The organism is Demequina lignilytica (assembly GCF_030418305.1).
Taxonomy (GTDB): Bacteria; Actinomycetota; Actinomycetes; order Actinomycetales; family Demequinaceae; genus Demequina; species Demequina lignilytica.
The window spans coordinates 338,669-395,998 of record NZ_JAUHPX010000003.1 but is presented as its reverse complement, the minus strand read 5'-3'; the positions used below and the strand labels follow the sequence as shown (position 1 = coordinate 395,998).

Annotated in this window: 47 protein-coding genes, 2 tRNA genes and 1 other RNA gene (2 of these 50 only partly in view); 22 read left to right on the top strand and 28 right to left on the bottom strand. The window is 71.2% G+C overall.

The window, feature by feature from the left end; genetic code table 11:
* Together hydA and QQX10_RS07215 are read right to left on the bottom strand one after the other, a co-directional pair.
* A protein-coding gene (gene hydA, locus QQX10_RS07220; protein ID WP_301121883.1) for a dihydropyrimidinase crosses the window boundary here: on the bottom strand, nt 1-101 show its start. The gene continues 1,336 nt to the left of window position 1, outside the view; the window shows 101 of its 1,437 coding nt (coding positions 1-101); the start codon lies at nt 99-101; its stop codon lies off the left edge, out of view.
* Between the two features lie 13 nt (nt 102-114).
* On the bottom strand, nt 115-963 hold the full coding sequence (locus QQX10_RS07215; protein WP_301121885.1) for a nitrilase-related carbon-nitrogen hydrolase: 849 nt from the start codon (nt 961-963) through the stop codon (nt 115-117).
* 153 nt (nt 964-1,116) lie between these two features.
* Here QQX10_RS07215 and QQX10_RS07210 point away from each other — a divergent pair, with 153 nt between their 5' ends.
* From QQX10_RS07210 to cofD, 5 genes are all read left to right on the top strand, one after another.
* Entirely contained in the window at nt 1,117-2,502 is a 1,386-nt protein-coding gene (locus QQX10_RS07210) for an aminotransferase class I/II-fold pyridoxal phosphate-dependent enzyme (RefSeq protein WP_301121887.1), read from the top strand.
* A gap of 113 nt (nt 2,503-2,615) precedes the next feature.
* Nucleotides 2,616-3,623: a putative F420-0 ABC transporter substrate-binding protein gene (locus QQX10_RS07205; RefSeq protein ID WP_301121889.1), complete on the top strand. Its 1,008-nt coding sequence runs from the start codon at nt 2,616-2,618 to the stop codon at nt 3,621-3,623.
* Nucleotides 3,620-4,666 carry a FecCD family ABC transporter permease gene (locus tag QQX10_RS07200; protein ID WP_301121891.1) on the top strand — a complete coding sequence of 349 codons (1,047 nt, stop codon included), beginning with the start codon at nt 3,620-3,622 and terminating at the stop codon, nt 4,664-4,666. Before QQX10_RS07205 ends, QQX10_RS07200 begins: the two co-directional genes overlap by 4 nt.
* The gene (locus tag QQX10_RS07195; RefSeq protein WP_301121893.1) at nt 4,657-5,430 is read left to right on the top strand and encodes an ABC transporter ATP-binding protein; all 774 of its coding nucleotides are present in this window, start codon (nt 4,657-4,659) and stop codon (nt 5,428-5,430) included. The genes QQX10_RS07200 and QQX10_RS07195 overlap by 10 nt, the downstream gene beginning before the upstream one ends.
* On the top strand, nt 5,427-6,401 hold the full coding sequence (gene cofD / locus QQX10_RS07190; RefSeq protein WP_301121895.1) for a 2-phospho-L-lactate transferase: 975 nt from the start codon (nt 5,427-5,429) through the stop codon (nt 6,399-6,401). Before QQX10_RS07195 ends, cofD begins: the two co-directional genes overlap by 4 nt.
* Here cofD and cofC read toward each other — a convergent pair.
* From cofC to QQX10_RS07175, 3 genes are read right to left on the bottom strand one after another with little or no spacing between them, the layout of a single operon-like run.
* Nucleotides 6,388-7,002, bottom strand: coding sequence for a 2-phospho-L-lactate guanylyltransferase (gene cofC / locus QQX10_RS07185; RefSeq protein ID WP_301121898.1), 615 nt, complete (start codon nt 7,000-7,002; stop codon nt 6,388-6,390). The genes cofD and cofC overlap by 14 nt on opposite strands.
* Entirely contained in the window at nt 6,999-7,784 is a 786-nt protein-coding gene (gene cofE / locus QQX10_RS07180) for a coenzyme F420-0:L-glutamate ligase (protein ID WP_301121900.1), read from the bottom strand. Before cofE ends, cofC begins: the two co-directional genes overlap by 4 nt.
* 1 nt (nt 7,785) lies before the next feature.
* Entirely contained in the window at nt 7,786-8,787 is a 1,002-nt protein-coding gene (locus QQX10_RS07175; protein WP_301121902.1) for a TIGR03557 family F420-dependent LLM class oxidoreductase, read from the bottom strand.
* Nucleotides 8,788-9,134: 347 nt separating this feature from the next.
* On the opposite strand from QQX10_RS07175, the gene dnaK reads away from it, so the two are divergent.
* From dnaK to QQX10_RS07155, 4 genes are all read left to right on the top strand, one after another.
* On the top strand, nt 9,135-11,003 hold the full coding sequence (dnaK, locus tag QQX10_RS07170; protein WP_301121904.1) for a molecular chaperone DnaK: 1,869 nt from the start codon (nt 9,135-9,137) through the stop codon (nt 11,001-11,003).
* Between the two features lie 76 nt (nt 11,004-11,079).
* Entirely contained in the window at nt 11,080-11,676 is a 597-nt protein-coding gene (locus QQX10_RS07165; protein WP_301121906.1) for a nucleotide exchange factor GrpE, read from the top strand.
* Nucleotides 11,677-11,694: 18 nt separating this feature from the next.
* Nucleotides 11,695-12,666 (top strand): DnaJ C-terminal domain-containing protein, encoded by a 972-nt coding sequence (locus tag QQX10_RS07160; RefSeq protein ID WP_301121908.1) that lies wholly within the window; start codon nt 11,695-11,697, stop codon nt 12,664-12,666.
* 14 nt (nt 12,667-12,680) lie between these two features.
* Nucleotides 12,681-13,115, top strand: a complete 435-nt coding sequence (locus tag QQX10_RS07155; protein ID WP_301121910.1) for a heat shock protein transcriptional repressor HspR — start codon at nt 12,681-12,683, stop codon at nt 13,113-13,115.
* 31 nt (nt 13,116-13,146) lie between these two features.
* Here QQX10_RS07155 and QQX10_RS07150 read toward each other — a convergent pair whose 3' ends face one another.
* Nucleotides 13,147-13,749 (bottom strand): TetR/AcrR family transcriptional regulator, encoded by a 603-nt coding sequence (locus QQX10_RS07150; protein ID WP_301121912.1) that lies wholly within the window; start codon nt 13,747-13,749, stop codon nt 13,147-13,149.
* A gap of 159 nt (nt 13,750-13,908) precedes the next feature.
* A complete protein-coding gene (locus QQX10_RS07145; protein WP_301121914.1) occupies nt 13,909-14,682 on the bottom strand; it encodes a hypothetical protein in 774 nt (257 codons plus the stop codon).
* A gap of 178 nt (nt 14,683-14,860) precedes the next feature.
* Between QQX10_RS07145 and QQX10_RS07140 the strand changes: the two genes are divergently transcribed.
* Entirely contained in the window at nt 14,861-17,914 is a 3,054-nt protein-coding gene (locus tag QQX10_RS07140; RefSeq protein WP_301121916.1) for a sigma-70 family RNA polymerase sigma factor, read from the top strand.
* Nucleotides 17,915-17,942: 28 nt separating this feature from the next.
* Here the strand turns inward: QQX10_RS07140 and QQX10_RS07135 are convergent, their stop codons facing one another.
* The 5 genes from QQX10_RS07135 to upp form a co-directional block, all read right to left on the bottom strand.
* Complete coding sequence (locus QQX10_RS07135) at nt 17,943-18,551, bottom strand: DJ-1/PfpI family protein (protein WP_301121918.1); 609 nt, start codon at nt 18,549-18,551, stop codon at nt 17,943-17,945.
* Nucleotides 18,552-18,600: 49 nt separating this feature from the next.
* A complete protein-coding gene (locus QQX10_RS07130) occupies nt 18,601-19,884 on the bottom strand; it encodes a multidrug effflux MFS transporter (protein WP_301121920.1) in 1,284 nt (427 codons plus the stop codon).
* Between the two features lie 215 nt (nt 19,885-20,099).
* Complete coding sequence (locus QQX10_RS07125) at nt 20,100-21,089, bottom strand: ribonucleotide-diphosphate reductase subunit beta (RefSeq protein WP_301121922.1); 990 nt, start codon at nt 21,087-21,089, stop codon at nt 20,100-20,102.
* Between the two features lie 29 nt (nt 21,090-21,118).
* On the bottom strand, nt 21,119-24,040 hold the full coding sequence (locus tag QQX10_RS07120) for a ribonucleoside-diphosphate reductase subunit alpha (RefSeq protein ID WP_436968581.1): 2,922 nt from the start codon (nt 24,038-24,040) through the stop codon (nt 21,119-21,121).
* 460 nt (nt 24,041-24,500) lie between these two features.
* On the bottom strand, nt 24,501-25,142 hold the full coding sequence (gene upp / locus QQX10_RS07115) for a uracil phosphoribosyltransferase (protein WP_301121924.1): 642 nt from the start codon (nt 25,140-25,142) through the stop codon (nt 24,501-24,503).
* Between the two features lie 108 nt (nt 25,143-25,250).
* Here upp and QQX10_RS07110 point away from each other — a divergent pair, with 108 nt between their 5' ends.
* From QQX10_RS07110 to QQX10_RS07100, 3 genes are all read left to right on the top strand, one after another.
* Complete coding sequence (locus tag QQX10_RS07110; RefSeq protein ID WP_301121992.1) at nt 25,251-25,682, top strand: nucleoside deaminase; 432 nt, start codon at nt 25,251-25,253, stop codon at nt 25,680-25,682.
* Between the two features lie 4 nt (nt 25,683-25,686).
* Nucleotides 25,687-26,784, top strand: coding sequence for an FUSC family protein (locus tag QQX10_RS07105; protein WP_301121926.1), 1,098 nt, complete (start codon nt 25,687-25,689; stop codon nt 26,782-26,784).
* Nucleotides 26,785-26,817: 33 nt separating this feature from the next.
* Nucleotides 26,818-26,908, top strand: a tRNA-Ser gene (locus tag QQX10_RS07100).
* Between the two features lie 106 nt (nt 26,909-27,014).
* Here QQX10_RS07100 and QQX10_RS07095 read toward each other — a convergent pair.
* From QQX10_RS07095 to QQX10_RS07065, 7 genes are all read right to left on the bottom strand, one after another.
* Nucleotides 27,015-28,418, bottom strand: a complete 1,404-nt coding sequence (locus QQX10_RS07095) for a mannitol dehydrogenase family protein (protein ID WP_301121928.1) — start codon at nt 28,416-28,418, stop codon at nt 27,015-27,017.
* Nucleotides 28,415-30,073: a glycoside hydrolase family 13 protein gene (locus QQX10_RS07090; protein WP_301121994.1), complete on the bottom strand. Its 1,659-nt coding sequence runs from the start codon at nt 30,071-30,073 to the stop codon at nt 28,415-28,417. Before QQX10_RS07090 ends, QQX10_RS07095 begins: the two co-directional genes overlap by 4 nt.
* A gap of 38 nt (nt 30,074-30,111) precedes the next feature.
* A complete protein-coding gene (locus tag QQX10_RS07085; protein WP_301121930.1) occupies nt 30,112-30,921 on the bottom strand; it encodes a carbohydrate ABC transporter permease in 810 nt (269 codons plus the stop codon).
* 92 nt (nt 30,922-31,013) lie between these two features.
* Nucleotides 31,014-31,958 (bottom strand): carbohydrate ABC transporter permease, encoded by a 945-nt coding sequence (locus QQX10_RS07080; protein ID WP_301121932.1) that lies wholly within the window; start codon nt 31,956-31,958, stop codon nt 31,014-31,016.
* Nucleotides 31,959-32,011: 53 nt separating this feature from the next.
* On the bottom strand, nt 32,012-33,328 hold the full coding sequence (locus QQX10_RS07075; RefSeq protein WP_301121934.1) for an ABC transporter substrate-binding protein: 1,317 nt from the start codon (nt 33,326-33,328) through the stop codon (nt 32,012-32,014).
* 157 nt (nt 33,329-33,485) lie between these two features.
* Nucleotides 33,486-34,460, bottom strand: a complete 975-nt coding sequence (locus tag QQX10_RS07070) for a LacI family DNA-binding transcriptional regulator (RefSeq protein ID WP_436968580.1) — start codon at nt 34,458-34,460, stop codon at nt 33,486-33,488.
* Nucleotides 34,461-34,826: 366 nt separating this feature from the next.
* Nucleotides 34,827-36,731 (bottom strand): amylosucrase, encoded by a 1,905-nt coding sequence (locus tag QQX10_RS07065; RefSeq protein WP_301121941.1) that lies wholly within the window; start codon nt 36,729-36,731, stop codon nt 34,827-34,829.
* 127 nt (nt 36,732-36,858) lie between these two features.
* On the opposite strand from QQX10_RS07065, the gene QQX10_RS07060 reads away from it, so the two are divergent.
* Complete coding sequence (locus QQX10_RS07060) at nt 36,859-38,835, top strand: amidase (RefSeq protein WP_301121943.1); 1,977 nt, start codon at nt 36,859-36,861, stop codon at nt 38,833-38,835.
* A gap of 59 nt (nt 38,836-38,894) precedes the next feature.
* Entirely contained in the window at nt 38,895-39,956 is a 1,062-nt protein-coding gene (locus tag QQX10_RS07055; RefSeq protein ID WP_301121945.1) for a DUF998 domain-containing protein, read from the top strand.
* Between the two features lies 1 nt (nt 39,957).
* Here QQX10_RS07055 and QQX10_RS07050 read toward each other — a convergent pair whose 3' ends face one another.
* Nucleotides 39,958-41,661, bottom strand: a complete 1,704-nt coding sequence (locus tag QQX10_RS07050) for a SulP family inorganic anion transporter (RefSeq protein WP_301121947.1) — start codon at nt 41,659-41,661, stop codon at nt 39,958-39,960.
* A gap of 245 nt (nt 41,662-41,906) precedes the next feature.
* On the opposite strand from QQX10_RS07050, the gene QQX10_RS07045 reads away from it, so the two are divergent.
* A complete protein-coding gene (locus tag QQX10_RS07045; protein ID WP_301121949.1) occupies nt 41,907-42,899 on the top strand; it encodes a LacI family DNA-binding transcriptional regulator in 993 nt (330 codons plus the stop codon).
* Between the two features lie 31 nt (nt 42,900-42,930).
* Here the strand turns inward: QQX10_RS07045 and QQX10_RS07040 are convergent, their stop codons facing one another.
* From QQX10_RS07040 to QQX10_RS07020, 5 genes are all read right to left on the bottom strand, one after another.
* On the bottom strand, nt 42,931-43,620 hold the full coding sequence (locus tag QQX10_RS07040; protein ID WP_301121951.1) for a YesL family protein: 690 nt from the start codon (nt 43,618-43,620) through the stop codon (nt 42,931-42,933).
* 8 nt (nt 43,621-43,628) lie between these two features.
* Nucleotides 43,629-44,990: an arabinan endo-1,5-alpha-L-arabinosidase gene (locus QQX10_RS07035; protein WP_301121953.1), complete on the bottom strand. Its 1,362-nt coding sequence runs from the start codon at nt 44,988-44,990 to the stop codon at nt 43,629-43,631.
* A gap of 1 nt (nt 44,991) precedes the next feature.
* On the bottom strand, nt 44,992-45,930 hold the full coding sequence (locus QQX10_RS07030) for a carbohydrate ABC transporter permease (RefSeq protein ID WP_367281262.1): 939 nt from the start codon (nt 45,928-45,930) through the stop codon (nt 44,992-44,994).
* Nucleotides 45,931-45,946: 16 nt separating this feature from the next.
* Nucleotides 45,947-46,906, bottom strand: a complete 960-nt coding sequence (locus QQX10_RS07025) for a carbohydrate ABC transporter permease (RefSeq protein WP_301121955.1) — start codon at nt 46,904-46,906, stop codon at nt 45,947-45,949.
* 66 nt (nt 46,907-46,972) lie between these two features.
* On the bottom strand, nt 46,973-48,385 hold the full coding sequence (locus tag QQX10_RS07020) for an ABC transporter substrate-binding protein (protein ID WP_301121957.1): 1,413 nt from the start codon (nt 48,383-48,385) through the stop codon (nt 46,973-46,975).
* A gap of 393 nt (nt 48,386-48,778) precedes the next feature.
* Here QQX10_RS07020 and QQX10_RS07015 point away from each other — a divergent pair, with 393 nt between their 5' ends.
* The 3 genes from QQX10_RS07015 to arfA are packed head-to-tail and all read left to right on the top strand — an operon-like array spanning nt 48,779 to nt 52,671.
* Nucleotides 48,779-50,086, top strand: coding sequence for an alpha-galactosidase (locus QQX10_RS07015; RefSeq protein ID WP_301121959.1), 1,308 nt, complete (start codon nt 48,779-48,781; stop codon nt 50,084-50,086).
* Complete coding sequence (locus tag QQX10_RS07010) at nt 50,083-51,132, top strand: arabinan endo-1,5-alpha-L-arabinosidase (RefSeq protein ID WP_301121961.1); 1,050 nt, start codon at nt 50,083-50,085, stop codon at nt 51,130-51,132. Before QQX10_RS07015 ends, QQX10_RS07010 begins: the two co-directional genes overlap by 4 nt.
* A 39-nt stretch (nt 51,133-51,171) precedes the next feature.
* Complete coding sequence (gene arfA / locus QQX10_RS07005; RefSeq protein WP_301121963.1) at nt 51,172-52,671, top strand: arabinosylfuranosidase ArfA; 1,500 nt, start codon at nt 51,172-51,174, stop codon at nt 52,669-52,671.
* Nucleotides 52,672-52,720: 49 nt separating this feature from the next.
* On the opposite strand, the gene QQX10_RS07000 is transcribed toward arfA, so the two are convergent.
* Nucleotides 52,721-53,422: a LytR C-terminal domain-containing protein gene (locus QQX10_RS07000; RefSeq protein WP_301121965.1), complete on the bottom strand. Its 702-nt coding sequence runs from the start codon at nt 53,420-53,422 to the stop codon at nt 52,721-52,723.
* Nucleotides 53,423-53,452: 30 nt separating this feature from the next.
* A tRNA-Ser gene (locus QQX10_RS06995) sits at nt 53,453-53,540 on the bottom strand.
* Nucleotides 53,541-53,607: 67 nt separating this feature from the next.
* On the opposite strand from QQX10_RS06995, the gene ffs reads away from it, so the two are divergent.
* The 3 genes from ffs (at nt 53,608) to recR (ending at nt 56,465) form a co-directional block, all read left to right on the top strand.
* Nucleotides 53,608-53,704, top strand: an RNA gene (ffs, locus tag QQX10_RS06990) — signal recognition particle sRNA small type.
* Between the two features lie 77 nt (nt 53,705-53,781).
* Nucleotides 53,782-55,824: a DNA polymerase III subunit gamma and tau gene (locus tag QQX10_RS06985; protein WP_301121967.1), complete on the top strand. Its 2,043-nt coding sequence runs from the start codon at nt 53,782-53,784 to the stop codon at nt 55,822-55,824.
* Between the two features lie 44 nt (nt 55,825-55,868).
* A complete protein-coding gene (recR, locus tag QQX10_RS06980; RefSeq protein WP_301121969.1) occupies nt 55,869-56,465 on the top strand; it encodes a recombination mediator RecR in 597 nt (198 codons plus the stop codon).
* Between the two features lie 130 nt (nt 56,466-56,595).
* Here the strand turns inward: recR and QQX10_RS06975 are convergent, their stop codons facing one another.
* Nucleotides 56,596-57,330 carry the 3' portion of an ABC transporter permease gene (locus QQX10_RS06975; protein ID WP_301121971.1) on the bottom strand. The gene runs 435 nt beyond the window's last position, so only the last 735 of its 1,170 coding nucleotides appear in the window; the start codon falls outside the window, past its right edge — the gene reads right to left on this strand; its stop codon occupies nt 56,596-56,598.

Sequence of the window (57,330 nt, the reverse complement as noted above, 5' to 3'; positions counted from 1 at the left end):
GCGAGGACGGCGACGATGGTCTCCCCGTCGATCAGGACGTCCGCCAGCATGCGGCCGGTCGCCGAGACGACGGTGCCGCCGGTGATGAGGGTGGTGGTCATGTCCGCTCCTTCCTTACGGTGCCGTGATCTCGCCGTAGCTGTCCGGGCGGCGATCGCGGTAGAACTGCCAGTCGTCCCGCATCTGCTGGACCAGGTCCATGTCGAGGTCGCGGATCAGAAGCTCCTCGTGCTCGCCCGAGCCCAGCTCGCCTACGTAGTTGCCGCGCGGGTCGACTATCTGCGAGGTGCCGTAGAAGTTGACCGCCTCGTCGCCGTACTCGTTGTCCTCAAGGCCCACGCGGTTCGGGGCGAGGACGTAGTAGCCGTTGGCGACCGCGGCAGCGGGCTGCTCGATCTCCCACAGGCGGTTCGACAGGCCCGGCTTGGTGGCGTTGGGGTTGAACGCGAGGTGCGCGCCGTTGAGGCCCAGCTCGCGCCAGCCCTCCGGGAAGTGGCGGTCGTAGCAGATCACCACGCCGACCTTCCCGACCGCGGTGTCGAACACCGGGTAGCCCATGTTGCCGGGGCGGAAGTAGAACTTCTCCCAGAACTTCTCCACATGCGGGATGTGGTTCTTGCGGTACTTGCCCAGGATGGTGCCGTCCGCGTCGACCACCACCGCGGTGTTGTAGTAGACCCCGGTCTGCTCCTCCTCGTAGATCGGGAGGATCATCACCATGCCCAGCTCCTTCGCGAGCGCCGCGAAGCGCTGCACGATCGGACCGTCGGCGGGCTCCGCGTAGCGGTAGTACTTCTTGTCCTGCGTGATGCCGAAGTAGGGGCCGTAGAACAGCTCCTGGAAGCAGATGACCTGCGCACCCTGGGCGGCCGCGTCGCGCGCGAACTGCTCGTGCTTGTCGAGCATCGACTCCTTGTCACCGGTCCATGTGGTCTGCGTGATGGCCGCCCTGATCACCGTCATGCTCGCTCCTCGAGGGTGTGCTGGAGGGTGGGGGCTCGCGTCCCCGGTTGACTGTTACTCTGGCTCTTGAACATTTCTGAGTCGTTACCGCCGGTAAAAGCCTGGTTACGGACAGAACACGGGCGCGATAACTGCGGGCGCGAAGGGGGACCCATGCCGCTGGCGACGCTCGTCGACGCCGTCGAGACCCCCACGCCCCAGGGCATCGCGTCCGCGCTGTCGATGCTGATCCGCAGCGGCGAGCTGCCGCCCGGCACCCGCCTGCCCACGGTCCGCGACATCGCGCGGGAGCTCGGGGTGAGCCCGGCGACGGTGTCGACCGCCTGGCAGGGCATGGTCAAGGCCGGGCTGATCCAGGCACGCGGCCGGGCCGGCACCTTCGTGCTCGAGCCGACCACGCCGTGGCTCACGCCGCGGTCGCAGCGGCTCGCGGACCGCGGCACCGCTGCGCCCGGCATGGCACCCCGGCTCGACCTCGCGTCCGGCCTGCCGGACCCGACGCTGCTCCCCGACGTCTCCGCGAGCCTCGAACGGGTCGCTCCCCGCCGCGCCTCCGTCACCTCGTACACCCAGCCGCCGCTGCTGCCCGAGCTGGAGGCACCGCTGCGCGAGCGCTGGCCGTACTCCCCGCCCGCCCTCGCGATGGTCGATGGCGCCATGGACGGCGTCGAGCGGGCGCTGCGCGCCGTGGCCCGCTACGGCGACCGGGTCGTGGTGGAGAATCCGACGTTCCCGATGCTGCTCGACCTGCTCGACCACCTCCACCTGATGGCGGTGCCCGCACGCATCGACCACCGGGGCATGGTCCCGGCGGCTCTTCACGAGGCGCTCACGTCGCGTCCCGCCGCGGTGGTGCTCCAGCCGCGCGCGCACAATCCCACCGGCGCGTCCCTCACCGCCTCGCGCGCCGAGGAGCTCGCGACCGTGCTCTCCCGCCACCGCTACGGGCGCGACACCGTGGTGATCGAGGACGATCACACCAACCTCGTGTCCGCCGCCCCCGCGGTCAGCCTCGGCACGTGGCTCCCCGCCCGCACCCTCCACGTGGGCGGCTTCTCGAAGTCGCACGGCCCCGACCTACGGGTCGCCGCGATGAGCGGACCCGCGGGGGCGATCGAGCGGATCGTCGGCTACCGCGTGCTCGGCCCGGGGTGGACGTCACGGATCCTCCAGGCCGTGCTGCACGACCTCCTCACGACCCGACCAGCGATCGCCTCGATCAGCGCCGCCCGCTACGCGTACTTCGCCCGCCAGCGCGAGCTGGCCTCGTGCCTGCGCGGCCTCGGCGTCGACGTCGAGGCCCGCGACGGCCTCAACGTGTGGGTGCCGGTGCCCGACGAGGCGGCGGCGCGCGTCACCCTGGCCGCCGCGGGGATCCAGGTGAGCCCGGGCAGCGCCTTCGTCGTGCCGACCCCGGAGGGGGACGATGCGCCCGGGCCCCACGTCGGCGACCACGTCCGGGTGAGCGTCGGGGGGCTCCGCGAGGCGATCCCGGACGTCGCGGCGGCGATCGCCGCCGCCTGCGAAACATCGAGGTAACCACCCCGCCGTACGCTGGCGGCCTGGACCCCGGCCGGAGGTGGCATGGTGGGCCGTCGGGTATCGACGGCAGGTCCGGGAACGCGCACGACCCCGATCCGGAAGGCCGCCCCATGCCCCGCCACCTCCCGCACCTCGCCCGCCTCGGCATCGTCCTGGCCCCGCTGGTCCTGGCGACCGCGTGCTCGTCCGTCAGCGCAGACCCCGCCCCCGTCACCCCCTCCTCGGCCGACCCCGCTGCCGCGGCGGAGCTCACGGTCGACAACTGCGGGACCGTCGTCACCCCCGAGGGGACGCCGGACCGCATCGTCACCGTGAAGTCGACCACCACCGAGCTGCTCGTCGAGCTGGGCCTGGCGGACCGGATCGTCGGCGCCGCCTTCCTCGACGGACCGGTCGAGCCGCCGTACACGACCCTCGACGTCGACATCCCCGTGATGTCGGACTTCCTCCCCGGCCAGGAGGCGACCCTCGCCCTCGACCCCGACGCGATCGTCGGCGGCTGGGAGTCCAACTTCGCCGCCGACGGGGTCGGCGAGCGAGCCGACCTCGCCGCCCTCGGGATCCTCACCTACGTCGCGCCGTCGGCATGCAAGGAGGCCGGCTACCAGCCGGACCCGATGACGTTCGACCTCCTGTTCGCTCAGATCGAGGAGGCCGGGCTGGTGTTCGGCGCCGAGCAGGCCGCCGCCGCCCTGGTGGAGACGATGCGCGACGGCCTCGCCGCGGTCGAGCCATCCACCTCCGGCCTCACCGCCGTCTGGTACTCCTCGGGCGACGACGCGCCGTACGTCGGCGCCGGCATCGGCGCACCCCAGATGATGATGGACGCGGCGGGCCTCACGAACGTGTTCGCGGACGTCCACGACACGTGGACGTCCGCCACCTGGGAGGCCGTGGTCGAGGCGGACCCCGACGTGATCGTGCTGGTCGACGCCTCGTGGAACACGGCCGCGAGCAAGATCGAGCGGCTCGAGTCGGATCCTGCCACCGCGTCCCTCACCGCCGTCCGCGAGGGGCGCTACCTGGTGATCCCCTTCGCCGCGGGCGAGGCGGGCGTGCGCAACGTCGAGGCCGTCGCGTCGCTGACGACCCAGCTGGACGCGCTCGGGCTGTCATGACCGCGGTCCGCGGCGGGCGCGGGACGGTGCTGCTGCTGGCGGCGCTGGCGCTCGCGCTCGCCGCCAGCCTGGTCGCGGCCGTGTCGATCGGGGTGGCCGACCTGTCCCCCGCCGGCGCCTGGTCGGTGATCGCCCACCACCTGGGCCTCGGCGGCGCGTCGGCGTCCGCGACCACCGACGCGATCGTGTGGCACATCCGGGTGCCGCGCGCGCTGACGGCGGCGCTCGTCGGCGCGGGGCTCGCGGTCGCGGGCGCGGTCATGCAGGGGCTCACGCGCAACCCGCTCGCGGACCCCTACCTGCTCGGGCTGTCCTCGGGCGCCTCCCTCGGGGCCGTCGCGGTGATCCTCCTGGGGCTGGGCGCCTCCGTCGCCGCCACCGCCGCGGTGCCGCTCGCGGCCTTCGCGGGGGCGGCGTTCGCCCTCGCCGCCGCGCTCGCGATCGCGAGGCTCTCGGGTGCCGTCACCCCCACGACGCTGGTGCTCGCCGGCCTCGCGGTGTCCCAGTTCCTGGCGGCCGCGACCTCGCTCGTGATCGTGATGGCGGCGAAGGGCGACTCGTTCCGCGAGGTCCTGAGCTGGCTGCTCGGGTCCCTCGCCGGCTCGTCGTGGACCACGGTCGCGGTGGCGGGGATCGCGCTCGCCGGCCTCTACCCGGTGATCCGCCTGCACGCGACCCGGCTCGACGCCTTCGCGCTCGGCGAGAGCGCCGCCGCCGCGCTCGGGATCCACACCCGCCGGACCCGCCTGGTGCTGCTCGGCACCGTCTCGCTGCTGACGGGAGCGATGGTCTCGACCTCGGGTGCGATCGGCTTCGTCGGCCTGGTGCTGCCGCACCTCATGCGGGCGCTCAGCGGGGGCCTGCACCGCCACCTGCTCCCCGCGGTCGCGCTGGGCGGGGCGATCTTCCTGGTCTGGGCGGACACGCTCGCACGCACCGTGCTCGACCCGCGCGAGATCCCCGTCGGGGTGGTGACGGCCCTGCTCGGGGTCCCCGTGTTCGTCCTGGTGCTGCGGCAGGCCCGGAGGCAGTCATGGAGCTGAGGATCGAGGACCTCACGGTGCATCGCGGCGGCCGGGTCGCGGTGCGCGGGGTCGCGTTCGCGGTGCCCGCCGGCGCGCGGGTCGCGCTGCTCGGCCCCAACGGCGCGGGCAAGTCGACCCTGCTCGCCGCCATCGCCGCGCTCGTGCCCCGCACCAGCGGGGCGGTCCTGCTCGACGGCGAGCCCGCGCATCGTCTGTCCCGGCGCACGCTCGCGCGCCGCGTCGCGCTGCTCGAGCAGCACGCCGACGCGGCGATCGCGCTCACCGCGGCGCAGATCGTCGAGCTGGGGCTGCTGCCCCATCACCGGGGGCACCGTCGCCCGCACGATGCGGCGGGCCAGGCGCGAGCCGCCCTCGCCTCGGTGGGCGCGGACCACCTCGCCGACCGCGACTGGGCGCGCCTGTCGGGCGGCGAGAGGCAACGCGTCAGCGTCGCCCGCGCGCTGGCGCAGCGCCCGGCCCTCCTGCTGCTGGACGAGCCGACCAACCACCTCGACATCCGCGCGCAGCTCGAGACGCTGCGGCTGGTGCGCTCACGCGGCATCACGGTGGTCGCCGCGCTGCACGACCTCAACCACGCCGCCGCCTGGGCCACCCATGTCGCCGTGCTCGACCACGGAGGTCTGGTCGCGTTCGGCGCACCCGGCGAGGTGCTCACCCCCGCGCTGATCGCCCGCGTCTACGGTGTCACCGCGACCGTGCTCGACCATCCCGGCGACGGCCGACCCGTGCTCGCGCTCGACCCGACCGAGGAGGACTCATGACCGACCCGCTGCGCATCGTCGCCCTGTCCGGAGGGGTGGGCGGCGCCCGCTTCCTCCGCGGCCTGGTCGCGTGGGGCGCCACCGCGGGGGTGCCGCTCGACGTCACCGTGATCGCGAACACGGGCGACGACATGCGCCTGCACGGGCTCCAGATCTGCCCGGACCTCGACACGGTGATGTACACGCTCGGCGGGGTGATCAGCGAGGCGCAGGGCTGGGGTCGGGAGGACGAGCGCTTCACGGTCGCCGAGGAGCTGCGCCCCTACGGCGTGGGCTGGGAGTGGTTCACGCTGGGCGATCGCGACATCGCGACCCACCTCGCCCGCACGTCGCTCCTGGACGCAGGCCAGCCGCTCTCGGCGGCGACCGCACGGCTCGCCGCCCGCTGGGACCTGCCTGTCACCCTGCTGCCGATGAGCGATCAGCCGGTCGAGACCCACGTCGAGCTCTCGGGCGGCGAGGTGATGCACTTCGAGGAGTGGTGGGTGAGGACGCGGGCGGCGGCGCCGGCGCGCCGCTTCGTGCAGGTCAGGGTGGACGAGGCGGCACCGGCACCGGGCGTGCTCGACGCGATCGCCGGGGCCGACCTGGTGCTGCTGCCGCCGTCCAACCCGGTGGTGTCCGTCGGGACCATCCTGGGGGTGCCGGGCATCGCCGACGCGCTCCGCTCCGCGGCCGCGCCGCTCGTGGGGGTCTCGCCGATCATCGGCGGCGCCGCGGTGCGCGGGATGGCGGAGGCCTGCCTCGCGACGCTCGGGGTCCCGGCGACCGCCGCGGGCGTGGCGCTCGACTACCGGTCGCGCCACGGCCTCCTCGACGGCTGGCTGGTCGACGATGCGGACGCCGGCGCGCTGGACGAGCTCGCCTCCGCGGGCGTCGCCGGGCTCGCGCGGCCGTTGTGGATGACCGACGTCGACACGACGGCCGCCATCGCGGCGGCGGCGGTGGAGCTGGGCCTCAGCCTGCGCTGACCACGGGGACCGCCGCGAGCGCGGCGACCGTGTGCGCGCCGAGGCCGAGCGAGTGCGCCCGATCGAGGTCGCGCTCGGTGTCCACGTCCGCGCTCAGGCGGAGCGACGCGTCGAGACCTTGATAGCCGAGCGCTCGATGGCGCGCGAAGGATCCCTGGCCGAACGCCGGCAGCAGCCGCCCGTCGATCGCTCCGAGCAGGGTCGTGCCCGTCCCGGCGGCGTCGGGGAAGACGGCGCGGCGGGCGAGCGCCACGCGCGCGAGCGCCTCGTCGACGTCCGCGGGCCTGAGCGCGGGCAGGTCCCCGAGCACGACGGCGCAGGGGCCGATCAGCATGCGCGCGACCTCCGAGATCCCGGCGTTCAGGCCCTCGGCGTGCTGGACCCAGCGCTCCACTCCGTCCATCCCTGGCAGCTCCAGGCCCGGCGTCTCGGTCACGACGATCACGCGCGCCACGTCGGCTGCACCCACCACCGCCGCGACCGTGTCCGCCGCGAGCGCGGTCGCCAGCGCGGCGCGCGAGGCGCCCCTCACCACCTCGGGAAGGCGCGACTTGGCGTGCGGCCCGCCCTTCACCGGGATCAGCACGGTCCAGCCGGTCACGGCGCCTCCTCCTCCGCGTGCGCGGCCGCGGCGAGCCCCGCGTCGAAGCCGCGGGCGTACGCCTCGTCCGATCCCCAGCGGAACATGTCGTGCTCCGCGTCCCGGACCAGGGCACGCACGCCGGTCCCCACCTCGTCCGTCACCGCGTCGAGGCCGCGCACCACGGCGACGGGCAGGCCCCGCACCTTCCCCTTCACCAGGTCCGCGGCCGCCGCAAGCTCGTCGACCAGCGCGGTCACGGAGACCTCGAGGGTGCGACCCTGCGCGTCGGGCGTGCCGCGGTGGTCGTCGGTCACGTCGACGTAGGCCGCGCCGATCGCGAGGTCGGTCTGTCCGTTGCGCCAGGGCCGGCCGAACGTGTCCGTGACGACCACCCCGACGCGCGATCCCGTCGCGGCGCGCAGGCCCTCGGCGAGCGAGCGCGCCGACCCGTCGGGGTCGACGGGCAGCAGCAGGACGTGCCCCGCGGGCACGTTCGAGCCGTCGACGCCCGCGGCGGCCATGACGAAGCCGTGCGTGGTCTGCACGATCCGGGTGAGGCCGCCGTCCTTGCGCGGCCGCGACGCGACCACCCGGACGGCCTCCGCGGTGATGGCGTCCTCGCGGTCCGCCGCCGTGACCAGCCGACCCTCCGCCTTCGAGACGATCTTGCTCGCGACCACCACCACGTCGCCGTCGGCCAGCGGCGTGCCCGCGGTCGCGGCCGCCGCGGCGATCAGGGCAGGCAGGTCCGCGCCCGGGGCGATCTCGCCCAGGCCGGGGACGGCCCACGCGGTGAGCATGTCAGCGGTGCAGCTTCGGGAGCACGTCGGCGGCGAAGGTGTCGATCCACTCGCGCTGGTTGCGGCCGACGTTGTGGAGGTAGACGCGATCGAAGCCGAGGTCGACGAAGCCCTGGATGTACTCGCGGTGGACGTCGGGGTCCTCGCTGATGACCATGCGGCCCTCGAAGTCCTCGGGGCGGACCATCTTCGCGATCTGCTCGAGCTCGAACGGCGAGCGGATGTCGGCCTTGGGGAACTTCATGCCGCCGTTCGGCCACTCGACCATCGCGTTCTGCAACGCCTCCTCGTAGGTGGGCGCCCACGACATGTGCAGCTGCAGGATGCGCGGCATGGAGTCGGGGTCCTTGCCCGCCTCGCGCGCCCCCTGCTCGAAGCGCGAGAAGAGGTGCGCGATCTTCTCCTTCGGCGCGCCGACCGTGATGAGCCCGTCGACCTCGCGGCCCGCGCGGCGGGCGGCGACCGGACCCGCCGTCGCGACGTAGATGGGCGGAGCGACCTCGGGCATGGTCCACAGGCGCGTGGTCTCGAGGCGGTAGAACGTCCCCTGGTGCTTGACGTCCTTGCCCGCGATCGAGGCGTCGAACAGCTTCTTGATGATGTCGATGGCCTCGAACATGCGGTTGATGCGCTCGGGCGGCTCGGGCCAGTACTGGCCGACGATGTGCTCGTTGAGCGCCTCGCCGGCGCCCAGACCGAGCCAGTGCCGGCCCGGGTACATCGCGGCGAGCGTGGCCGACGCCTGCGCGACCATCGCCGGATGCCAGCGGAAGGTCGGGGCGGTGACACCGGGGCCCATGTCCCCCGTGGTGCGCTCGCCGATCGCGGTGAGCACGTTCCACACGAACGCGGACTGGCCCTGCTGCGGGACCCAGGGCTGGAAGTGGTCGGCGGCCATGACACCGGAGAAGCCCCTGCTCTCGGCGTACTCGCTCAGCGCGACGGCCTCCATGGGGGCGAACTGCTCGAGCATCGCCGCGTAGCCGACCTGCAGATCTGACATCACCACTCCTCGTGCCCGCCTCGGATTTTCGTATCGTAGGAGGCTGAACATTTCGCCGGGGTTAAGCCGTGGCCGCGCGTGGTCCCCACACCTACGCCCCGGCCCCTGTCTCGCCCACCTCGTGCGGGGAACTGACCGCCATCTCTCGCGAGTCCGCGCCTCCTCGGGGGAGATGAGCGCCCCGACCCGGCACAGCACAGCGCGCTCCTGGGAACTTGAGCAGAGTTCGCTCAACTTCTGCCTCGTCGACTTGACGCAACCTCGCTCGCGACGTAACTTGAGTCTCAGTCGCTCAAGTCCTGAGCGGAGGTTTCACGCGGCGCCCCGCCGCAGTAGGAGGAAAGAACATGTCACGAGCAGTCGGCATCGACCTCGGCACCACCAACTCGGTCGTCTCCGTCCTCGAGGGCGGCGAGCCCACCGTCATCGCGAACGCCGAGGGCGCCCGCACCACCCCGTCGGTGGTCGCGTTCTCGAAGACCGGCGAGGTCCTGGTCGGCGAGATCGCCAAGCGCCAGGCCGTCACCAACGTGGACCGCACCATCGCCTCGGTGAAGCGCCACATGGGCACGGACTGGTCGCAGGAGATCGACGACAAGAAGTACAACGCGCAGGAGATCTCCGCGCGCATCCTCGGCAAGCTCAAGCGCGACGCCGAGGAGTACCTGGGCGAGCAGGTGACCGACGCGGTCATCACCGTGCCCGCGTACTTCAACGACGCCGAGCGCCAGGCGACCAAGGACGCCGGCACCATCGCGGGCCTCAACGTCCTGCGCATCGTGAACGAGCCCACCGCGGCGGCGCTCGCGTACGGCCTCGACAAGGGCAAGGAGGACGAGCACATCCTGGTCTTCGACCTCGGTGGCGGCACCTTCGACGTGTCCCTGCTCGAGGTGGGCAAGGACGACGACGACTTCTCGACCATCCAGGTGCGCGCGACCGCCGGCGACAACCGCCTCGGCGGCGACGACTGGGACCAGCGGATCGTCGACCACCTGGTCAAGGAGGTCAAGAACACCGAGGGCGTGGACCTGTCGAAGGACCGCTCGGCCCTGCAGCGCCTCCGCGAGGCGGCCGAGCAGGCCAAGAAGGAGCTCAGCTCCGCGCAGCAGACCACCATCTCCCTCCAGTACCTCAGCATCGGCGAGAACGGCCCCGTCCACCTGGACAGCAAGCTCACCCGCGCGCAGTTCCAGCAGATGACGGCCGACCTCCTCGAGCGCACCAAGGCCCCGTTCCACCAGGTCATCAAGGACGCCGGCATCAAGCTGTCGGAGATCGACCACGTGCTGCTCGTCGGCGGCTCGACCCGCATGCCCGCGGTCACCGAGGTCGTCAAGGAGCTCACCGGCGGCAAGGAGCCCAACAAGGGCGTGAACCCGGACGAGGTGGTCGCCGTCGGCGCCGCCCTGCAGGCCGGTGTCATCAAGGGCGAGCGCAAGGACGTCCTGCTGATCGACGTCACCCCGCTGAGCCTCGGCATCGAGACCAAGGGCGGCGTGATGACCACGCTGATCGAGCGCAACACCGCGATCCCGACCAAGTCGTCCGAGGTCTTCTCGACGGCCGAGGACAACCAGCCCTCGGTGCTGATCCAGGTCTACCAGGGCGAGCGCCAGTTCGCGCGTGACAACAAGCTGCTCGGCACCTTCGAGCTGTCGGGCATCGCCCCGGCCCCGCGCGGCGTCCCCCAGATCGAGGTGACGTTCGACATCGACGCCAACGGCATCGTCCACGTCCACGCGAAGGACCGCGGCACCGGCAAGGAGCAGTCCATCACCGTGTCCGGCGGCTCGGCCCTCTCCAAGGAGGACATCGACCGCATGGTCAAGGACGCGGAGGAGCACGCGGAGGAGGACAAGAAGCGCCGCGAGGACGCCGAGGTCCGCAACAACGCCGAGACCTTCGCGTACTCGACCGAGAAGATCCTGTCGGAGAACGAGGACAAGGTGCCCGCGGAGGTCGCGGAGGACGTCAAGTCCGCGATCGCCGAGGTCAAGACCGCGCTCGAGGGCGACGACACCGACGAGGTGAAGGCGAAGCACGAGACGCTGGTCGAGAAGGCGCAGAAGATCGGCGAGGCGGTCTACGCCGCTCAGCAGGCCGAGGGCGTGAACGTGGACGCGGACTCCGCGGCCCAGGCCGCGTCCGGGCAGCCGTCCGACGACGACGTGGTCGACGCCGAGATCGTCGACGACGAGGACGAGAAGAAGTAACCGAGCTGACGGCGGGCGCGCGGCCACGGCACACGATGCCGAGCCGCCGCCCGCCGTCGCCCTACGGAGGCGTGACATGACCGACAACACCCCCACTCCCGAGGAGCCGCAGGACGATGCGCTGGCCCAGGCGGAGTCGATCCTGAACGAGGCTGGCAAGGAGGTCCCCGAGGGCACGTTCCTCGACGAGGACCACGACGGCGTCGACGACCTCACGGCGGACGAGACGGGCGCCGACGACGCCCTCAACGCCGCGTATCAGAAGGCCGCCGAGCACCTCGCCGACCTTCAGCGGCTCCAGGCCGAGTACGTCAACTACCGCAAGCGCGTCGACCGGGACCGGGAGCTCATCGCCGTGAACGCGACCGCGAAGGCCGTGGAGGCGCTGATCCCGGTGCTCGACGACATCGCGGCGGCGCGCGACCACGGCGACCTCGCCGAAGGTCCCTTCGCCGCGATCGCGGAGAAGCTCGAGGGAGCGCTCGGCCGCCTGGGCTGGTCGAGCTACGGCACCGCGGGCGACGAGTTCGACCCGCAGCTGCACGAGGCTCTCATGTCCCAGCCGAGCACCGAGGTGGCCGAGCCCACGGTCCAGCACGTCGCCCAGCCCGGCCACAAGGTGGGCGAGCGCGTGCTCCGCCCCGCGCGCGTGATCGTCGCGCAGCCCGAGTAGCCCCAGGAGGGAGGCGCCATGCCCAGCCAGGACTGGTTCAACAAGGACTTCTACGCGACGCTCGGCGTCTCCAAGGACGCCGACGCGGACGCCATCAAGAAGGCGTACCGGAAGCTCGCGCGCGACCTGCACCCGGACCGCAACCCCGGGGACGCGGCCGCGGAGAAGCGGTTCAAGGAGGTCGGCGAGGCCTACGCCGTGCTGTCCGACACCGAGGACCGCCAGCAGTACGACGCGATCCGCGCGATGGGCGGTGGCGGCGCACGCTTCCAGGCGGGCGGCGGCGGCGCGGGCGGCGCGGCCGGCTTCGAGGACATCCTCGGCGGGATGTTCGGCGGCGGCGGACGCGGGGGCGCGCAGTTCCGCACCTCGGGTGGCGGCACCGGCGGCTTCGAGGACATCCTCGGGTCGATGTTCGGCGGCGGCTTCCAGCGCGGACCGCAGAAGGGCGGCGACATCGCCGCGGCCGTCGAGGTCACCTTCCGCGACGCCGCCGAGGGGTCGACCGTGACGCTCGGCTCCGACGGCCAGCGCATCACCACCCGGCTGCCGGTGGGCGTCAAGGACGGCCAGCGGATCCGCGTGCCCGGCAAGGGCCGGCCCGGGTCGAACGGCGGACCAGCAGGCGACCTGCTGCTCACGGTGCACGTGCAGCGGCACCCCGTGTTCACCATCGACGGGCTCAATCTCAAGATGAAGCTGCCGGTGCGGTTCGACGAGGCCGCGCTCGGCGCCCATGTCGAGGTGCCGACGCTGTCGGGGGAGCGGGTCAAGGTCAAGGTGCCGTCCGGCACGCAGTCGGGCACGGTGCTCCGGGTGAAGGGTCGCGGACTCGCCTCCAAGAAGGGCACCGGCGACCTCATGGTCACCGTCGAGGTCGCGGTGCCGCGCAAGCTCTCCCGCGATGCCAAGAAGGCGCTTGAGGCGCTCACCGATGCCACCGCGGGTGAGGATCCCCGCGCGTCGCTCTACACGGAGGCCGCCCGCTAGCGGGAAGGTGAACCATGGAGCAGCCAGACGTCGACGAGCCGGTGTTCCTCATCTCCGCGGCCGCGGAGCTCGCCGGCATGCACGCGCAGACGCTGCGCCAGTACGATCGCCTGGGCCTGGTGGTGCCGCGCCGCCGCCCCGGCGGCGGCCGCCGCTACTCGCTTCGTGATGTCGCCACGCTGCGCGAGGTCCAGCGCATGAGCCAGGACGAGGGCATCAACCTCGCGGGCATCGCCCGCATCCTGTCGCTCACCAAGCGCGTGACGCAGCTCGAGCACGAGGTCGAGCGGCTCCGTCCGCGTGCCGACGTCGGCTCACGGATCTTCACGACCGGGCCCACCGGCAACGTCGTGATCGTCGAGCGCGGACGCCGGGCCCGCCGCGACGAGGGCCGGGCGATCGTGCTGTGGGCCGGGCTGCCGTCCGAGGACGAGCAGACGGACGGGTAGGCGCCGCCCTAGGCGCGGGCCGCGCCGAGCGTCAGCGCGCGCAGGACGGGTCGAGCCCGGCGACGGTGGCCTCGATGGCCTCCTGGATGTCGCACAGCTCGGGGCGGTGGTCGCCGTAGGCGCGGCGCAGCATCTCGATCATCACGTGGCCGTGGACGTTGGCCCAGAGCGATGCCGCCGCATCGTGCCACCTCGCCGGGTCCGCGTCGGGCCCCTCGAGCGCCGATGCCACGCGCGCGCGGTGGGAGTAGAACGAGTCCCACACACGCTCGCGCGTGGTCTCCGACGGGTCGTAGCCCGGGATCGCGGCGACGAACATCACCTGGAACTGGGTGGGGTGCGCCAGGGACCACTCGCAGTAGGCGCGCGCGCCGGCCACCAGGCCGTGGCAGCCGCCGCCCGCCGCCTCGTGGGCCTCCTCGAGGGTCGCATCCAGCTGACCGAAGCCCCACTCGACGACCGCGTCGATGAGGCCCGACTTGCCCTTGAAGTGCGTGTAGACGCCCATGGTCGAGCAGCCGGCCGCGGCGGCGACAGCGCGCACGGTCAGCCCGGCGGCACCCTGGGTGTCGACGATCCGCAGCGCCCCCTCGAGCAGCCGGCCCCTCAGATCGGAATTCTCGTTCTCAAACATGAGAATCAATGATATTTCATGTAACAGCAATATTTTTCGCACCAAGGTCCTAAGGCCTGTGCAGTGCGCCACATGTTGCACTAATGCAAGTCAGCCGCGGGGGCAACGCAAAGGGGTCGGCACCGCCCTCAGCTCGGTACCGACCCCTTGCGCCCCCCTCTACCTCTGCAGGGACTCCAGCACGTCTCTCACGTAGTCGTGCGTTCCTGGCAGAGACTCGATCCACACGCGCGGAGGCTGCCGCATCAGGTTGCCGACGCGCATCTGCGTCGCGCGGTGGGAGATGTGATCGCGGAGGCTGGCCACGCCGGAGCCCATCTCGGGCCCGCGTGCCACCAGCACCGCGTAGACGCCGTCGGAGACGCGCGCCATCGGGTGACCCTTGCCGTACGCGTCCTGCAGCGCGCGGCCGATCGCGGCGTTGCGCGCCATGCGCTGCCACGGGTCCGTGTCGGCCGCGGCCACGTCGACCAGCACCAGCGCGTGGGAGACGGGGACGTCGTCGCCGTCGCGCTCCGCGGCGCCGTAGATCTCAGCGAGCCGGGTGATCAGGTACTCGACCGTGCCCAGGCCCGACTCCGCGTCGGTCATCAGCGGCGCGACGCGGTGCGTCGCCTCACCTTCCGTCCAGCCCTCGCACAGCGACCGCAGCGTGCGGATGGGGGCCGACTCGTAGCCGGCCGCGCGGAACAGCACCGCCATGTCGTCGATAGCCTCGGTGATGCCCACGCCGGCCATCGCGCGCGCCGTGCCGAGTCGGAAGGCCGCAGGCGCCGTGTCGAGCCGCGCCTCGAGCGCCTCCGCAAGCGCCTCCCCCGCAGGGGTGAACCAGTCGCCCGGACGGCGCCAGACCGTGCCGAGGCTCGCCGACTCCCATCGCCGCATCAGCGGCGACGGCGACTCCGCGCCTGGGGTGTTCACCTCGCTGGTCATGCCCGATGAGAGGGGGGTCCCCCACCGCTATGACGCAGATTCCGAAAGTTTTTTTCGGGCCGCCTGGCGACCACCCCGCAAGCGCCGTGTGACGAATCCCTCACGGCGCGCCTTGTCCGCTGGGATACGGACCGGGAACAATGGGATAACTCCACCTTCTGCAGGGAGCAGCCGAGTCATGAGCCAGGAGGCCCTGTCGCTCTGGACCGAGACGTCCAGCGACCCCGAGCTGATCGCGGGCGTGCGCGCCGGTGATCCGGCGGCCTTCGGCGTGCTCTACGAGCGGCACGCGGATGCGGCCCGCAAGGTGGCCTTCCACTACACGAACAGCGCCGCCGACGCCGAGGACGTGGTGTCCGAGGCGTTCTCCCGGATCCTGCGCGCGCTCCAGCGCGGCGATGGCCCGGACCTCGCGTTCCGCGCCTACCTGTTCACGATCGTGCGACGGACCGGCCTCGACATCATCGAGCGCGCCAACCGTGCGCGCCCGAGCGAGGACATGGCGCCCTACGAATCCGCCATGGGCTTCGAGGGCGGCTCCGACGAGCCGGCGATGGCGGGCTTCGAGCAGACCATGGTCGCGGACGCCTTCTCCTCGCTGCCCGAGCGGTGGCGGGCGGTCCTCTGGTACACGGAGGTCGAGAAGAAGACGGCGAAGGAGGTCGCCCCGCTCCTGGGCCTGTCCGCGAACGGCGTGGCGGCGCTCGCCTACCGTGCGCGCGAGGCGCTCCGCCAGGCGTACCTCCAGCAGCACCTCGGCGCCGCCGACTCGGTCGGGTGCCTCGAGGCCAACACGCAGCTCGGTGCCTACGTGCGCGGGGGGCTGAGCAAGCGAGAGCACACGCGCGTCGACGAGCACGTCCGCTCGTGCGACAAGTGCATGGCGCTGGTCGCCGAGCTCGAGGATGTCAACCGTGGCCTGCGCGCCGTGATCGCGCCGATCTTCATGGGCCTGCTCGGCGTCAAGGCGCTCGAGGGCGGGATGCCCGTCGGCGGCGCCTTCGCCTCGGGCGCCGCGACAGCGGGTACGGGCGCGGCCGGCGGCAGCGCCGGCGGCGCCGCGGCCGCGAGCGGTGGCGTCGCCTCGACCGCCGCGACCTCCGGCCTGGTCGGCGGCGGGCTCGCCACCATCGCGAACGGCCTGGCCGCGATCGCCATCCCTGTGGCCGCGACGGTCGGCGTGGTGTCCCTCGCCGTGACAGGTGCGAGCGTCTTCGGCCTCATCGGGCGGACCGGCGACTCCGGCGACCAGACCCCGGCGGGTGCCGCGGGCTCGCCCGCCGCGGAGTCCGTGACGGGCAGCTCGACCGCGCCGTCGGCGGACTCCGGTCAGGCGGACGATGCGGGTGACGAGCCGGTGGTCGGCGGCGACCTGGAGATCGGCGAGGACGAGGCTCCCGCCGCGGGCGCCGAGACCACCACCGCCGCGGACGACGACGGCACGCCCGCCTTGGTGCCCCCGGCAACCCAGAGCGTGACCGGGTCGGGTACCGATACCGGGTCGGGCACGGGTTCTGGCTCCGGTGCGGGCACGGGTTCCGGTACGGGCGCTGGCTCCGGGACGGGTACCGACTCGGGTTCGGGCACCGACACCGGCTCCGGCTCTGGAACCGACTCGGGTTCGGGCACCGACACCGGCTCCGGCTCCGGCTCCGGCTCCGGCACCGGCTCCGGCACCGACACCGGCTCCGACACCGGCTCCGGCTCCGGCTCCGGCTCCGGCTCTGGAACCGACACCGGCTCCGGCACCGACACTGGCTCCGGCTCTGGAACCGACTCGGGTTCGGGCACCGACACTGGCTCCGGCACGGGCTCCGGGACCACGACGACGCGTCTGGCGATCGCGCCCGCGCCGCTGAGCGTGCTCACGGTCTCGCGCCTCTCGCCCAGCCTCTCGATGTCGCTGTCGAACGACGGCGACGCCGCGGCGACCGACATCGCCGCCAGCATCACGCTCCCCGCCGGCCTGTCGTTCGCCCCTCCGGGCGCAGGTGCCGGGTCCCGCCAGCCCGCGGACGCGGCGGCGATCGCCTCCTACCTGCAGTTCGCCAACGAGGGCACGATCGAGGCGGGCGACTGGACCTGCGAGCTCACGGACGACCGCGGTGTCGCGGACTGCACGCTCGACACGCTCGCGGCCGGCGCGTCGACCGAGCTGCTCCTCTCACTCGACGCGGTGGACGCGGACGCCGTGCTGGGCGATGACGCCCTGACGACCTTCACGGCATCGTCGGGCGACGACTCGGTGACCTACTCCGTGCGCACGGCGCTCAGCGAGCGCGTCCCCGGCCTCGACCACGACTTCAGCATCACGGGCAACGTCGCGGCGACCGTGGTCGGAGCGCCGCTCCTGGGATGCAACGTCCTGCTGACCTCGTGCCAGGACGTCATGGGCTTCCGCGGCGCCGACGCGAACGTCAAGTACGACAACAACACGCAGGAGATGCGTCCGCTCAACCTTGCGGGTGGCGCGTCGAGCTCCGCGGAGACCGTCCTGAGCACCTCGCTGCTGCCGGAGGGCGCGACAGTCGTGAGCGCGACGCTGACCTGGTCAGCGAACCGCGGTCCGTTCGACTCGTGGTCGTCGGACCTGGACACCGCGATGCTCCGAGCCCCGGGCGGCGAGTACCAGGAGATCACCGCCGACGAGGTCACCTCGAACTGGTTCGTGGGCGACCTGTTCTACCAGGCCACCGCGGACATCACGGATGTGGTCGCCGCCGCCGGCAACGGCGGGTACGCGCTGGCGGACATCGCGCTGAGCGACACCTTCCGGTCGCTGGCCCCGAACTACTACGCCGGCTTCGCGATCACGGTGGTGTACGAGGACGCGAGCCTGCCCGAGGCCACCGTGCTGGTCCTCGACGGGACCCACTGGCTCTACGACGACTCGGCCGAGATCCCGTTCAGCACGGACGGCAAGGCGAAGGTGACTCTCGGCATGGTCGCCTTCGAGGGTGACCGCGGCCGCCACGACACCCGCGTCTCGATCGACGACGACACGCTCAACCCGTGGGGCTGGTCCGGCACCGGAACCATCGGCGGCAACCCCGACAACGCCGCGGACTCGACCGCCTTCGGCTCACCGTTCTCCAACAGCCTGGGCACCGACGCCAAGCTGTTCAAGACCACGAGCGTGTCCGCCGGGGACCACGTCATCGAGCTCACGAGCGGGCGGTCCGACGCGATCATGCTCAGCTCGATCGTCGTGACCATCGAGGGCGACGAGTAGGTCGGCGCCGGAGAAGGTCCACCAGGCGTCACCGCGCGGGGTCGGGGCTCCAGTCCATGTCGAGCTGACGCGCCGTGCGCTGAGCGAGGTCCACCGAGGTGGTGCGCGCCACCAGGTGGAGCGCGAGGTGGATGCCCGACGTCAGCCCGCCGCTCGTGAGCACCGCCCCCGCGTCGACCCACCGCACCCCCGCGATCACCTCCGCGACGTCACCGCAGCCGCCGAGGTCGCCCAGGTCCTCCCAGTGCGTGGTCGCGGGCTTGTCGCGCAGCAGGCCGGCACGGGCGAGCAGGAACGCTCCCGTGCAGACCGATGCGGTGAGCGACGAGGACGCCGCGAGGCGCTCGATGGCCTCGCGCAGCGCGCTGTCGGACAGCGCGCACGCGACATCGATCGTGCCGGGTACGAGGACGATGTCAGCGGAGTCGAGCGCGTCGGTGTCGGTCAAGCGCGTGAGCGTCATGCCGCCGAAGGCGACCACATCGTCCCCGCCGGGCGTCGCCAGCACGACCTCGTAGGCGGGCGGGAGGCCGTCCCGCTCGAGGAGCCGGGACGCCGTCAGGAACACCTCGTAGGGCCCGCCCGCGTCGATCAGGTCGAAGCCGTCGAACAGGAGGATCGCCACGCGCATGGTCATGACCACACGCTACCGGCGCGCGCCGCGTCGCGGTACGCGTCGTCCGTTCTCAGGCGATGACGGACGACTGGACGCGCGGTCGCACGACCAGCCAGAAGATGAGGTTGCCCACGACCAGGGCGCCCACCATCACGGTCGCCATCGAGACCACGGAGACGCCCATGAATCCGACGAGCGGCGAGATCACGCCGGCGACGCCGAAGTTCAGCGCGCCGATCAGCGACGCGGCGGTGCCGGCCTCCGCGCCGTGGTTGGCGAGCGCGGTGACCTGGACGGTCGGCATGATCAGACCCACCGACGCGACCACGAAGAAGAGCGGCACGAGCACGCCCAACAGCCCGAGCGACAGCGCGTCGGTGACGAACAGAAGGAGCGATCCGGTGAGCATGACGCTGAGGCCGACGCCCGCCACCGCGCGCGGCGCGAAGACGCGCATGAGGCGCGCCGACGTCTGGTTCGCGATCACGAGGCCGACCGAGTTGAGCCCGAAGACGATGCCGTACTCCTGAGCCGAGAGCTCGAACACCTCCTGCAGCACGAACGACGACGCCGACAGGTAGGAGAACAGCGCGGTGAACGTGGTCGCGCCGACCACGGCGATGCCCACGAAGGAAGCGTCGCCCAGGAGGTGTGCGTAGCGGGTGCGGTAGGCGCGCAGCGAGGTGCCGCCGCGCCGCTCGACGGGGTGGGTCTCGCGGATGACGAAGCGCGCGGCGACCAGGACCAGCACGCCGTAGATCGCGAGGACCACGAACACGCCACGCCAGTCGATGAAGCGCAGCAGCTGCGAGCCGATCACCGGAGCGAGCACCGGAGCGAGGCCGGTGACGAGCGCGAGCCGCGCCAGCATGCGGATCAGCGCCTGTCCGGCGAACAGGTCGCGGACGATCGCCATGGCGACGACGCCGCCGCCCGCCGCGCCGATGCCCTGGAGCACACGGCCGGCCATGACCCACTCGACGGTCGGGGCGAGGGCCACGCCCACCGAGGCGAGGATGTGCAGCGCGGTCGCGAACAGCAGCGGCCGGATGCGTCCGAACGCGTCGCTCAGCGGCCCGACGATCAGCTGGCCGAGACCGAAGCCGACGGTGGTCGCCGTGAGCGTGAGCTGGATCGCGGCCGCGGTGGTCATCAGCTCGGCCTGGACGCTCGGGAACGCCGGGAGGTAGAGGTCGATGGTGAACGGGCCCAGCGCGACGAGCGCGCCCAGCATGAGGATGTAGACCAGCTTCTGGCGCCGCGTCATGGTGCTGCCGACGACGATCTGGTGCCGGCGCGGGACAGCGACCGGCTGATCGGCGATGACGGGGGTGGGCGCCGTGGTGGCGGTCATGCAGGGGCCTCCGGAGGAAAGAGCGAGACGGGGGCCGTCTCGACGGCCCGGATGTGACGGGTGCGGGGCGCGGTTGGCACGCCGGGCACGAGACGCGAGTCGTAACGATTCGCGACGCTCCGGTATTCCGGAGACGACGAGACGCCCAGCGCGATCGCTCTGCGCTGGGCGTCTCGTGTATTTGACGAGAGTATACGGGCTCGGCGGCCCGCCCTCTAGCTGGTCTTGGTCGCCTGGGCGTTGACCTCGTACGACGTGTTCTGCTGCTCGAAGAAGTTGACGAGCTGGAGCGTGTCGTTCGCGGCCGCCATCCACTTCGCGGGGTTGGCGACGTTGAACTCGGGCTCGAAGCCGAGCTCCTCGAGGCGACGGTCCGTGAGGTACTTGACGTACTGGTTCACGTAGTCGGCGTTGAGGCCCAGGATGCCGCGCGGGAACATGTCGCGGTTGTAGGCCTCCTCCATCTCGACGGCGTGGAGGATCATGCCGCGGATCTCCTCGGCGAACTCCTCGTCCTGGAGGTCCTCGTTCTCCTCGAGCACCGTGAGGATGAGGTTGATGCCGAACTGGAGGTGCAGCGACTCGTCGCGGATGATCCAGTCCATGAGGGAGCCGAAGTTGCGCAGCAGGTTCCGCTGGCGGAAGCTCAGCGCCACCATGAAGCCCGAGTAGAACCAGATGCCCTCGAGGATGATGTTGTAGGCGATCAGGTTCCGGATGAAGTCCTTCTTGCCCTCCGTGGTGCTGATGTCGAGGGTGTCCTCGGTCATCCGCTTGATGAACTTCGACTCGAACTCCTCCTTGGCGGCCATCGACGGGACGTCGACGTGCGCCGAGTAGGCCTTGTCGCGATCGATCGGGAAGGTCTCGAGGATGTACTCGAACGTCATGCAGTGGTTCGCCTCCTCCCACATCTGCTTCGCGAGGTACAGGTGACCCTCGGGAGCGTTGATGTAGGGGTAGACGCCGAACGCGAGAGCCTTGTTGACCAGCAGCTCGTTCGGGTTGAAGTACGAGATGAGGTGGAGGAGCGCGTGCTTCTCGTCCTCCGTCATCTTCTTGAAGTCCGCGAGGTCCTCACCGAGCTGGATCTCGTTGGGGAACCAGGTGTTCGCGACGGCCTGGTCGTAGAGATCCATCGCCCACTGGTAGGTCACGGGCTTCAGGAGGAGCCCGTCCTGGACTCCGCTGCCGAGGATGGCCATGGTCTGTGTCTCCTGTCTCTATCGATCGGCTACTGGCACGACTCGCACTGGAGCCGCTCCATCGGGTCCACCGGGCAGGCGACGCCGCCGATCATCTCAGTGTCCCCGGAGGCGACGGTCTCCACCACATCGAGCAGGGCCGCGCTCGACGGCGCCGCCGCCGAGGTCGAGAGCTGCTGGGCTGCGGGCTCCGGCGCCGGCTCGGGAAGGGTGACCGGCGGCACCTCGGGCTGCTCCTGCGGAGCGGTCGCGAAGGCCTGCGCGGCGATCGAGGACAGGACCGACGCGGGGGCCGCCGCCGGAGCCTTCTCCTCGGGGGTGGTCGCCACGGCCTCGCCGTCCGTGACCGCGGGGATCTCGGTGGTGGCCGGGGCCGGCTTCTTCGCTCCGCCGAAGCCGCCGAAGCCGCGTGACGCCGAGGCGGGAGCGGCCGCCGCCGTGGTCGACGGAGCCTCCTCCGCCTGAGCCTCCGCGACCGGGGCGTCCGCGGCGGGCGCCGCGGCGGCCTTGGCGCCGCCGAAGCCCTTGCGGGCGCCGCCGAAGCCCTTGCGGGCGCCGCCGCTGGCCGCGCCGCCGGCCGCACGGCCCGACGCGGAGCCGGTGCGGTTGATGTTCTCCGTCTTGTTGACGCGCACCGTCGACTGCTCGGCGGTGTGGCGCGGCTTCATGTGGAGGTAGTAGGTGGTCTTCACACCCTTCTCCCACGCGAAGGCGTACAGCTCCATCATCTTGTCGACGTCGCGGTCCTCGAGGTAGATGTTCCGGCTGATGGCCTGGTCGATCCACTTCTGCGCGCGGGCCGCCACCTCGAGGAAGGCGTGCGGGTCGAGCTGGAAGGAGGTCTTGTAGACGTCCACGAGGTGCTGCGGGACGCCGTCGACCTTGCTCAGGTCGCCCTGGGCGGCGAGAAGCTGGTCCTTCACCTCGTCCCAGATGCCCAGCGCCTGGAGGTCCTTCACCAGGTTCGTGTTGACCTCGAGGAACTTGCCCGAGGAGGTGTTGCGGGAGAAGATCTGCGAGAACTGCGGGTCGAACCCGGGCGTGGTGCCGGCGACCAGGCCGATCGACGCGGTGGGCGCCACGGCCATGAGGGTCGCGTTGCGGATGCCGCCCTTGACCTTGTCGCGCAGCGTGTCCCAGTCGAGGCGGGTCACGCGGTTGACCGTGACCGGCACGCCGCGGTCGGCCTCGACCTCGGCGATCGTGTCGAAGGGCACCTTGCCCTGCGACCAGCCGGAGCCGGCGAAGTTGTTGTACGAGCCACGCTCGCGGGCGAGGTCGGCCGAGGCGTCGATCGCGTGGTAGCTGACGAACTCGACGATCTGGTCGATGAGGTCGTAGGCCTCCTCCGACTCGTACGCGAGGCCCAGGCGCTCGGTGATGTCGGTGAAGCCCATGACGCCCAGGCCCACCGCACGGTTCTCCTGGTTGGCGAACTCGGACTCGGGCACGGACGACAGGGTGATGTCCACGAGGTTGTCGAGCTGGCGCACCGCGAGACGCACCGACTGCTCCATGCGGTCCCAGTCGATCTTGCCGTCGACCAGGTGCTGCGGCAGGTTCACGGACGCGAGGTTGCAGACCGAGATGTTGTCGCGGTCCTGCGGCAGGCAGATCTCCGTGCAGAGGTTCGACAGGTGGATCGTGCCCGTGTTGGTGTTGAGGGCACGGTTGTTGATCGTGTCCTTCCAGGTCAGCCAGGGGTGCGAGGTGGTCTGGAGGGTGACCAGGATCTGCTTGTACTGCTCACGGGCGCGCATCTTGCGGAAGGTGCGCATCTTGCCGGCCTCGGCCAGCGCGACGTACTCGGCGTAGCGGGCCGAGAACTCCGAGCCCACGAGCTCCACCAGGTCGGGGGTCTCCGCGGGGTCGAACAGGTACCAGTCCTGGTCCGCGGCGACGCGCTTCATGAACTCGTCGGAGATCCACACGGCGGTGTTCGCGGTGCGGGTGCGGCGGTAGGGGTCGCCGGAGTTCTGGCGCAGGTCGAGGAACTGGTGGAAGTCGAGGTGCCAGTTCTCCATGTAGAAGGCGAGCGCGCCGAACTTCTTGCCGCCGCGGCTGACCGCGCGCAGCGTCGAGTCGATCGTGTGCATGAACGGGATCGGGCCGGTCGAGGTGGTGTTGTTCGACCGGATGGGCGACCCCTCCGAGCGCAGCTTGGTGACGGACAGGCCGATGCCGCCGGTGCCCTTGGTGAGCCACATGACGTCGCGCACGGACTTGGCGATGTGCTCGATGTCGTCCTCCATCTGCATGACGAAGCAGTTGGAGAGCTGCGGGTAGGAGGTGCCCGCGTTCACCAGGGTCGAGCCCGCCGGCAGGTAGTCGAGCGTCGAGATCTTCTCGTAGAACTTCAGCGCGGTCCCGGTCGGGTCGGCCTCGTTGAGCGCGAGACCCATCGCGACGCGCATCCAGAAGTACTGCGGCACCTCGAGCGACTTCCGGTGGCGGTCCGTGATCATGTAGCGGTTGCGCATGGTCACCGTGCCGATGTACTTCAGCAGGTCGTCACGCGTGTGGTCCAGCGCGGCCGCGAGGGCGTCGAGGTCGAACAGCTCCTGGAGGCGGACGTCGAGCAGGCCCTCCTCGATGGCGTCGCGGATGTACCCCGGGAAGCGCGCCTGGTGGAGCAGAGCGAGCTCGAGCTCGGTGTCGTAGCCGCCGAGGACGCGCTTGTAGATCACCTTGCGGAGCAGGCGTGCGGCGACCATGTCGAACTGCGGGTCGTCCTTGACGTTCTGGACGGCGACGCCGATGGCGGCCTCGTCGAGCTGCTCCGTGGTGATGCCGTCGAACAGGGTGATCGCGAGCTCGGACGCCACCTGGGTGGTGATCGCGATCTGGTCGGGCAGGCCCGCGGCCGCGCGCTCGATCGCCTTGTTGATGCGATCGGCGTCGTACGGCTCGCGCGTGCCGTCACGCTTGGTGACGTGGATGCCGCCGGCCACGACCGGGACCGCCCCGGTGGTCGTCGCGGCCTGCGCCGCTGCGTTGTTCTCGGTGATCGTCACGGTGCTCCCCCTCGAGAGGCTCAAAGACGGGCCCTGCCAGGCCCTGCGAACGGATGTTGAGGTGACGCTCGCTGGACGGCGAGTCCCGGGGGTACCAGCCGTCGTCGTCCGTGTGAGGCGTGCCTTGAATCTAGCGCGGAATTACAGGCTTGTCGAACTAGATATAGGGGGTGTCCTGCATTTCTGCCCCTAGATGTTGTGGTCTTGTGGAGAAACCTGTGTAAAGAGTGTGGACAGTGCGGCGTGTCCTCCACACCCGAGGCGCGTTCCTGTTGAACACTGCTCCGTCCGCCCGGCTTCCCACCTCTCGAGACTCTCACCGGGGTCTGACATCGCCCGCGCAGACGACGGCGCCGCACCGTCCGCGAGGGACGATGCGGCGCCGGAGAAGAGCGGTCTAGTGGTCGACGATCCCGTAGAGCCGGTCGCCGGCGTCGCCGAGGCCGGGGACGATGTATCCGACCTCGTTCAGCTTCTCGTCGACCTGGGCGACCACCACGGAGACGTCCGCCCGGTCGCCGATCGCCTCGCGCACGTGGTCGATGCCCTCGGGCGCAGCCAGCAGGCAGACGCAGGTCACGTCGGTCGCGCCGCGCTGCAGCACGTACTCGATGGCCATCACGAGCGAGCCGCCCGTCGCGAGCATCGGGTCGATCAGGAACACCTGCCGGCCGGTGAGGTCGTCGGGGAGGCGGTTCGCGTACGTGATCGCCTCGAGGGTCTCCTCGTCGCGCTTGAGGCCCAGGAAGCCGACCTCGGCGCTCGGGATCAGCCGGGTCATGCCGTCGAGCATGCCGAGCCCGGCGCGGAGGATCGGCACGATCAGCGGCGCGGGGTCCGCGATCTTGGTGCCGGTCGTCACGGTCAGCGGCGTCTCGACCTCGCACTCCTCGACGCGCACCTGGCGCGTGGCCTCGTAGGCGAGCAGCGTCACCAGCTCGTCGACCAGCAGGCGGAAGGTCGGGGACTTGGTCTCCTTGTCGCGCAGGACGGTGACCTTGTGGCGGATGAGCGGGTGATCGGCGACGTGCAGCTGCATGGGTCGAGCGTATCGCCTGCACGGGGGTCGGGACAGGGCGGTGCACGCCCCTGGGAGGGGACGATGCGCCGGTAGCCTGGCCGCGTGGACGGACGGTGGGACGAGGCGATGGGCATCGCGCTGGACGAGGCTCGCGCGGCGGGCGACGCGGGCGATGTGCCCGTGGGTGCGGTGGTGCTCGACCCCGACCGCGCCGTGATCGGGACTGGACGCAACCTGCGCGAGGTCGAGGGCGATCCGGTCGCGCACGCCGAGGTGGTCGCGATCCGCGCCGCCGCATCGTCCCTCGGCACGTGGCACCTTGACGGGTGCACTCTCGTCGTGACCCTCGAGCCGTGCCTCATGTGCGCCGGCGCGGTCCTGCAGTCGCGGATCCCGCGCATCGTCCTCGGGGCGTGGGACGTGAAGGCGGGGGCAACCGGCTCGCAGTGGGACGTGGTGCGCGACGCGCGGCTCGGCGCGAAGGTCGAGGTGGTGCCGGGCGTCCGTGCCGCGGAGTCGGCGACGCTGCTCTCCGCCTTCTTCGAGGCCCGCCGGTGAGCCGATGAGCGAGGAGGCACGGCGCCGCGACATCTGGGTGGACGGCATGCGCCGGGCGGTCGCCAGCCTCGGCACGCTCGCCCCTCCGAAGGAGCCGCGGTGGCCCATCGCGCTTCAGACGACGATCGTGCTCGCGGTGCCCCTGATCCTCGGCGCCGCCCTCGACCGTTTCGAGCTCGGGCTGATCGCCTGCGTGGGCGCGTTCACCGTGCCGTACTTCGCGGCGCTGCCGCGCCTCGAGAGGCTGCGCCTGCGGCCCCTCGCGGGACTCGTGCTCATCGCATCGTCCGCGCTGGGGTCGGCGCTCGGGCCGTACCCGCTGGCCGCCGCAGCGGGGCTCGCGGCCGTCGCGACCGCCGTCGGCGCGGCCGTCCACGGCTACCGGCTCGGCCCGCCCGGGCCCCTGTTCCCGGTGATCGTCTACGGGATGTCCGCGCATGCGGTCGCGGGGGGCGAGAGCCCGCTCACGCTCGTCGGCTGGGTCGCCGCCGGCTGCGCCTTCGCGGTGATCGCCTCGATCGCCCCGCTGATCCGCCGCACGCACTGGCACGTCGAGCCGCGCCCCCTGCGCGTGCTGCTCGCGCCGCCGGAGTGGGACCGAGGCGCGAGGGAGCTGGTCATCCGCACCGCGATCGTGGCCGTGGTCGGGACCGCCGTGAGCCTCCTCTACACGGACCCCGAGCGTGCCTACTGGACCGTGGCGGCCGGAGTCGTCGTCGTCGGGATCGTCCCCGGTCGCGGGATCGCCGTCTCGCGCGGCCTGCACCGCACCGTCGGGACCCTCGCCGGGGCGCTCGCGTTCCTCGCGATCGGCTCGCTGCCGCCGAACCCGTGGCTGCTCGCCGCGATCCTCGCCGCCCTGCAGTTCATCACGGAGATGTCCATCACCCGGCACTACGCGGTCGCCACCGCCGCGGTCACGCCGCTGGCCCTCACGATCGTCACGTCGGCGACCGGCGACTTCGGGACGCACGCCGTGATCGGCGAGCGCGTGCTCGACACGGTGGTCGGCGCGGGGCTCGCGGTCCTGACCGCCCTGGTCCACGCGCCCGGGCCTCCGGGACGCCCCAGCATCAACCCCCCGCCCCGTCCGGCCGATTAGGTCGCAGGGTGAACAACGGGTATTCTCTTCCGCGGTGACGTGTCCGAGCGGCCGAAGGTGCAGCACTCGAAATGCTGTGTACGGTAACCCCGTACCGTGGGTTCAAATCCCACCGTCACCGCCATACGAGATCTCGCATGCTCGTCGACGAAGGCCCTCCCCATGGGAGGGCCTTCGTCGTATCCCCGGGGCGTGGGCCCCAGGCTGCGGCCGCTGTCCGCGAGGTGACGTCAACGGAAGCCTGGCTCCGATGCGACCCCCTCGAGGAACGCCCTCACCCCTCGGTCGCGAATCGATGCGATGTCCCTGGCGAGCGCGGTGCGGAACTCCGCGTAGCCGACCACCGGCTGGAGGATGTCGACCTCCTCGGCGAATCCCGACGGGTCCTCGGAGGCAGCCGAGGCCGCAGCGCGGAGCGCGGACGGCACCTGCGGCTGCGCGTCGCCGACTGTGTTCGCACATGCGTGAACCCAGCACGCGAGCACCGCAGTCGAGGCGCTCACCGGTCGACCTGCGCGCAGGTTGTCGAGCACGACCGGAATGAGGAACGCGGCCAGGCGGTTCGCCGAATCCGTCGCCAGACGCTCGAGAGTGTCGGCGATCGCGGGATTCCGGAACCTCTCGAGAAGCGACTCCGCGTATGCGCTCACATCGGTGTCGGGCACCGGTGGCAGCGTCGGGCGCGCCTCGGCCATGTACCGCCGGAGGAACTCCTCCACGAGGGGATCGCCTGCCGCCGCCGCCACGCTCGAGTGGCCAAGGAGGATCCCGGAGTAGGCCATGGCCTGGTGGCTCGCGTTGAGCAGGCGCAGCTTCATCAGCTCGAAGGGTGCGACATCCGCCACCAGCTGGACACCGGCCTCCTCGAGCGGAGGGCGCCCGAGGGTGAAATGGTCCTCCAGCACCCATTGCGCGAACGGCTCAGCGGGAACCGGCCAGTCGTCGTCGAGCCCGAACCGCGTCCGCACGAGCTCGCGGTCCTCCTCGGTCGTCACCGGGGTGATGCGATCCACCATCGAGTTGGGGAACGCCACCGCACGATCGACCCAGTCCGCGAGCTCCTGTTCGCGGCGACCAGCCGCATCGACGACCGCACGTCGCGCGGCGTCACCGTTGTGCGGAAGGTTGTCGCACGACATCACCGTGAACGGCTGCACTCCTGCTGTGCGTCGCGCCTCCAGTCCCTCCGCGATGAGGTCGAAGACGTCGACAGATCCCTCGGCAGGTGGGCCGCCGCGGCGGTACCCGCCCTCGGTGATGGTGAGCGAGACGATGCGTACGCCAGGGTCGGAGAGACGTTCCAGCACCGCATCGCGATCGTCCGCCGCCATCAGGTGGTCGACGATCGAGCCGATGATCGTCGGGGAGGGTTCGCCGATGCCCGACTTGAGCACCAAGGTGTACAGATACGACTGGTCCTCCAGAACCTGCTGCATCCGCCGGTCTGCCGGGCGCGTCCCGACGCCGCAGATCCCCCAGTCCTGGCCCATGCCGGCAGTCATCAGCCTGTCCAGGTACATCGCCTGGTGGGCGCGATGGAAGTTCCCGAGCCCGAAGTGCACGATCCCCACGCGGATGGCTTGACGGTCGTACTCCGGGTGGGGGACGTGTGTCGCCTCCGTCAGGTCCGTCATGATCCCGCCTCCTCGGCGATCGATGATTCGTGGAGCTCGCCGAACCACACCGTGGTCTCTCCCGGGATGGTCGGCTCCGAGGTGAGATCCGAGCTCGAGAGCAGCACGCGTCCGCCGTGGCTCCACCGGACGGGCTCGCTCGAGAAGTTCGTCACGCTCGTCAGGCCACCCTCGCGCTCGATCACGACGAGGTCGCCGTCCCGGCGCACGGCGGGGAGCCCCGACACACCGCCCTCCGTCCTCAGCAGTCGCCGCAACGCGATCGCGGAGCGATACAGGCTGAGCATCGACCCTGGATCACGCTCCTCGACATCCGCCGCATGCGACGCGAACCAGCGCGGCTGCGGCAGGTGGCTCCCATTCGCGCCGAAGCCGAAGGACCTTCCGGCCGCCGTCCACGGAAGCGGCACACGGCACCCGTCACGCCCCTTCTGCCGCCCCTCGCTACGGCGCCAGATCGGATCCTGGAGGTCCTGGATCCCGATCTCGCTCACCTCGTGCAGCCCGAGCTCCTCTCCCTGATAGAGGTACACCGAGCCCGGGAGGGCCAACACCAGCATCGCGGCCGCACGTGCTCGCCGATCACCCTGGAGCGCCTGCGCGGGGCTGAGCGGCCGACCCTCGAGAAGCCAGGCGTCGAGGTCCGCACCGTCGGGGAGGGCATAGCGGGTCGCGTGCCGGACCACGTCGTGATTGGACAGCACCCACGTCGAGGAGCTGTGCGCCTCGTCCGCGAATCGGAGGTTCCGGGCGATGATCTCCGCGAACGCCGCCGCATCCCACGGCGCACGCAGCAGGTCGAAGTTGAACGCCTGCCCGAGGCTCTCGGGAGACGCGTAGCGCACCCGGCGTGACGCAGGGACCCACGCCTCCGCCACCGCCATGCGGGGCGGGTCGTACCGGTCGAAGAGCTCCCGCCACTCGCGATAGATCTGATGGAGCTCGTCGCGGTCGTAGAGCGGGTCGGACCCATCCTCCGGGAGAAGCGAATCGATGGTGGGCTGACTGCGCAGCGGATGCGCAAGGTCCTTGACCAACGTGTGCGCCACGTCGATGCGGAAGCCATCGACGCCACGGTCGGACCAGAAGCCGAGGATCGCGAGGAACTCCTTCCTCACGTCCGGGTGCGACCAGTTGAAGTCCGGCTGCTCCTCGGCGAAGAGGTGGAGGTAGAACTGACCGTCGGGGGTCCGCTCCCAGGCCGACCCGCCGAAGTGGGACTGCCAGTCGGATGGCGGCTCGGACCCGTCAGCGCCCGCTCCCTCCATGAACACGTAGCGTTCGCGCTCCTCCGACCCGCGAGGTGACGCGAGCGCAGCACGGAACCACGGGTGCTCGGAGGACGAATGGTTCGGGACGATGTCGATGATGAGCCGGATGCCGGCTTCGTGCAGCGCTTCGATCAGGTCATCGAGATCCGCGAGAGTGCCGAGCCTGGAGTCCACGTCACGATAGTCCACGACGTCGTAGCCGCCGTCTGCCAGCGGCGACGGGTAGAAGGGACTGAGCCATACGGCGTCGATCCCGAGACTGCGCAGGTAGTCGACCCGCGAGATGACCCCGCGGAGGTCGCCCAGACCGTCGGCGTCGGAGTCCGCGAAGCTCCGCGGATAGACCTGGTAGACCACCGCATCCCGCCACCAGTCGGGGTCCATCAGGGGATCGAGGGCCACTGCTGCCGCATGCTGAGATGTCACTTGACCGCTCCCATGTTGACGCCGCGCATCAGGGTGCGCTGAAAGAGGATGAAGAAGACGAGCGCCGGCAGGATGCCGACCACCGCCGCTGCCGCCGTGGTCACCGGGTCGCTCGTGTACTGGCCGAAGAGCGAGCCCAACGCGACAGACACGGTCTGGTTGCGGCCGGACGGGAGGAGCACCAGGGGGATGAAGAACTCGTTCCACGTCCACACGAAGAAGAAAGCGCCCAGCACCATGAGCGTCGGCCGGACGAGCGGCGTGACGATCTGCGTGAGGATGCGGAAGCGGCCCGCGCCGTCGACCCGCGCGGCCTCGAGCACCTCGTCCGGAACGCTGGAGAGCACCGACGACAGAAGGTAGGTGCCGAAGGCCGCCTGGAGGACACCGATGATGATGATGACCGCGAGCTGCGAGTCGTACAGACCCACATTCTTGGACATGAAGTACAGCGGGTAGACGAGCGCCTCCTGGGGGAGGGTGAACGCGACCATGAACAGCGCGAGGATCCAGAATCGGCCCCGCACCCTCCCGACCCCGAGCCCATACGCCGTCAGCAGGCTGAGCACCACGCCGAGGGCCGCGACGCCGACGCTGATCAGCACGCTGTTGAGCAGCTTGTTCGTGAAGTCGACGCTGACCCAGAACTCTGTGAGGCCGGAGAGGTCGAAGCCCTCGGGAAGCGCCAACGGGCCGTTGCGGGCGTACTCCTCGGACGTCTTCACCGAGTTGATCACCGCCAGCACGATGGGTGAGAGCATCGCCAGGGACAGCACGACGAAGCCCCCGAGGATCACCCAGGACATCGGCGTTCGACGGTTGATCGCCGAGCGCTGTCGACGGACGGGCCGGTGCGGCGATGCCTTCGCCGGCGTCGTGTTTGAGGCTGTCGTCGTCACTATCGTGATCCCTCCTGATGGCGGTGCTGGATCGCAAGAAGCACGACCGCGAGCACGGTGAGCAGCACGGCGAGCACGGTGGAGATCGCGGCCCCGTACCCGACCTTCAGCGTGCTGAAGAAGTTGTAGAACGCGAAGTACGAAGGAACCATCGTGGCGTTGGCCGGCCCGCCCGCGGTGAGCACGTAGATGGGCGCGAAGACCTTCAGCGCTGCCACCGTGGTCGTGAGCAGGATGACGATGATCTCCGGCGCGAGCGAGGACACCGTGATGACACGGAATCGCTGCAGCCACGACGCGCCGTCCAGACTCGCCGCCTCATGCAGGGCGGGATCGATTCGCGACATTCCGGCCACGAAGATCACGACCGTGTAGCCCAGCTGCAGCCACACCAGGATCACCATCACCGTGGGAAGCGCCAGGCTCGGATCGCCGAGCCAGTTGCTCGCCGCCTGGTCGAGTCCGACCGCGCGGAGCGCCGCGTTGACGGCTCCCGTCTGGGGCTGGAGAAGGAAGTCCCAGAGCACGCCCGCGACCGCGATCGGGATGATCTGCGGCAGGTAGATGACCGTCCGGAAGAGACTCGATGTCGCGCCGCCGAAGCGCGGCGCGAGGAAGTCGAAGAGCAGCGCGGCGAGGAAGAGCCCGGCGAACGTCGGGATGATCGCCATCGCGACGATCGTGGCGGCGCTGTTGCCGAATGCCCGCCAGAAGGTCGCGTCTCCCATCAGCGCGGAGTAGTTGTCCAACCCGACGAACTCGGGGGTCCCCACACCGGACCACTGGGTGAAGCTCAGTCCGAGGTTGGCGAGGGCCGGAACGATCACCACGATGATGAGCCCGAGCAGTCCGGGAATGAGGTAGCGGTAGTAGCGACTGGCTTCTCCGCGCTTGAGCCGTCCGTCGGTCCGTCGTGCGGAGAGGGTGCGCGTCGTCGGTGTCATGGTCGTCCCTTCGGGAGGGGCGGGCGCCGCGTCGGCGCCCGCCCCCGGTCCCATCACAGGCCGGCGTCGGCCTTGCCGGTCTCGTATGCCGCGCCGATCGTGTCCAGGAACTCGTCGGGCGTCGTGCTGCCGAGCACGAGCTGCTGCCCGGCGGCGAGGAAGACCTCGTAGTAGCCCGCGACCGGCCAGTCGGGGTACAGCCCGAGCGCGTCGTCGGCGAGGATCTGGTCGAAGTCGTCCACCGCCATCTGACCCACCGGATCGGTGACGCTCGCCCGGTCCGCGGCGACGGGGATGCCCCCGAGGTTCGCGATGGCCGTCTGGACCTCAGGCGAGAGCGCGTAGTCGATGAAGTCGTAGGCGAGCTCCTTGCTCTCCGACTGCGCGGGCACGACCCAGATGTGGCCGCCCGAACCGAGGCTCAGACCGCTTCCGGGGAACCTGAACGTGCCCCACTCGAAGTCCGTGATGTCCGTGGCGAACTCACCGTGGAACCATGAGCCGCTCACGAAGAACGGATTCGCTCCGCTCTTGAAGCCCGTCGCAGCACCGACCGAGTCGATTCCCGTGGCGTCCGCGCCGATGTATCCGGCCTCGGTCCACTCGGCGATCTTCTCGGCGGCGAACGTCCAGGCCGCGTCGTGGAAGTCGACAGGTCCGTCGAAGAACTGGAAGTCGCGCACCCACTGCTGGTCGGCCTCGCTCAGGGCGAGGGCGTACACCAGATGGACCAGAGGATAGTCGGATGCACCCAGGGCGATCGGGGTTACGCCGTCGGCCGTGAAGTCGGCCATGATCGTCTCGAATTCCGCCACGGTCGTGGGCGGCTCGTAGCCGCGCTCCGCGAGCACGTCCACGTTGTAGAAGACCGACACATACTCGCCGTAGCCGGGCACGCCGTACAGGGCGCCGGACCCCATGAGCCCTCGCTCGTCGTACCGGCCCACCGTCTGAAGGCTCTCGGGCAGGATCTCGGTCCACCCGCGCTCGACGGCGACATCCTCGAGGTCCGTGAGGAGGCCCGCCTTCACGACCGTGCCGGCCGACGCATTGCCCTTCGGGTATTCGAGGATGTCGGGCGCCTCGGGTGAGTTCAGGATCATCTGTCCGGTCTGGCGCAGCTGGTCCCAGGACTTCGTCTCGAAGGTCACCTCGACCTCAGGATGAGCAGCCTCGAACTCATCGAGAGCCATCTGCCATCCCTGTCCGATAGGCGAGTCCGGCGACTGGATCCACCAGATCGTCAGCTCGTCCGGCGACTCGCCTCCTGCTTGCTCCCCCGCATCCGCACTGCACCCCGCGAGCCCGAGGGCGAGCGCACCCGCCGTCACCGCTGCCGCCCCGCCGATGATTCGTCGTGTCGTGCTCATGTGTGAAACCTCCTTGTTTCCTGTGCGACTCTCCGCCGCCGCCACGCCGCAGTTATCGACGCGCGTCGATGAACCATAACACCAAAGTCGACGCGCGTCGATAGAACGACGTGGGATCGCTACGGTCGGCGGGTGCGCGACGTCGGTCGGCGGGTGCTCAGCGTCGGCTGGCGGGTGCGCGAGCGACGCTCTGCCGCTCGGTGGTGGCCGCTCGCACCAGCTCGGCGATCGGATGGGCCGACGCGCCCTCGACCCTGTCGATGAGGGCGCCCACGGCGCGCGCGCTGATCTCGTGAGGCGGTGCCGAGACGTCCGACAGCTCAGGCACGACCATCTCCATCGCGACGCGACCCTGGTTGAGCGCGAGAACCGACAGGTCCCGCGGCACGTCGAGACCGGCCGCGGTGACGGACTCGAGCAGACCGATCGTCGCCGGCTCGTTGACCTCGAGCACGCAGGTGGCCTCTGGCGCGATACGCCTCATGTCGAGGAAGGCCTGCCGTCCCCCGCGGATCGACAGCGGGGCGTGGACGGTATGGAGGCGAGCGCCTGCCCGCCCGGACGCACGCTCGAGCGACCGCCGCATCCGTGACACCGGCCCGTATCCGCTGCGGTCGATCTGCTCGGTCTGGCTGAGGAGGACCAGTTCGCGATGGCCATGCTCCCCCACGTAGGCCACGGCGCGTTCAGCGAGGTCGTCGAAGTCGGCGTCCACGTGGTTGGCCTCGGGACGCGCATCGTCCCGCCCCACGATGACGTACGGCGTGCCGAGCTTGTCGAGCACCGGCAGGCGCGGATCGTCGGTGACCACCTCCATGAGCACGACACCGTCGACGAGGCCCTGCGAGAGGACGAGCTTCCACTCGTCAGTCTCGTCGACAGGATTCGACCAGAGGAGGAGGTGGAAGCCACGACGACGGGCCGCGTCCGACACCGCGGCGATGTACTCGGATTCCGTGGTGCTGATCGGTCGATCGCCCAGGGGCCAGTGCAGGCCGATCATGCCGCGCCACCCTCCCGCGAGGCCCCGCGCCAGAGCGTTGGGCGTGTAGCCGAGCTCGGCGATCGCAGCCCGCACCCGGTCGCGCGTCGCCTCGGAGATCGGGCGCTCACCACTGAGCACGTAGGACACGGTGCTTGCCGAGACTCCTGCTCGGCGGGCCACATCGGCCCGTGTTACGGCCACGCCGCCTCTCCGCTCTCTGGTGCCAGATACCTCCACGAGCCTCCGAAGGCAGACCGACGACGTACCTGTGGTCGCCCGATGCCGGACGATGCGGTCTCTCGCCCCCTGCTGCCTCCAGCTCGCGGATCGATTCTAGGCGAATCGCGCGACCACCCAGGCGGAACGTGGACGCTCCCCGGGTGCCCCCCGGGGAGAACGCCGACCTGCGGAGTGCTCCGAGCGGAACAGGACGCGAAGCACGCAACGAGGGCCATCGCGGCCCCGCGCCGCTCGCGCGCCGCCGTCCTCACCTCCGCGTACCGCCGCCTGGGGTCACCGGAGGGCGCGCACCCGCAGCCACACGAAGCCGTGCGCCGGGAGCACGATCCCCGCGCCGATCTCCACCGCGGCGCCGGTGACGAGGTCGACCGCTCCGCTCTCGAGGCCCGAGAGCGTGAGCGCCTCCACCGTCACCGGGTCGTCCCCGACGTTCGCGAGCACCAGCACCCGAGGGTCATCGGCGGTCGGACCCGGGCGCTGATAGCCGAGCACCCCCGGGTCCTGCACGTGGAACGGGATCAACGCGTTGCCCCCGAGCTCCGGCGTCGCCGCGCGCACGGCGATCAGCCGCGAGATCCGGTGGAACAGGCGGCCCGCGACCGTCGTCGGATCGTGGCGCTGCTCGTAGAGACCGACCGGACGGTAGGGCCGGTGGACCCACCGGGTGTCGCCCGCCTCGTCGGGCCGCTCCCGGTACGAGTAGTCGTTGACCTGGCCGACCTCGTCACCCAGATAGATGAGCGGGATCCCGCCGGTCGACATCGCGATGGCGTGGGCGAGCACCACCCGGTCCTCGCCGCCCGCGTCGCCCGACTCGACTCCCGCGAGCGACGCGGTGGTGCCGGTCACGCGCGCGTCGCCCGTCCGCGGGTTCTCCTGGAACGGCACGCCGCGCGCGAACGAGCCCAGCGCCTGCCGCACGTAGAAGTCGTTGAGGAAGCGCCGGTGCGGCCCGCCGACCACGCCGAACTGGATCGCGTCCTCGTCCGCGAACGTCCAGCCGATGTCGTCGTGGCCGCGGACGTAGGTGGCCCACGCGGTCCCCGGCGGAAGGTCGTGACGCGTGTCGAGCGCCTGCTGGAGCAGGCGGGCGTCGCGGGTCGCGAGCGCCTCCCAGGTGAGCGCCATCTGCAGGGGGTTGTACGAGAGCTGGCACTCGTCGGGCGAGATGAACTCGATGACCTCGTCCGGGTGGACGATCGCCTCCGACTTGAACAGCATCGCGGGCGCCGCGATCCGCACCACCGCGTTGAAGGCCTGCAGCAGGAGGTGGGCCTCGGGCAGCGACTCGCAGGCGGTGCCGATGCGCTTCCAGATGAAGGCGACGGCGTCCATCCGGAGCGCGGCGACGCCCTGGTTCGCGAGGAACAGCATCTCGCCCGCCATGGCGCGGAACACCGCCGGGTTCGCATAGTTGAGGTCCCACTGGAAGTGGTAGAAGGTCGACCAGATCCACCTGCCGTCAGGCAGCTGGATGAACGACCCGGCGTGGTCGTCGGGGAAGATCTCCCGCGTGGTCCGCTCGTAGAGGTCCGGCATCTCCCGGTCGGGGAAGATCAGGTAGAAGTCCTCGTAGCCCTCCTCCCCGGCGACCGCCCTGCGCGCCCACTCGTGCTCGTCGCTCGTGTGGTTGAAGATGAAGTCCACCACCAGGGAGATCCCCGCGGCCCGCAGGTCCGTCGCGAGCTCGGCCAGCTCCTGCATCGTCCCCAACCGCGGGTCGACGCGCCGGTAGCTCGACACCGCGTACCCGCCGTCGTCGTCGCCCTCCGGGCTCTCGAACAGCGGCATGAGGTGCAGGTAGGTGAGGCCCAGCTCGCGGAAGTACGGGATCTGCTCGCGCACCCCGGCGAGCGTCCCGGCGTAGCGGTCGACGTAGCACACGCCGCCGACCATGCGCTCGGACTCGAACCACCCGGGATCCGCCTCCAGGGCGCGATCCCGCTCGCGCAGGTCGGCCGGGCGGGCACGCGCGGAGGCGGCCGCCTCGGCGACTACCGCAGCGAGCTGCTCGAACGCATCGTCCCTGGTCCCGTAGAGCCGCCCGAACAGCGAGTGGAGGCGCGCGAACTGGTCGCCGACGCGACGGCGGAGATCCTCGTCCGGCCCGTGCTCCGCCTCGATCGCGGCAAGGATCCGTTCCTCGTCCACACCGGCGTCGGCATCGAGAAGCGTCATCGTCGTCCCTCCGTCATGACGATGCTATCGATCCGGCGCACGCATCGTGCGTCTCGAGCGCGCCGGGCTTCCCGCACGGTCCACCGGGGTGAAGGATGAGGCACCTGGGCGCACGGAAGGGATGATGATGCGGACGATCGATGTGGTCGAGATGACCATCGCCGAGATGAGGGCCGCCCTCGCGGCGGGCGAGGTGACCAGCGTCGACCTGGTCTGCGCGTACCTCAACCGCATCGCGTACTACGACCGCACCGGCCCCTGCCTGAACGCGATCGCCGTGCTCAACCCCGACTGTCTCGCGGATGCCGCCCAGTCCGACGCGCGGCGCGCGCGCGGCGAGGCCGGCCCCCTCGAGGGCATCCCCTACACGATCAAGGACAGCTACAAGGCGAAGGGGCTCACGGTCGCCTCCGGCAGCCCGGCGCTCAAGGACCTGGTCGCCACCGACGACGCCGCGACCGTGGCGCTGCTGCGCGGGGCCGGCGCGGTGCTGCTCGGCAAGACGAACATGCCGCCCATGGCGGCGGGCGGCATCCAGCCCGGCGTCTACGGCTACGCCCGCAGCCCGTACAACCCCGACTACATCACGGCCGCCTACGGCTCCGGCTCGTCGAACGGCTCGGGCACCTCGACCGCCGCCTCCATGGCCGCGTTCGGCATGGCGGAGGAGACCGTCTCCTCCGGCCGCTCCCCCGCCTCCAACAACGCCCTGGTCGCGTACACGCCGTCGCGCGGGCTGATCTCGATCCGCGGCAACTGGCCCTTGCGCCCCACCTGCGACGTGGTGGTCCCCCACACCCGCACGGTCGAGGACCTGACGGTGCTGCTGGAGGTGCTCGTGGCCGAGGACCCCGACACGACCGGCGACTTCTGGCGCCAGCAGACCGCCGTGGCGCTCCCCCGCCCCGAGGACGTCATGCCCAGGCCGCTGGTCCGCGAGCGCCCGACGCGCCTGGAGGGCCTGCGGATCGGCGTGCCGCGGATCTTCATCGGGGAGGACGATGCGCCGCTCGAGCCCCCGGTCATCCGGCCGAGCGTGCGTGCCCTGTGGGACCGGGCGGCGGACGACCTCCGCTCCCTGGGCGCCGAGGTGGTCGAGGTCGGCTTCCCCGCGTGGGAGAACTACGAGGAGGATCGACCGGGCGCCCAGGGCCTCGCGTCCCGCGGCCTGGTGCCGCCGAACTGGCGCACCATGGAGGGCGGCCCGGTCACCGCGATGGTGCTCGACCAGTTCCTGCGCGTGAACGGCGACCCCGACCTCGGCACCTGGGCGGACGTGGACGGCGACTCCGTGTTCCCGATCGAGGACGCGCTGTGGCCCGTGTGGATCACCCGCGCTCGCGGCGGCTTCGACTGGCAGCGGCTGGCCGAGCTGGTCAAGGCGGGCGTGCCGTCGTCGTTCGACGAGGTCCCCGGCTTCGACCACCTGCTCACGGGCCTCGAGGAGGCGCGGCGGCAGGACTTCGAGCGATGGCTCGACGACGAGGGGCTGGACCTCATCGTCTTCCCCGCCGCCGGCGACGTGGGCCGGGACGACCTGTTCACCCGTCCCGAGAGCCTCGCCCATGCGTCGCGGAACGGCGTCGTCTACTCCAACGGCAACCGCGTGATCCGCCACCTGGGCATCCCCACGGTGACGGTCCCCATGGGCTTCATGGGCGACACCCAGATGCCCGTCGGGCTGACGTTCGCGGGACCCGCCTACCGCGACGACGTGCTGATCGACCGCGCGCATGCCTACGAGCAGGCGACCCGGCACCGCCTTCCCGCGTTCCTCACCCCCGGCCTGCCCAGCGATCTGATCCCGGCCGCCGCCCCGGGAGGCCGCGCGCCCGACCCGACCGCCGCATCGTCCGCCGCGCACTCCGTCGCGATCGCCGCGGGCGAGGCGTTCTGGGAGGTCACGGTGCGCGTGGACGACCCGGCCGAGGGCGTCCAGGTGTGGGCGGACGGCCACATCCTCGGGCCCGTCGAGGGCGCGCCGGGCACCTTCGCCGGGCGCATCTCGCGGCGGCGGGCGCGCCTGGTCGAGGAGGTCATGGTGCTGGTCAAGCCCGGCCGCGGCGTTGCGGCGTACAGCCTGGCCCCGCTGCCCTCGGCCTGAGACACGGCGCGCGCCTCGTCCCCCGGCGCCGTGGGGACCGGGCGCACTATCCTCCGAGGGTGAGCACCTCGCCGGCCTCCTCGGGACAGCCCATGTCCACGCGCGTCAACACCGCGACCGAGCTCACCGCGATGGGCCTCGGTGCCGTCGCCTACACCGCGGTCGCCGGGATCGCCCTGCTGGTGTTCGGGTTCGACGACGCGCCGATCGCGGGCGAGGGGTCCGTCGGCACGTACGCGGCGCTGGCCTCGGCCGTGGCGACCATGCTGGCGTTCGCCGCCGGACGCTACGCCCTGCACCTGCGCGGCGGGCCGCGCATCACCGGCGCGCTCGACGTCATCGACGTCGCGGTGCTCGCCCTCGCGCACGGCGTGATCGCCCTGCTCGGATGGACGCTGGTCGCGCGCATCATGGCGGAGTCGTTCATCGACGCGACCGTGTTCTGGCTCCCGATCCTCGCGCTGAGCGGGGCGGCCGCCGCCGTCTCCGCCTACGTCGCGTTCCTCTCGGCGACCCACCTGGACGCCCAGCTGCTCGCGGTGGTGCTCGCGACGTTCCTCGTGCTGGGCATCATCGCCAGCATGCTCACGGCGAGCGATCCGCACTGGTGGGAGGAGAACCTCAGCTCCCTGGGCATCACGTCCGACCTGTCGGCGCTGGCGTTCAACCTGACGCTGATCGTCGCCGGCTTCCTGCTGACGGTGCTCGCCCGCTACGCCACCCGCGCCATCCCGACCGCGGAGGACAGCAGCGTCGGCCGGGTGCGGCTCACCCTGATCGTCATCGGCGTGTTCCTCGGCTGCGTCGGCATCTTCAAGGTGGACACGCAGTTCTGGATCCACACCGCGGTGGCGTCGGGCATGGCGATCGCCTTCGCGGTGCTCACCATCCGGCTCAAGGCGTGGATCCCGGGGATCTCCCGCGCGTTCCTCCCGGTCGGCTGGCTGTTCTTCGGCGTGATCTTCGTGCTCGCCGTGATGTTCGCGATCGGCTACTACACGCTGACCGCCGTGGAGCTGGTCGCCGGGGTGCTGATCTTCGCGTGGATCATCCTGTTCCTGCGGACCGTCGGCGCGCTCGACGCCGACGTGGGCCGCGACGAGGCGCTCGCCGAGTCCTGACTCACCCGTCGAGGTCCGTGCGGAACTCGCCGGTGATCGCGTCGACGGCGGCGCCGACCGTCGGGTACACGCGCTCGGCGCCGAACCGCTCGGCGTAGCCGTAGCGCGCGAGCGTGTCGCGGACCGGGTCCTTGATCTCCGCGAGCACCAGTGCGACCCCGTGCCGCGCGAGGTGGTCGTCGAGCTCCACGAGCTGCTCGACCGCGGTGGTGTCGATCGCCGTGATGGGCTCGGCCGCGAGGATCACGGTGCGCACGTCGGGCCGCTCGGCGACCCGTTCGCGGACCCAGTCGTCGAACGACTCGCCGTTGGCGAAGAAGAGCGGGGCGTCGAAGCGGACGATGACGATGCCGGGCAGGCGCCTCCCCGTGGTGGGGTAGCGAGAGAGGTCGTGATAGCCGCGCAGGCCGGGCACGCGGCCGAGCTCGGCGCGGTACGGCCGCCACGAGCGGCGCACGAAGGCGAGCAGCGACAGCACGATCGCGGCCGCGATGCCCTCCAGCACGCCGACGACGAGCACGCCGACGAAGGCCGCGACCGACAGGGCGAGGTCGAGCCGGTCCATGCGCCACAGCCGCGCCATCGCCGGTGCGTCGATGAGGCTGAGCGCGGCCGCCACCACCACCGCGGCGAGGGTCGCGACGGGCAGGTATCCGGTGAGGCCGGGCGCCGCGAGGATGAACAGCACGATGAGCGCGGCGCCCACCAGCCCCGTCAGCTGCGAGCGCGATCCCGCCTGCTCGGCGACGGGGGTGCGGGAGGAGGAGGCGGAGACGGCGAAGCCGCCGAGGAGTCCTCCGGCGACGTTCGCGGCACCGATGCCGATGAGCTCCTGGCTCCCGTCCACCGACTCGCCGCGGCGGGCCGCGAGCGTGCGCGAGAGCACCGCGCTGTCGGTGAACGCGACCAGCGCGATGCCGGCGGCCGGCACCACCAGCGCGCCCACGTCCGACCACGCGAGGCCCGCGAGCGCGGGCGCGGGCAGGCCCGGGGGCAGCGCGCCCACCACCGCGAGCGAGCCGTCCCATCCGAGCGCCCAGGTCGCGACCGTGGCGAGCACGACCACCACCAGCACGCCCGGCACCGGGGACCGCAGCCGCCGGAGCACCAGGATCACCGCGAGCGACCCGAGGCCGAGCGCGGCCGCCAACGGCACGGCGTCGCCGTCCGCCACCGCGGCGACGAGCGCGACCGCGCGGCCGCCCGGACCGGACGCCTCGAGCGTGATCCCGAGCAGCGCGGGCGCCTGCGACAGGATCACGATCACCGCGATCGCGTTGAGGTAGCCGACACGCACGGGCTTCGACAGCAGGTCCGTGACGAAGCCCAGGCGCAGGACGCCGCCGACGAGCATCAGCAGGCCCACCAGGATCGACAGCAGGCCCGCGAGGGCGACCGCGCGTCCCGGGTCGCCGGCCGCGAGCGGCAGGATCGACGCCGCGATGATCGGCGCGAGGGCGGAGTCCGGACCCAGCACGAGGATGCGGGAGGGACCCACCAGGGCGTAGACCACCAGCGGGACGATCGTCGCGTAGAGGCCGGTCTCCGGCGGCAGCCCGGCGACGCGCGCGTAGCCCATGCCGGCCGGGATCAGCAGCGCCGTGACGATCAGCCCGGCCCGCAGGTCGGGCCACAGCCACGCGCGGTGGTAGCCGCGTGCGACCCGCACGCCCGGGACCCAGCGGGCCACCCACCCTGACTCCATCGTCGGCCTCCCCCTCCATCCTTCCGCAGGAGGCGCCGACGCGCCGCTGCGGTGCCCGCTGACCTGCCGCGATAGACTGTGCATCGTTGTAGATCGGGCGCCGCCACCGCGCGTACGCGACCGGGCCCCAGGGATCTGGCATGCTTCCCTGGAGGGCCGCGGGCACGGCGATGGCGCGTCGCCGGACCCGTCGATGAGGAGGGCACGAGCACGTGAGCGGAAGCCGATCGCACGGAGCTGTCACGATGCACGACGTCGCGAAGCTCGCGGGCGTCTCCGTGAAGACCGTCTCGAACGTGGTCAATGACTACCCGCACATCCGGCCCGCGACGCGCGAGAAGGTCGAGAAGGCGATCGCCGAGCTCGACTACAAGATGAACATCTCCGCGCGGAACCTGCGTCAGGGCCGCACGGGCATCATCGGTCTCGCGCTCCCGGAGCTCTCGCTGCCGTACTTCGCGGAGCTCGCCGACTCGGTCATCCGCGCGGCCGAGGCGCGCGGCGTGGTGGTGCTGATCGAGCAGACCGGCGCGGACCGCCAGCACGAGCTCGAGGTGCTCACCTCGGAGCGGCGCCAGCTCACCGACGGCCTGATCTTCTCGCCGCTCGCGCTGGGCCCCGAGGACACCGAGGCGCTCAAGGTCGACTACCCCCTGGTGGTCCTCGGCGAGCGCATCTTCGGCGGCGACTGGGACCACGTCACCATGAACAACGTCGAGGCGGCACGCGCGGCCACCCAGCACCTGATCGACCAGGGCCGGCGCCGGATCGCGGTGATCGGCGCCCACGCCGGGGAGACGATGGGATCCGCGGCGCTCCGCCTGCTCGGCTACCAGGCGGCGCTGGCCGCGAACGGCATCCCGATGGACCCGTCGCTGGTGGTCGAGGGCGGCCTGTGGCACCGCGCCACCGGCGCGGACTGCACCACCCGCCTGCTCGAGTCCGGCACCACGGTCGATGCGATCTTCGGTCTCAACGACGCGCTCGCGCTCGGCGCGCTCCACACGCTGCACGCGCGCCGGATCGACGTGCCCGGCGAGATCGCCGTGATCGGCTTCGACGACATCGAGGACGCCTCGTACTCGTCTCCCACGCTCAGCACCATCGCACCCGGGCGCGAGCAGATCGCCGCGACCGCGGTCGAGCAGCTCGTCGCCCGGATCGGCGGCGACGGCGAGCCGTTCCGGCGCGTGGTCTCCGACTTCGAGGTGGTCGAGCGCGAGTCCACGCGCGTGTGACGGCGCCCCGCCGAGGCAGGGGACCGCGCGCTCAGGCCTGAGCGGTCCGCGCGTCGACCTTGTCCAGCCACCGGTCGACGATCAGGCCGCCGAGCAGCACCGGGATGGACAGCCCGACCAGCAGGAACGCGGGCGGGAACCGCAGGCCGATGGCCGCGATCGCGACCGCCGTGACCACGGTGCCCACCGCCGTCAGCGGCGAGAGCAAGGGCGACAGGGCGACGAACCTCAGCGTGCGGCCGGGTCCGTCGTCGTAGCGCCGCAGCACGTGAGGCGCATAGGCGAGGCAGGCGACCGCGTAGGCGCCCACGGCCACCACCGCGCCGGTGAGGACCGCCGCGAGCGGCCCCTGGCCGTGGGCGAGCAGGACCAGCGCCTCGTACCAGGCGACCACGATCACGGCGAGGAACGGCGCGGTCACCAGGCTCGCGCGGCGCAGCTCCTCGCGATAGCCGCGCCAGAAGTCCCGCCACAGGGCGTCCGAGGGGTCGCCGTCCACGATCCGGCGCAGCAGCGTAGCGCCGGAGGCGAGCGCCGGCCCCAGGCCCACGATCACGAGGCCGAGGAGCGTGCCGGCGACCATCATGAGCTGGATCGCGGCGAGCTGGGCGGCGACGCGGAGCCACACCATGAGGCGTCCCGACCATCCCGGGACCTCGCCGATGTCGGTCGGAGACCCCTCGAGGGGGACCCGACGCCGCTTGTCCTCGCGCTCGGCCATGGTGACCATCATCCCACCGCGCCCTCGGGCACGGCGGTCCCGACCACCACGGTGCCACGCGGGCCGCGCGCCGCGAACGCGAGCGTCTCGCGACCGCGCACCGTGTCCCACGCGGGGAACACGACCGCGTCGACGGGAGCGTCACCGCTCCTGGTGAACCGCCCGCGACCGTGCGGGACGAGGCCGGCGAGCGCGGCATCGTCCACCGTCACCCGGCGCGCCGGCGCGACCTGGTCCGTGGGGCCGCCGAGGTCGACGATCTCCCAGTCGCCGCGCAGCGCGGCGACGTCCGACGGCCAGGCGGCCTCGTCATCGTCCTCATGGCTCCCGCCCCACGGCTGGATCGACACGAGCGGCCAGCCCTCCTGGGTCCAGACCAGCCGCCGGACCTGCACCTCGTGCTGGCGCGGCTGATCGACGAACCGGGTGTGGTGGACCAGGAGCTGATGGCCGGGCTCCGTCAGCACCGACGCGTGGCCCGGGGCCAGCACGCCGCGGCCCCCCTCGAGCTGGTGGCTGGCGAGCACCGTGAGGCCCACCGTCAGCGGATCCGCGTCCAGGTCGGTCATCTCATGGCCGTCCGGATCCACGTACGGCCCGTACAGGTCCTCGGCCACGGCGACCCGCACGTGGTACGTGCTGACCAGGGAGTCGTAGGAGACGATCAGCGCCCACCCGCCGCCGGGCCGCGGCAGGATGAACGGCCCCTCGATCGCGGTGTCCACCGAGCGCGGGCGTCGGGCGATGAGCGTCCCGGGGGACGATGCGGGGGCGCCCGGCGCCGGGGCGTCCAGCGCGAAGCCGGTCGCCGGGTCGATCTCCAGGAGGTGGAGGCCGCCGAAGAACGAGCCGTAGGCCAGGTGGTGCCGGGCACCGTCGATCACGAGCTGCGCGTCGATCGCGTTGTGGCCGTCGCGGTCGTGCACCGTCGCGACCACGATGCCCCGGTCCTCCCACGGGCCGGCGGGGTGCGGGGCGACGGCGAGGCCGATCGCCGAGGTGCGCGAGCCGAACGACGACGCCGAGTAGTACATGCGCCACTGCACACCCGCGGCGGTCTCGACCCGGACCACGTCGGGCGCCCAGAGCCCCTCCGCGCCGGCATGCGCGCGGGCGGGGGCGGGCACGCCGTCGAGCGCGCAGCCGACGAACTCCCAGCTCACGAGGTCCGTGGACCGGCGGATCTGCGCCCCGGAGGACCGGAGCGGCCCGTCGGCGTCGGCATCCGTGGAGAACAGCCAGTAGACGCCGTCGTCGTCCCTCACCGCCGTCGGGTCGTGCGAGTTGCGCGCGCCCCACGTGGCGGGATCAGGGAGTGCTTCGCCCGCGGCCCCGCCGGTGGACGCCGGGGCCGCCTCGATCTCCGTCATGTCAGGTCTTCGATCCGGTGAGGGCGATCGACTCGATGATCTGCCGCTGGAACACGAGGAACACGATGAGGATCGGGATCACGGAGATGACCGAGGCCGCCATGATCAGCGGGTAGTCGCGCTGGGTGGCGTACTGGACGTTCATGTTCGCGATCACCACCTGCAGCGTCTGCCGCTCGGGGGAGTTCAGGTAGATGATCGGCGCGAGGTAGTCGTTCCAGACGAACATGAACCAGAGGATGAACTGGGCCGCGACCGCGGGGCGGATCAGCGGCATGATCATCGACCAGAAGATCTTCCAGTACGAGGCGCCGTCGATCTTCGCGGCCTCGACCAGCGAGTCCGGCACGTTGTGCAGGTACTGCCGCAGGAAGAAGATCATGATCACGTTGCCGAGGATCACCGGGACGATCAGCGGCAGCAGCGTGTCGACCCAGCCGATGCGCGAGAACATCACGAACTGCGGGATCATCAGCGTCGGGAACGGCACCATCATGCCGGACAGCAGCAGCAGGAAGATCGCGTTCTTGCCCGGCAGCCGCAGCTTCGCGAGCGCGAACGCCGCAAGCGCCGAGAACACGGACCCGATCACGGTGACCGAGACGGCCACGATCAGCGAGTTCTTGATTCCGGACAGGACGTAGGTGTCCTGGAAGACCCGCACGTAGGTGTCCCAGACGAACGGGTCGGGGATCCACTCCGGGGGCAGCGCGTACACGCCGTCCTTGGTCTTGAGGGAGGTCGACACCATCCACACGAGCGGCGCCGCCATCACGATCGCGCCGATCGACAGCACGAGCGTCAGGACCAGGTTGACCGCCGGGCTCTCCTGGGTCGCGCCCTTCTTCTGGAACATCCCGCGCTTCAGCTGGGGTGTCGGGTTGCCGGCTCCGGCGAGCGCGCGGGATGCCGCGCGGGCGGAGTTCACGTTGAGGCTCATCGCAGTCTCCTTCGCCTCAGTCGATCGAGAAGTCGTTGGCACGATTGATGCGGAACTGGATGATCGTGACGATCAGCACCAGGATCCCGAGCACCAGCGCCATCGCGGTCGCGTAGCCCATGTTGAGGTTCCTGAACGCCTGGTTCCAGACGTACCAGACCAGCGAGGCGGTGCTCCATGACGGACCGCCCGTCGGGGTCATGATGTTGATCTCCGTGAAGATCATCGAGCCGGCGATGATGTTGGTCACCACCAGGAAGAACGTGACCGGGCGCACCATGGGCCAGGTGATCTTGGTGAAGCGCTTCCACGAGGTGGCCCCGTCGAGCGACGCCGCCTCGTACAGCGAGCGCGGCACGGCCTGCACGGCGGCCAGGTACAGCAGCGTCGAGTACCCGAGGCCCTTCCAGACGGCCATGATGATGAGCGCCGGCTTGGCCCACAGCGGGTCCATCAGCCAGTTGGGGCCCTGGATCCCGACCAGGGCGAGGGCCTGGTTCACCAGGCCGAAGTCACCGTTGTACGCCCACTGCCACAGGATCGCGATCGCCGCGAGGGACGAGATCACCGGGATGTAGTAGACGGTGCGGAAGAAGGTGCGGCCCCGGATGTTGCGGCTCAGCGCCAGCGCGAGCGCGAGCGAGATCGCCAGTCCGATCGGGATGCCGATCATGTAGAAGACGGTGTTCCACAGCGCCTTCCAGAAGTACGGGTCCTGAAGGAGCCTCGTGTAGTTGTCGAGGCCGATGAACGTCATGTTGCCGATGCCGTTCCAGTTGGTCATCGACGCGTAGATCGAGAACCCCATGGGGAACAGCAGGAACGCGACCCAGCCGATGACCGGCGCGGCCATGAAGGCCGCCGCCCACGCGTGCTCCTTGCGATGGAGCTTGTTGTTCGCCTTGCGGGACGCCTTCGCGTCCGCCTTGGTCCAGACGGGGGTGGTCCGCTCGGCCTCGGTCGTGGTCGCCATCATCAGTCCTTCCTCGTGAGGGACGGGGCCGGCGCCGGAGCGCCGGCCCCTCCTCACTCGAGTGTGCTGCTAGCCCTGGGCCTTCGCCTGGTCGGCGGAGATCCACGACTGGTCGAGCAGCTGCTGCATCTCCGGCTGCTTGGCCGCGAGGAAGTCGGCGGCGGTCTGCGAGCCGTTGTCGACCACGTTCTCGATGCCGATCCAGAAGTTGTCGTACCACTGCGGGGTGTAGGTGTAGATCATCGGCAGCGGACGACCCTTCTCCTGCGCGATCTCGAGGAACGCCTTGGAGTTGGAGGGCCAGCCGGAGGCGGCCGCGTCGGTCTCGATCCACTCGCCCGTGGCGTAGTCGATCAGGTTCGGGATCTGCACCTTGCCGTCCGCGAGGGTCTTCTGCGCGTCCAGGTCGGTCGAGAGGTAGACCGCGAGCTCAGCCGCGAGCTCCTTGTTGGCCGAGTTCTCCGACACGCCGATGCCGAGCGAGCCGAGCCAGGTGGCCCAGTCGTCACCCTCGTTGGCGACGGGGTACGGGATGACCTCGTAGCCGAAGTTCTCCGGGTCGTTCGCCGCCTTGTCGTTGTAGGTGGCGATGTCCCACGGGGCGACCGGGAAGAAGCCGATCTCGCCGGCCATCCAGCGCTGGTAGGTGTCCAACGTCTGCGCCTGCTCGGCGGAGGGCGTCACGCCCTCGACCAGACCCAGGTCGGCGAACCACTGCAGCGCCTCGGCGAACTCCGGGGTGTCGACCGTGATGGTCTTCTGGTCCTCCGAGATCCAGTCGGCGCCCGCGCCCCAGATGAAGGCCTGCGAGTTCCACATCACGTTGAGGCCGGTGCCCCAGTGGTCGAGCTCGCCGTCGCCGTCCATGTCGACCGTGAGCTGCTTCGCGAGCTCGGTGAACTCGTCGAAGGTCATCGGCTCGTCGAGGCTCGGGTGCTCGAGGCCCAGCTTGTCGAACAGGACCGTGTTGAAGCCGAACCCGAACGGGCCGACGTCCTTGGGCAGGCCGTAGAACGGGTCGCCGTCCACGCCGCGCGCGCCGGTCTCGATGTTCATGCGGTAGGCGTCGACGCCGAAGCTCCACAGGTTGTCGACCACGGACTGGTCCACGTAGCCGGACAGGTCCGCGAGGACGCCCGCGTAGACGTAACCCATCATGTTCGCCGGGTCGACGTAGAAGACGTCCGGCACCTTGTTGCCCGCGATCGCGGCCTGCAGCTTGGTGTTGTACTGGTCCGCGTCCGTGATGATCATCGTCACGTCGGCGCCGGTCTCCTCCTCGAAGCTCGCGATCGCGGCCTCGTAGGCCAGCTTGTCGTACTCGCCGCCACGGAACATGAAGGTGAGCTCGTTGGGAGCATCACCGCCCGAGGTGTCCGGGTTGTCGCTCGAGTCGCCGCTGGACCCGCCCGAGCTGCACGCGGAGAGCATGAGCGCTCCCGCGAAGGTCACGGCCACCGCCGTGGTCAGCTTCCTGTTCATTACTGCTGCCTCCCTGTCATCGTCGTTGATGAGCTGAGGGTCCAGCCTGAGCCTCCGTCGATCGCCGGTCCTGCCATGGACCGTTGATCGGGACGGGGACCCCGGTCGTCGTCGACCCCTGTCTCATGACGTCGGCACCGCGCCGCCGTCGTTTTACAACGATGGAACATTCGCATGCCCACGGGGCGCCCGTCAAGCGGAACACTCGGGTTCACCACCCCTTCCATCCATCAATTTGCACCTCTGCCAGGCTTTATAAATTTTCTGCAACATTGGCGCAACGCGACGCCGCGTCGACGAGCGCCGGTGAGAGGATCGTCGATGACGCTGTGATCGGCCCCGAGTTTGACGAAAAGAGGGGATCGGGGCGACGATTGCCGTACAACGATGTAGATGGGAGACGCCGCAATGACGCTCGCGCCCTGCCCCCCGATGGGCTGGAACAGCTGGGACTGCTTCGGCACCACGGTCACCGAGGACGAGGTCCTCGCGAACGCACGGATCATGGCCGAGCGCCTGCTGCCCTCGGGCTGGGACACCGTCGTGGTGGATATCGCCTGGTACGACCCCACCGCGCGGTCCCACGGCTACAACGCCGGCGCACTTCTGTCGCTCGACGCGCACGGGCGGCAGCTGCCCGCTCCCAACCGCTTCCCCTCCGCGGCCGACGGCGCCGGCTTCGGACCGCTCGCCGCCCAGGTCCACGCGCTCGGGCTGAAGTTCGGCCTCCACATCATGCGCGGGATCCCGCGCCTGGCGGTCGAGCGCAACCTTCCAGTCCTGGGCACCCCCTACACCGCGCGCGACATCGCCGACCTCACGCGGGTATGCGCGTGGAATCCCGACAACTACGGCCTCAACCACGACCACCCGGGCGCGCAGGCCTACTACGACGGCCAGGTCGCCCAGTTCGCCTCCTGGGGCGTCGACTTCATCAAGGCCGACGACATGCAGGCGCCGTACTACGCGGACGAGATCGAGGCCTACGCACGCGCGATCGAACGCTCGGGGCGGGAGATCGTGCTGTCGCTGTCCCCCGGCACGCACCTGTCGACCGAGCACGTCGCGCACCTGCGGCGACACGCGCAGATGTGGCGCATCTCCGACGACCTGTGGGACCGGTGGGAGGACGTGCACGCGCAGTTCGCGCGGCTCGCGCGCTGGGCCCCGTTCCAGCAGGAGGGCGGCTGGGCCGACGCCGACATGCTGCCCCTGGGGCGCATCGGCATCCGCGCCGAACGCGGCGAGCCCCGCGACTCGCGGCTCACGCGTGACGAGCAGCGCACGCTGCTGACCCTGTGGGCGATGGGACGCTCCCCGTTCATGCTGGGCGGCGACCTCCCATCCACCGACCCCGGCACCCTCGACATCCTCGCCACCCCCGCGCTGCGGGAGGTGCTCGCGGACTCGACCGCGAACCGCGAGCTGCTGCGCGAGCCCATGGACGGCGGGGAGCTCATCGTCTGGTCCGCGCGCTCGACCCGCTCCGACCGGGTCTACGCCGCCGTGTTCTGGACCGGCGACGAGGCTCACGAGGCGCAGGTGCCGCTGGCCTCGATCCTCGGGACCGGCCACGGCACGATCTCGCTCGCGGACCTCTGGGGCGGGGCGTCGTCGCCCGTCCGGGTCAGGGACGGTGCGCTGGTCGCCGCTGTCGCGCCCCACGGCGTCGCCTGGGCCGCCCTGGATCCGGTGCGATGACTCGCCGCCGCACCCTGCTCTTCGGCGCCGCCGCCGCGGTCGCCCTGACGGCGGTCGGCGTCGGGACCTGGTGGTGGGCGCCCTGGGACGAGGCGGATCCCGCCGGGGTGCGGATCGACGTCGACGGCGACATCCGCACGCACGACCCGGCCCTGGTCGCCGGCACGGAGGACCACGACTGGTACGTGTACTCCACCGGAGACGTCCAGAAGGGTTTCGGCTCCCCGCAGATCCGGCGCTCGACGGACGGCGAGACCTGGGAGTACGTGGGCACCGTCTGGGACAAGCCGGACGACGTCGCGTGGGTGTACGAGGAGGTCTCGGGGCTCTCCAACTTCTGGGCGCCCGAGGTCCTGGAGCACGACGGCACCTGGTACCTCTACTACTCCGCCTCGACGTTCGGTTCCAACGCCTCGGTGATCGGGCTCATGACCTCGCCGACCCTCGATCCGGACGACCCCGACTACGGGTGGACGGACCAGGGCCTGGTGTGGCGGTCCACCCCAGGGGAGAGCACGTACAACGCGATCGACCCCGGCGTCATCACGGACGAGGACGGGACGCCGTGGATGGCGTTCGGCTCCTTCTGGGGCGGCATCCAGCTCATCGAGCTCGAGTGGCCGAGCGGGAAGCCGATCGCGGGGGCCGAGCCGGTGATGATCGCCCACCGCACTACCGCCACCAACGCGATCGAGGCGCCCTACCTCGCCTACCGCGACGGGTGGTACTACCTGTTCGTCTCGCGCGACTCGTGCTGCCAGGGCACGGAGTCGACCTACTCGATCGCCGTGGGCCGCGCGGAGACCATCACCGGCCCCTACCTCGACAGCTGGGGCAACGACATGAGGTACGACGGCGGCGACGAGCTGCTGTCCACGCGCGGATCGATGATCGGTCCGGGCGGCCAGTCCTACTCGGACGGCTACCTCGCCCTGCACTACTACGACGGCGACGACGGGGGCGACTTCCGCCTCGAGATCCGCCGTCTCGGCTGGACGGACGACGGCTGGCCCGTCGCCTGGACCGCCGAGGAGCTCGCCGACTAGACCACCGCATCGTCCCCCGATCCTCGAAGGAGAGGCCCCATGACCACCATCACGCTGCACCCCGACTTCCGGCTGGGCCCCGTCGACCGCCGGGTCTTCGGATCGTTCGTCGAGCACCTGGGCAGGTGCGTCTACACCGGGATCTACGAGCCGGACCACCCGACCGCGGACGAGCACGGCTTCCGCCGCGACGTCGCAGACCTCACCCAGGAGCTGGGGGCGACGGTGCTCCGCTACCCGGGCGGGAACTTCGTGTCCAACTACGTGTGGGAGGACGCGGTGGGACCGGTCGAGCAGCGCAAGCCGTTCCTCGACCTCGCGTGGCGCACCGTCGAGCCGAACCTGGTCGGCACGGACGAGTTCCTCCAGTACTGCGAGCGCGAGGGGATCGCGCCGATGATGGCCGTGAACCTGGGCACCCGCGGCATCGAGGCGGCGATCGCGCTGCTCGAGTACTGCAACGGCGAGGCCGGCACGAAGTGGGCCGACCTGCGCATCGCCAACGGCCGCGAGGAGCCCTACGGCGTGGCGCTGTGGTGCCTGGGCAACGAGATGGACGGGCCGTGGCAGATCGGCCACAAGGACGCGCACGAGTACGGCAGGCTCGCCGCCGCGACGGGGCGCGCGATGCGTCAGGTGGACCCGTCGATCGAGCTGGTCGCGTGCGGGTCGAGCTCGATGATGATGGACACGTTCGGCGAGTGGGAGCGCACGGTCCTGTCCTACTGCTACGACGTGGTCGACCACATCTCGATGCACGCGTACTACGAGGAGCTCGACGGCGACCGCGCCTCGTTCCTCGGGTCGGCGACCGCGATGGCGACGTTCATCGATCGCGTCGCCGCCTCCGCGGACGCGATCGGCGCCGAGCGGCGCTCCGACAAGCAGATCACCATCTCCTTCGACGAATGGAACGTCTGGTACCTCGTGAGCCGGTTCGTCGGCGAGACCAACCTGCCGATCCAGAGGGACGCGCCGCGGATCATCGAGGACGTCTACTCGGCGCTCGACGCCGTCGTGGTGGGCGACATGCTGTCGACCCTCATCAACCACGCCGACCGCGTCGCCGTCGGCTGCCTCGCCCAGCTGGTCAACGTGATCGCGCCGATCATGACCGAGCCCGGCGGTCCCGCCTGGAGGCAGACCACCTTCCACCCGTTCGCCACGGCGGCGCGCCTCGCTCGCGGCGACGCCCTGCAGGTCAAGGTCGACACCGGGACCCTCACGACCGCGCGGCACGGCGACGTGCCCGCGGTCACCGCGGCCGCGACCGTCGACCCGGAGACCGGGGCGCTCGCGCTGTTCGTCACCAACCGCACCGACGTGGAGCAGACCGTGACCCTCCGGACCCCGGGCGCCACGGCACGGCTCGACGGCGGGTCCGCGGTGCTCGCGGACCATGTGGGCCCGCGGGAGGGGCGCGAGGCCGCCGAGGCCTACGGGATGGTGGACGCGCTGCCGGTCGCGCAGGAGGGCGACGCGCTCACGCTGCGCCTCGCCCCGGAGTCCTGGACCGCCTTCACCGGAAGCCTCCGCTAGGCGCGGGTCGCCGCATCGTCCGCACCGGCGGGCGGTGCGGCGCTTCGCGTCAGGACGAGGCGCTGGGCGACGGGCTCGCCGACGCGTCGGTCACGGGGTCGAGCGGGCTGTCCGGGAGGTTGCGCGGGGCCGGCTCCGGAGTGACCAGGTTGACCGGCAGGCACTCCGCGTTCGCGGACAGCGCGAGATCGAGCGACAGCTCCGGCGCGAGCGAGCTCCGCAGGCCCGGGTCGTCGACGTACGCGTCGCCCACGATCACGTCGAGGAGCGTGCCCTCGCGGTTGTCGAGCACCAGGTCCACGGCTCCGTCGAACTGACGGGCGAGGGTGTAGGCCTGCTGAACGCCGTCCGCGCCGAAGACGATGCGGATGTAGTCGGAGTACGACCGGCTCCAGTTGCTCGGGTCGAGCGTGACGAAGCCGCGACCGGCCAGGTCCTCCGAGAGGCTGCCCGCGAGGCCGCCGGTGTCGGTGCCGTTGAGCACGCGCAGCGCGACCTCGGTCGGCGTCAGCGGCATGGAGTCGACCGGCGGGCAGACGAGGTTCACGTCGGAATCGAACGCACCCTCGGGCGTCACGAAGGGCTCCGAGAACGGGCCGTCGATCGTGCCCTTGTAGACGCCCGCCGCGAACAGCGCGACGAATCCGGTGGCGAGGACCAGCGCGCCGAACACGATGATCTGACGCTCGCGACGGTGGCGGCGCACCTTCGCACGGCGCCCACCGGGGCGGCCGGCTGCTGGCTGAGTCACACCCACCATCCCGTCGCGGAACACGTCATCTGGCGGAGGATGGGGGATTCGAACCCCCGAGGGCTTGCACCCAACACGCTTTCCAAGCGTGCGCCATAGGCCACTAGGCGAATCCTCCAGGCCCGCCAATGGTACACGGGGTTCAGGCGGGCGACGAATCGCCTCCGGCGCCCGCTAGACTGGTCGGCGACCCCTCACGTGGCGATACCTCGCCCAACTCCCCCAGGTCAGGAATGAAGCAAGGGTAAGCGGGCTCTGTCGGGTGCGTGGGGGGTCCTCTCATGCCCGGGCGCGGGCCGCGCGCACGCCCGGTGGACGGGCGGGTGGCGGTGTCGGAGGCCGCCACTAGATTGGTACCCGTGACCACCGCGCTCTACCGCCGCTACCGCCCCGACTCCTTCGCGGACGTCGTCGGCCAGGAGCACGTGACGGCGCCGCTGATGCAGGCCCTGCGCGCGGACCGGGTCAACCACGCCTACCTCTTCTCGGGACCGCGCGGCTGCGGCAAGACCACCTCGGCTCGCATCCTCGCGCGATGCCTCAACTGCGCGGAGGGCCCCACCGACACCCCCTGCGGCCGCTGCGAGTCCTGCATGGAGCTCGCGCGGGGAGGCGCCGGATCCGTCGACGTGGTCGAGATCGACGCCGCGTCGCACAACGGTGTGGACGATGCGCGCGAGCTGCGCGAGCGCGCCGCCTTCGCGCCGGCGCGGGACCGGTACAAGATCTTCATCCTGGACGAGGCGCACATGGTGACGCCGCAGGGATTCAACGCGCTGCTCAAGCTGGTCGAGGAGCCTCCGGCGCACGTGCGCTTCATCTTCGCCACCACCGAGCCGGAGAAGGTGATCGGCACCATCCGGTCGCGAACCCACCACTACCCCTTCCGGCTGGTGCCGCCTCCGGTGCTGACCGGCTACCTGCAGACCCTGTGCGAGGCCGAGCAGGTCGAGGTCGCCTCCGGCGTGCTGCCGCTGGTGGTGCGCGCGGGCGGCGGCTCCGTGCGCGACAGCCTGTCGGTGCTCGACCAGCTGATGGCCGGCTCGGACGACTCGGGCGTGACCTACGACCGCGCGATCTCGCTTCTCGGTTTCACCGACGCCACCATGCTGGACGACGCGATCGACGCGATCGCGGCCGCCGACGGCGCCTCGCTGTTCGACGTCGTGAGCCGCGTGATGTCGACGGGCCACGAGCCCAGACGCTTCGTCGAGGACCTGCTCGAGCGCCTCCGGGACCTCCTGGTGCTGGCCGCCGCGGGGGAGGGCGGGGCGCGGGCGCTGGGCGACATGCCGGAGGACCAGCTCGGCCGCATGAAGGACCAGGCCCGTCGGCTCGGGCTCGCACGCGGCTCGGTCGCCGCGGACCACGTCAACCAGGCGCTGACCCACATGGTCGGCGCGACGTCCCCCCGCCTCCACCTCGAGCTCCTGTGCGCGCGCCTGCTGGCGTCGGAGGCGCCGCGCGAGGCCGTGGCGCGGCCGGCCGCTGCGTCCCCCGAGCGGCCCGCAGCGGCGCCTGCACCGACGCCCACACCTGCCCCGGCCCCCGTGCGCGCGGCTCCGGAGCCGACCGTCGCGGCCACGCCCGTCGAGGCGAGCACCGCGGCACCCGCCACGGCCGCTCCTGCCGCCCAGACGGCTCCGTCCGAATCGCCTGACCGCGCCCCGGCCGCACCGCCGGAGCCCGCCCGCGCTGCTTCCGCACCAGCCCCCGCCGCACCCGCTCCGTCGGGCTCGGCCGGCGGCGCCCAGGACACCGAGCTGGTGCGCCGGCGGTGGGACGAGGTGCTCGGCACGCTCGAGCGCCGGCGCGTCACGTGGACCATGGTCAAGCAGAGCGCCCAGGTCGCGACCATCGAGGGCGGCGTACTCACCCTCGCCTTCGACAACGCCAGCCTCGCGAGCCGGTTCGGCGGCGGCAGCCACGCCGAGAACGTCGCGCTCGCGGTCCGCGAGACGCTGGGCCTGCAGGTGACGGTCGAGGCGGTCATGGGCGCGGCTCCGCCGGCGTCCCGCACGCCCGCACCCGCGGCCGCGCGACCCGCTCAGGCCGCGGCGGCACCCAGCGCCAACGCCGCCGCGGTGATGGCGGCGGCCGCGGCCGCCCCCGCGTCCGCCCCGCCCTCGTCCGCATCGTCCCGGCCCTCGTCCGCATCGTCCCCCGCCCGTCCGGAGCCGGTCGCGCCGCCCGAGCCGCCGCCGGCGTCGAACCCCGCGACGGCCGCCGTGCCGATGCCCCCGGTCTCGTCGCCGCCGCCCGACGACGAGCCCCCGCCGTGGGATGAGCCCCCGTTCGACGAGGAGGAGATCTCTGACGACGACGCCCGCGCGGACGATGCGGGGCTCAGCGCGGCGGAGATCCTCGCGAAGGAGCTCGGCGGCACGGTGGTCGACGACTGAGCGCCTGACCTCCCGGTCGGGCCGCTGCGCCTACTCTTGTCCCCATGTACGACGGCGCGGTTCAGGACCTCATCGACGAGCTCGGGCATCTCCCGGGCATCGGCCCCAAGAGCGCCCAGCGCATCGCCTTCCACCTGCTCGCGGCCGACCCGGCGGACGTGCGCCGCCTCGCCGACGCGATCACCACGGTGAAGGACAAGGTCAGGTTCTGCGAGGTCTGCGGCAACGTGTCCGAGGAGGAGCGCTGCCGCATCTGCACCGACCCCCGGCGAGCGGACGACCTGCTGTGCGTGGTCGAGGAGCCCAAGGACGTGGTCGCGATCGAGCGCACCCGGGAGTTCCGCGGCCGCTACCACGTGCTCGGCGGCGCGATCGACCCCATGAACGGCGTGGGACCCGACGACCTCCGCATCCGCGAGCTGCTCGGGCGGCTGGGCGACGGGAAGGTCGAGGAGATCATCATCGCCACCGACCCGAACATCGAGGGCGAGGCCACCGCGACGTACCTCGCGCGGATGCTCGTCCCCATGGGCGTGACCGTCTCGCGCCTCGCCTCGGGGCTGCCCGTCGGGGGCGACCTCGAGTACGCCGACGAGGTCACCCTCGGCCGCGCGTTCGAAGGCCGTCGCAAGGTCGGCTGACCCGACCGCCCGGACAGTGCGCACGGATCTCGGGACGACACGCCGCGGTCGCGCCGACGAGGAACATCGACACGCCGCAGACCCGGGACCGACTCCGTGCGGACTGTCCGGGGAAGGGGGGCAGGCGGTGTCAGGCCACCCGCGTGCCCGGGCTCAGCCGGCCGTGCGGGACCTCGAGCCGGCGCACCGCGAGCACGATGGCTCCCGCGGCGAGCAGGCCGTGGAACGCCAGCCCCCACGGCCACACCGCGGAGAGGCCCGCGAGCCGCTCCCGACGCTCGAGCTCCTCGGGGAGCAGCTCCGGCTCCTCATAGCTGTCGTACCCGTAGCAGTAGTTGACCACGGTCTCCGGCCCGAGCCGCGCCGAGCGGACCGCGTACTTGATGGAGCCGAGCATGGTCTGCGGGCTCTCGTAGCGGCTGTCGGAGACCACGTCGTTGCTCGGGGCCGCGTCGGCGACGATCACGAACGGGTTCGCCGCGAGCAGCCACCAGGTGCGCTCGGTGTGCGGCTGGTCCCAGGTCTCCTCGCGGAACGTGCAGCCGTCCGCGGTCGGGTCGTCGACCCGCTCCCCGGTCCAGCTGTCGTAGGCCTGGCCGGTCTCGTCGTAGTAGTACTGCTGGTCGTAGTAGCGGACCGTGGTGGGCTCGCTCACCAGCACGAACGACAGGCCGAAGAACACCAGCGTGAGCACGCTGAGGGTGGCGACGGACACGTACGACAGCACGGCGGAGGCCGCGGTGCGCGACGCGATCGCCGACCAGCCGAGCCCGATCGCGCAGACGACGAGCAGCTCGACGGCGAGCACCAGCACCGTCACGATCACGGCGCCGACGGGGGCTCCGGAGCCGACGAAGCCCCACAC

Coding starts and splice junctions, on each gene's coding strand:
- QQX10_RS07215 (WP_301121885.1), bottom strand. CDS start 963: ATGACGGTGATCAGGGCGGCCATCACGCAGACCACATGGACCGGTGAC.
- QQX10_RS07210 (WP_301121887.1), top strand. CDS start 1,117: ATGCCGCTGGCGACGCTCGTCGACGCCGTCGAGACCCCCACGCCCCAG.
- QQX10_RS07205 (WP_301121889.1), top strand. CDS start 2,616: ATGCCCCGCCACCTCCCGCACCTCGCCCGCCTCGGCATCGTCCTGGCC.
- QQX10_RS07200 (WP_301121891.1), top strand. CDS start 3,620: ATGACCGCGGTCCGCGGCGGGCGCGGGACGGTGCTGCTGCTGGCGGCG.
- QQX10_RS07195 (WP_301121893.1), top strand. CDS start 4,657: ATGGAGCTGAGGATCGAGGACCTCACGGTGCATCGCGGCGGCCGGGTC.
- cofD (WP_301121895.1), top strand. CDS start 5,427: ATGACCGACCCGCTGCGCATCGTCGCCCTGTCCGGAGGGGTGGGCGGC.
- cofE (WP_301121900.1), bottom strand. CDS start 7,784: ATGCTCACCGCGTGGGCCGTCCCCGGCCTGGGCGAGATCGCCCCGGGC.
- QQX10_RS07175 (WP_301121902.1), bottom strand. CDS start 8,787: ATGTCAGATCTGCAGGTCGGCTACGCGGCGATGCTCGAGCAGTTCGCC.
- dnaK (WP_301121904.1), top strand. CDS start 9,135: ATGTCACGAGCAGTCGGCATCGACCTCGGCACCACCAACTCGGTCGTC.
- QQX10_RS07165 (WP_301121906.1), top strand. CDS start 11,080: ATGACCGACAACACCCCCACTCCCGAGGAGCCGCAGGACGATGCGCTG.
- QQX10_RS07160 (WP_301121908.1), top strand. CDS start 11,695: ATGCCCAGCCAGGACTGGTTCAACAAGGACTTCTACGCGACGCTCGGC.
- QQX10_RS07155 (WP_301121910.1), top strand. CDS start 12,681: ATGGAGCAGCCAGACGTCGACGAGCCGGTGTTCCTCATCTCCGCGGCC.
- QQX10_RS07150 (WP_301121912.1), bottom strand. CDS start 13,749: ATGTTTGAGAACGAGAATTCCGATCTGAGGGGCCGGCTGCTCGAGGGG.
- QQX10_RS07145 (WP_301121914.1), bottom strand. CDS start 14,682: ATGACCAGCGAGGTGAACACCCCAGGCGCGGAGTCGCCGTCGCCGCTG.
- QQX10_RS07140 (WP_301121916.1), top strand. CDS start 14,861: ATGAGCCAGGAGGCCCTGTCGCTCTGGACCGAGACGTCCAGCGACCCC.
- QQX10_RS07135 (WP_301121918.1), bottom strand. CDS start 18,551: ATGACCATGCGCGTGGCGATCCTCCTGTTCGACGGCTTCGACCTGATC.
- QQX10_RS07130 (WP_301121920.1), bottom strand. CDS start 19,884: ATGACCGCCACCACGGCGCCCACCCCCGTCATCGCCGATCAGCCGGTC.
- QQX10_RS07125 (WP_301121922.1), bottom strand. CDS start 21,089: ATGGCCATCCTCGGCAGCGGAGTCCAGGACGGGCTCCTCCTGAAGCCC.
- upp (WP_301121924.1), bottom strand. CDS start 25,142: ATGCAGCTGCACGTCGCCGATCACCCGCTCATCCGCCACAAGGTCACC.
- QQX10_RS07110 (WP_301121992.1), top strand. CDS start 25,251: ATGGGCATCGCGCTGGACGAGGCTCGCGCGGCGGGCGACGCGGGCGAT.
- QQX10_RS07105 (WP_301121926.1), top strand. CDS start 25,687: ATGAGCGAGGAGGCACGGCGCCGCGACATCTGGGTGGACGGCATGCGC.
- QQX10_RS07095 (WP_301121928.1), bottom strand. CDS start 28,418: ATGACGGACCTGACGGAGGCGACACACGTCCCCCACCCGGAGTACGAC.
- QQX10_RS07090 (WP_301121994.1), bottom strand. CDS start 30,073: ATGGACCCCGACTGGTGGCGGGATGCGGTGGTCTACCAGGTCTATCCG.
- QQX10_RS07085 (WP_301121930.1), bottom strand. CDS start 30,921: ATGTCCTGGGTGATCCTCGGGGGCTTCGTCGTGCTGTCCCTGGCGATG.
- QQX10_RS07080 (WP_301121932.1), bottom strand. CDS start 31,958: ATGACACCGACGACGCGCACCCTCTCCGCACGACGGACCGACGGACGG.
- QQX10_RS07075 (WP_301121934.1), bottom strand. CDS start 33,328: ATGAGCACGACACGACGAATCATCGGCGGGGCGGCAGCGGTGACGGCG.
- QQX10_RS07065 (WP_301121941.1), bottom strand. CDS start 36,731: ATGACGCTTCTCGATGCCGACGCCGGTGTGGACGAGGAACGGATCCTT.
- QQX10_RS07060 (WP_301121943.1), top strand. CDS start 36,859: ATGCGGACGATCGATGTGGTCGAGATGACCATCGCCGAGATGAGGGCC.
- QQX10_RS07050 (WP_301121947.1), bottom strand. CDS start 41,661: ATGGAGTCAGGGTGGGTGGCCCGCTGGGTCCCGGGCGTGCGGGTCGCA.
- QQX10_RS07045 (WP_301121949.1), top strand. CDS start 41,907: ATGCACGACGTCGCGAAGCTCGCGGGCGTCTCCGTGAAGACCGTCTCG.
- QQX10_RS07040 (WP_301121951.1), bottom strand. CDS start 43,620: ATGGCCGAGCGCGAGGACAAGCGGCGTCGGGTCCCCCTCGAGGGGTCT.
- QQX10_RS07035 (WP_301121953.1), bottom strand. CDS start 44,990: ATGACGGAGATCGAGGCGGCCCCGGCGTCCACCGGCGGGGCCGCGGGC.
- QQX10_RS07030 (WP_367281262.1), bottom strand. CDS start 45,930: ATGAGCCTCAACGTGAACTCCGCCCGCGCGGCATCCCGCGCGCTCGCC.
- QQX10_RS07025 (WP_301121955.1), bottom strand. CDS start 46,906: ATGATGGCGACCACGACCGAGGCCGAGCGGACCACCCCCGTCTGGACC.
- QQX10_RS07020 (WP_301121957.1), bottom strand. CDS start 48,385: ATGAACAGGAAGCTGACCACGGCGGTGGCCGTGACCTTCGCGGGAGCG.
- QQX10_RS07015 (WP_301121959.1), top strand. CDS start 48,779: ATGGGAGACGCCGCAATGACGCTCGCGCCCTGCCCCCCGATGGGCTGG.
- QQX10_RS07010 (WP_301121961.1), top strand. CDS start 50,083: ATGACTCGCCGCCGCACCCTGCTCTTCGGCGCCGCCGCCGCGGTCGCC.
- arfA (WP_301121963.1), top strand. CDS start 51,172: ATGACCACCATCACGCTGCACCCCGACTTCCGGCTGGGCCCCGTCGAC.
- recR (WP_301121969.1), top strand. CDS start 55,869: ATGTACGACGGCGCGGTTCAGGACCTCATCGACGAGCTCGGGCATCTC.